Source organism: Streptomyces sp. ADMS (assembly GCF_033441795.1).
Lineage (GTDB): Bacteria > Actinomycetota > Actinomycetes > Streptomycetales > Streptomycetaceae > Streptomyces.
Window position 1 is genome coordinate 1 of the sequence record NZ_JAVFVX010000039.1, and the last position, 57,671, is coordinate 57,671.

A 57,671-nucleotide genomic window follows, 5' to 3' on the forward strand; every position below is an offset into this window, starting at 1 on the left:
CGGCTGCGGATGTCACGGAGATGTCCTCCCGATTGCGGTGCCACTAATCTGGCCCGCAACTTCCAATCCAGAAAATCGATTCCCTGGATGATCTGAATCCAGGGAACAAATACATGTACGTTTTCCGCCTCCGCACTGGGACGCTTCGTGAACCTGGCAAGCCTGGACCTCAACCTTGTCGTCGCCCTGCGCGCTCTCCCGGAGGAGCGCAACGTCACCAGGGCGGGCCGACGCATCGGGCTCAGCCAGCCCGCCACGAGCGCCGCCCTGGCACGGCTGCGTCACCACTTCGACGACGAGCTGCTCTCCCGGGCCGGCGGACGCTACGAACTGACCGCTCTCGGCCTGGCCCTCCTCGACCGCACCGCCACCGCCTGCGACCTGCTGGAGCGCGTCTTCACCAGCCAGGCCGACTTCGACCCGGCGCACGAGGAGCACGAGTTCACTCTGATCGCCTCCGACTACGCGGTGGCCGTCTTCGGCGCCGAACTCGCCCGTGCCATCCACGCCGAAGCACCAGGCATCCGACTCCGGTTCAAACAGGCACCGACGGAAATCATCGACAACACCGGGGGCTGCTGAGCACCGCCGACGGACTGTTGATGCCGTGCGGCATCAACAGCGGCTTCCCCACGGTCGAGCTCTACCGGGACAGCTGGGTCTACCTCGTCGCCGACGACAACCCCGAGGTCGGCGAACACCTCACCCTCGACGACCTGGCCCGACTGCCGTGGGTAACGTACCAGCGCACCTACGACGCACCCGCCGCCCGCCAGATCGGCATGCTCGGCATCGAGCCGCGCGTGGAGGTCTCCGTCGGCAGCTTCCAACTGATGCCCCTCCTGGTCGCCGGCACTCGCCGGGTGGCCCTCATCCAGGGACTTCTGGCCGAGCGGCTGGACGGACTCGTCCCCGTTCGTGTCATGGAACCGCCCTATGACGCCGTGCCGCTCCAGGAAGCCCTGTGGTGGCACCCGGTGCACACGCACGACGCGGCGCACATCTGGCTGCGCGAGACGGCAAACCGGGTCGCCGAGGCCGTCAAGGCCGGTCGGCCGACTATCTCCAGTCCGCCGAGTTGAGGATGGGCTGGGCCTCGCGAGGGCGAAGACGCTGCCGCGCTCCGCGCCTGCCCTGTGACTGCCGACGAGTGGCAGCCCTGGCGCGACACCCGCGGGCTGCCGGCGCCTTGCCCTGTCCACCACGGCCAATCACGACGTCAGCGGCAGGGACGCTGTCCAGCGTGAGCCGGCCCTTCGAAGAGACGCCCGTGCGGCGGGCCGCGTCGAGTACGCCGAGACCAGCTCTTGCAGTTGGCGAGAGTCTGCTGTGCACTCCTGTGAGCCGGATGTCACGCCGCCCGGCGCGGGTTGAAGCGTGGATGGCGTGCGAAACCAAGCGGCTGGAGAAATCCCGGAAACCCTGGGGCGTCGTCCGCTACGCCATACTGCTGCCTGAACAGGCCAGTTGGCGGCCTACGTCGGGCGGGCAGGGAAGCCCTGCGGGGTAACAGGCCGAGGATCGCTTCCTTTGACCCACCGTCACTCGCTGGAGGGTCCGAAGCATGGGCACGGAAGCGCCGTGGCACACCGTGCTTTGCCGGCTGTGGTACCCGGTGAGATACTGGCGCGCTGCGGAATCGGCGGAGCATACGGGGGCGCGATGGGCCAGGCGGTGACCGCAGCCATGCTGCAGGTGGCGGACGTGCACAAGTCGTACGGTCGAGGTGCCAGCGCCGTTCATGCTCTGCGTGGCGTGTCCTTCGAGGTCCCTCGTGGGGAACTCGTTGCTCTCAAAGGACGTTCGGGCTCGGGCAAGACCACCCTGCTCAACATCGTCGGTGGTCTGGACGAGCCGGACAGCGGACGCGTCACCGTCGACGGGCTGCATCTGCGGGACCAGGGTGAGGACGCCCTCCTCGCGCTGCGCCGGGAGCGCATCGGCTTCGTCTTCCAGTCGTTCGGGCTCATTCCCATCCTCACGGCTGCCGAGAACGTGGGCATGCCGCTGCGATTGCGGAGGGCGGACCCGAGCGAGCGGCGGGAGCGCGTCGAACTGCTGCTGTCTCTCGTGGGACTCGCGGACCATGCCGCGCAGCGCCCTGGCGAGTTGTCGGGCGGGCAGCGCCAGCGCGTCGCCATCGCCCGCGCCCTGGCCAACAGTCCGTCGATTCTCATCGCCGACGAACCGACCGGCCAGTTGGACGCGGAAACCGGGCACTCCGTTATGGAACTGCTGCGCGCGGTCGTCCGCAGCGAACAGATCACGGCTCTCGTGGCCACCCATGACACCACACTTCTTGACCTTGCCGATCGTGTGCTGGAGCTGAAGGACGGCGAGATCACCGGGTTTTGAAGCCAGCCGTCTGGATCACACCGCAGACGCGGGTCCGGCGCGCGCTCCCCCAGGCTCTTCGAGCAGGGCCCCCGTCGCGTCGACTGCCTTCTCCGCCTGGCAGCTGCACGCACCGGACCTCGCTCACCGGCATCGACGAGGCCACGTCACCTTTCCTGCAACCTGTCCACCTGTATCCACTCGAAGGCCGCTGGAGCAAGCGGACGACCGGGCGCCCCGGGTGCCCTCCGCCCGTCAGACAGCGCTTCCCCCCGCCGGATGTGCCTGGTTCGCTTCAGAGTCCCGGCTGTTCCGCGGCTCAGCCCTGGCCGTGACGGTCGTTCCGTGTGTCGTCAGGGCGGACGGCGATGTGGTCGGGTTCCAGTTCCAGGGCGACGCGGTCGCGCATTCCCAGGACCCGGGTGTACTCGGCGGGGAGCTGGAGGCGGCCGGCCCGGTCGAGCATGGCGTATTCGCGGGCGACCAGGTTCTCCTGGCCGGTGGCGGAGTCGACTTCGCTGTGGCGCAGGACTTCCGTCGACGTGCGGCCGTCCCGGATGGCGACCGTACGGCGGACCTCACCGGCGACGGACTGGTCGTGGGTGACGATCACGATGGTGGTCCCCAGCTCCTCGTTGGCGGTGCGGAACGCGGCGAAGACCTGTTCGGCGGTGTGGGAGTCGAGTTCGCCGGTGGGCTCGTCGGCGAGCAGGACCGCGGGATCGTTGGCGAGGGCGACCGCGAGGGCGACGCGCTGCTGCTGGCCGCCGGACATCTGATGCGGCCGACGGTCGCGGCATTCGGCGACGGCCAGCAGGTCGAGGAGTTCCATGGCGCGATCGGCCCTGGTTCGGCGCCGACCTCGTGCGCGGACCAGTTGCAGGGGCAGGGCGACGTTCTGCGCGGCGGTGAGATAGGGCAGGAGATTACGGGAGGTCTGCTGCCAGACGAAGCCGACGGTCCTGCGACGGTAGGCGAGGCGTTCCCTGGAGGACATCGTGACCAGGTCGTGGCCGGCGACGCGGGCCACGCCGGCGGTGGGTTTGTCCAGTCCGGCCAGGATGTTCATGAGGGTGGACTTGCCGCTGCCTGAGGCGCCGACCAGAGCCATGAGCTCCCCCTTGCGAACGAGGAGATCGAGGCCTTGCAGCGCCTGCACCTCCACGCCGTCGGCGGAGAAGATCCGTACGAGCCGGTCGCAGGTGATCAGGGCGTCGTGACCGTAGACGGCGGCGTTGCGCGCGGCGCGGGCACGGTCGGTGAGCTCGTGGAAGGTCGGGCTGCTGGTCATCGGCTGCTCCTGGGCGGACAGAGGTACACGGGCCGGTGCCGGAGGGGGCTTGGTCTCAAGTTCTGCCCACTGTCTAGTCGTCACCCATCCTCAGTTCGCGCACCGAGCCACGTCGGCTGGTCCACCAGGCCTGCCCGGCGGGCACACCGACGGCCAGCAGCAGCACGGTGAGCGCCGGAAGCGCCAGCGAGAGCGGATCGGTGCGCAGCGCGGCCCCCTCGATGGCGGACGAGGAGGCCAGGGCGATGGTCGTGAGGTCGACGCCGGGCGACAGCAGGTGAATGGCGGCCCAGCCTGTCAGCAGACCCCCCGCCGCGGCCAGCAGTGCCTGCGGGAAAGCCGTGAGGATCAGCAGTCGGCGGCCCTGGGACCGGCTCATGCCCATCGTGCGCAACCGGGCGAGCAGGGCGCTGCGTTCGGGCGCGGTGCGCAGCACGGTCAGCAGGAGGGCGAGGACCGCGTATCCGGCGCCCCCGGCGACCGCGACACCGTACAGGCGTTCCGCGCCGGACTGCAGCGGTGAGTCGACGTGCCGCGCGCGTTCCTCGACGCGCAGCCGGACGGCTGCCTTTGTGCCTTCCGCCGCCGAGCGCAGCGCCCGGCCGTTCAGGGCGTCACCGGTCAGCAACAGGGTCGTCGTACGCGCCGGGCCGCGGGGAAGTGCGGCACGGTCCACGATCAGGAAGTCGTCACCGATCACGGCCGGAGTGCGTGCCCGGACCAGGACGATCCTGACGGTGACGGAGGTGCCGTCCGGAAGCAGGACGGGGTAGGGGCCGGTGCCGTACTCCTCGGCCACGCGAGGTGAGGCCAGCGCGGGCAGGGGCCGGTCGGCGCTGTCCGCCGTACCGGCGTCCTCCTGCCGGAGGCTCGCCGCGTCGAACGGCCCCAGTCCCGTGTGGTGGGACAGGTGCGCATAGGCGTCGGGGTCCACACCGGCCAGCGGTACCGGCTGACTGCCCTGTTGCGGCTTCGCCTCGTTGGTGACGCTCGCTTCCGTCATGTCCCGTACGCCGGGCAGCCGGCGGACGCGGTCGGGCAGGGCTTGAGGCAGTTCACCGGTGGTGGTCTCGACGCGGCCGTCGGCGCCGACGGCGAAGAGCGCGGCCTGGTCGCGGGCTGCTGTGACCCCTGCCAGGACCGAGCCGCCGAACGCGGCCGTGGTGAAGGCCGTGAGCAGGGCGAGCAGCGGCAGCACCGCGAAGCCGGGGGCGCGGGCCACCTGGGCCAGCGACAGCGGAATCACCGGGCCGCGCATTCTCGTGGTCGCCTTGCTCAGCGCACGCAGCGGCAGGGGGTGGAGGCGTGCCAGCAGCAGAGCCGCGACCACGCCCGTCAGCAGCGGGGCGGCGGCCACCAGAGCGGTGCTGCCGGATCCCTGTCGGCGCAGTGCGGCGACCGCCCCCGACGCGATGACCAGCACGGTCAGTTCGGCCACCGTACGGCGCCGCGACGGCCGGGCGGCAGCCAGGCCCTCCCGGCCGTCGTGCATCCGTACCGTGCGGTGCGCCACCACGCCGCGCAGTGGGAGCGCGACGCAGGCGAGCAGGGTGACGGCGAGGGCGGCGGCGACGGCGGGCGCGCTGCGGGCACCGGGCAGGACGAGCAGGGCGGCGGCCAGTCCGAGGGCGCCGGCCGGCACGGCCACCAACGCAGTCTCCGCCAGCAGCCGAAGGGCGAGGCCGGGCAGTGAGGCACCGCGGGCACGCAGCAGAGCCAGCTCCGTGCGTCGGCGATCGGCTGCCACGCCGCCGGCCATGGCCAGGACGATCACGGCGAGGCTGCCGGTCCCGACGGCGGCGAGGAGAAGCAGCGGTTCGATCCCCGACCGTAGTCCGGCATGGTCTGCGAGGACCCCGTCGAGATTCGTCTGGGCCTCCAGGCGCGGGTCGACGACCGCCCGCAGGCGCTGCACTCCCGGGCCCGACTCAAAGGCGGCGACGGCGGACGCCAGCCGGTCGAGATCTTGGCCGCGCAGGGTGGCGGCGTCGGGGGCCACCTGCCAGTACCGGAGTGGGCGGCCGGGGGTGCCCAGGAGGACCGGGCCGGCATCGGGGGCAAGGAGCAGGGCGCCGAGCCAGTAGACCTCCGTCAGCGCGCTGCCGGGCAGGCGGCTCAGCGCGGGGGTGCGCAGCACCGGCAGTGCCGACCAGTAGGCGCCCGAGGGGGTGCGCGGGACGACGATCCCGGTGACCCGGACGGCGAGCGGGGCGCGTACCGAGTTCGGTAGGTGGATCACGGAGCCCACCCGGATGTGGAGCGTGCGGGCGGTGTCCGCGGTGACGGCGGCCTCGACCTGCGCGGTCGCCGCGGTCACCGGTTCGCCCGTGGTGCGCGGCAACCGGCCCGCGCTGAGCCGGGCATGGGAGGCCAGGTCCTGCTGAGCGGCGAGCAGCAGTTGGGCGGGCATGCCGGCGGGTTGCGGAAGCCAGGGGTCGGACGCCACCAGGCCGACGGTCGTGCGCACGCCGTACGACGACTGCGCGAGGTCGGGAACCAGCGGCGCCCTCGTGGTGGCGAGAACCTCGGCCCTCGCCGCGGCCAGCGGACCGGTGCGCAGGGCAGCCTCCACCTCCTTGATCGTGTCCGTCCAGGGTGGCGGGGCGTCCACCTGCACGGTCGTCCGGTCGGGAAAGGCCTGCTCGACCGCCCGGCGCAGACCCGCGTCCCCGTACCGGTCGACGGCACGCGGGTACGCGGCAGCCAGCGCGGCGGTCACGGCCACCAGCAGCGCGAGGGCCGCGGACGTGCCGGCGAAAGCCCTCAGCCGGGCCCGCACCCCGGCTCGTACGTGCGGCGGCACCGCCCTCGTCCCCCCGCTCTGCGGGGGCACCGGCTGCGCGGTCACTGCGTCACCTCGTCCCTGAGAGTCGTTACGGGTTTCGCTCGCCGAAGTGCGAGGGCCACGGTCACGAGGGCGGGGCCCGCTGCGAGGGCCGCCAGCAGGGCGGCCAGACGCAGGAGCGGGAGTTCGACCAGCACCGGCGGGAGCGGCCGGGTGGCCTGCCCGGTCAGCACGACGAGGGGAACCAGCGCGTACGTCAGCACCGTGCCCAGGGCCGTGCCGACCAGCAGCGCCAGCGCCACCAGCACGCCGTGCTCCACGGCGACCAGCCGGGCCAGCCGACGGCGCGGTGTTCCCAGGGCGCGCAGCACGGCGAACTCGCCGTCCCGGACGCGCATCGCCCCGGCCGCGCTCACCGCGAAGCCGAGCGAGGCGAAGAGCACCGTCACCGCGGCGGCCGCGACCAGCGCTGCTTCCGGTGCCGCCCCGAACGGGTCGTCCCGGAGCTGGGCCGCTATCTCGTCGCGCACCACCACCTGCTCCGGATCGACGTCGGGCAGGTTCCGCACGGCAGCTGCCGCGGCACCGGGCGCGGCCGTGCGCAACCACCACTCGGTGGGCGTGAGACTGGTTCCGTAGCGGGCCTGCAGCACCCGGTTGACGGTCCGGAGATCGACCAGCAGGGCCCCGCCGTCCTGCGCGGTGGTTTCCGTCGTGGGCAGGGCGCTCGCGGTGCGCACGATGCGTACGGGCACGGAACGGCCGTCGAACGTCACCTCCACGCGCTGGCCTTCGCGCGCACCGGACACGGTGAGGAACCGGTGGGTGGCGACCGCGACGATCTCGGGCGCCGCGGGCTGGGCGACCTTCAGCCGGACCTCCAGCGGCGCGGCGCCCGGCGGGATGTCCGACGGCAGGTATCCGGTGCTGTACGTCAGGGTGACGGGTGCCGTCGACGTGATCCGGGGGCGAGTCGGCCGGGCGCTGTCGTCGGGGGCGACGGTGACCGAACCGGCCTCGACCGCGGTCGCCCACCTCGTCGGCAGGGTCAGCTGCCGGACGTCACCGTCGCCCGCTGTCGCCGTGAGCGCGCCGAGGACCAGGCGGTGCCGGTGGGCACGGCCGCTCGGCTGCGGCGTACTCAGTGTGAGCCCGGTCAGCGCCAACGGGCCCTGGGCGCCGTTCAGATCCGGGGTCAGCGGGTGCGGGCGTCCGTCGGCGGCGAGGCGGCCGAACGGTATCTCGTAGGAGGTTCCGTGACGGTCCCGCACCGTGAGCGTGACGTCCGCGCCCGGCCCCGGCGTGGTGCTGTGCAGGGCAGCGGTCAGCGTGAGCCGGGCCGTGCCCTCCGGTACGTCGATGCCCGCGGGTGCTCCGCGCGGCACGAGCCCGGCGAGCAGCGGACCGTCCGTCAGGTCGCGCCGCGCCAGTACCGCCCCGGCCGCCTCCGCCGTGTTCAGGGCCACAACGGTCGCGGTGCGGCTGCCGGAGAGCGGCACGGTGGCACGGACCGCGGGGGCGACCGCATCAACGTGCGGGAGGTCCGCGTAGACGTCTGTACGGCCCACACGGCCGCTCCCGGAGGTCAGGACGCGCACCTCGGCACCCGCGCGGAAGTCGGCCTGATCGGCCTGGGAACGCTGCCAGGACGCACCCTGCCCGATCGCGATCACGCCCAGCGCCACGGAGATGACCAGGAGGAGCACCGGACCCGCCCCCCGCATCGGCCGGCGACTGAACTGCCAGCCGACCATGGCCACGGTGAGCCCGTGCCCGCGGGCCAGCAGCCGCTCGCCGACACGCGCAAGCAAGGGCAGCAGCCGCAGCACCAGAACCGTTTGGGCGAGCAGCACCAGAGCGGGCGCCGCCACCAGCAGCGGGTCGACGCCGAGGACCCCCGCGCGGTCGGTGGTGACAGCACCGGTGCGCTGGCTTCCGAGCAGCCAGAAAGCGACACCGGCCACGGCCAGCAACCCGACATCCGCCCCGGCGCGCAGCGGTGCGGGCAGCGCCCCCGCCCGCACCGCTGCGGTGCCCGTGAAGGACGCCCGCCACGCGGGGACGGCCACCGCCAGCGCACACATCGCAGCCACGCCCGCGGCGACCGACCACACCTCGGGCCGGCCCCAGACCGGAACGTCGACGCGCACCCCGGTCCGGCCCAGCGCACCCTGCCCGACCAGCAGCCGCGTCAACGGCCCCGACAACAGCGGCGCCACGACCACCGCCGGCCCGGAGATCAGCAAGGCCTCCAGCGCGGCCAGGCCCGCCAGCCGTGCCCGGGTCGCACCGCGCGCACGCAGCAACCGGGTCTCTGCCATGCGCTCGGAGCTGAGCAACCGCGCGACGAGCAACAGGGCACAGGCGGCGAGCAGTCCGAGCTGTCCAGCGACGATCAGCATGCTGGAACGCGTGACGAGCAGGGAGCGTTCGATGCGGTCCAGCACCTCGGGCAACGCGGTGGCCGCTACGGTCGCACCGCTGAGCGCGGGCCGCTCGCGCAGCTCCGCGTTCCCCGAGACGGCAGCCTCGCGCAGCGCGTCGATCCGCTCCGTCGTCAGCGAGGAGTAGTCGGCCGACGCCAGCCAGCCCGACGCGCCGACGCTCACCCGCCCCGACGCCGGCACGCCCGCAGCGGTGAGCAGGGGACCGTACGTCGTGAAACTCGACGCCTGCACGCCGCGACCGCCCAGGTCGTCCAACCGCCAGTAGGGTGCCCGGACGTCCACCGGCCGGTACACGCCGGTGATCAGCACCCGCACCGCCGGGCCGTGCAACCGGTCGGTGACGGTCAGCCGGGCGCCGGGGGCCACCCCGAGCTGCTGGGCGGCGGTCTGCGGCAGTGCGGCCTCGATGGACCCTCCGGTCACCGCCTCACGGGGGAGCCGCCCTGCGACGGTCCGCACCTGAGTGCGATCCAGGGCCGCGAAGTGCGTGAGGTCCGGGTTCCCGTCCCGCGTGGAGGCCGGCCGCAGCGCGAGCGGCAGGGCGTAGGGGCCGGAACGCAGCAGGGTCCGCACCCGCACGGGCAGCCCGGCGAAGATGGTGCGGGCCCCCGCCCGCACGGTTTCGTCGGCCGCCTGCCGCTCGTCGGCCGGCACGTGGCCCTTGACCACCAAAGCGGCCTCGGCAGCGGTGCTCTGCTCGACGAGCGACCGCCGCAACGCCGCATCGCCTATCGCGCCCGAGTAGGCGGTGAGCGCGGCCAGCACGGTCGTCGTCAGCAGCACGGTCAGCAGTGCGGCACCGAGAAGCGCGCGGTACACCCACGCCCGCAGCGCAATGAACCGCAACACGCCCGCCGGCACCCCTCGTTCCCCCACCAAGCCCCCCGATTCCAACCACACGGACCGGAACGCGATGCGGCGTCGGCACCGTGCAGGTGCAAGAGGGAATTGTAGGACTGACTTTGGTCGCCTTGTGATCGGATGCCGGCGGGTCTTGATGGTTGTGTCCGTCCGGACAGGCCCGGTACAGATGGCCAGCCCGGAACGGCGCGGGGCCGGAGTCCGTTGAGCTCCACTGGACACCTGACGGACACGCGACATGGCGGTACGGCCCCGAACGGGTCCGCGGGGTCCGGCACATCGTGTGGATGCGCATCGGCACCCACGGCGTCCTCACCGGCCCCTGATCCGGGGACCGGGAATGGAAGACGCCGCCGACAGACTCGTTCGAAGCCACCAGTGACGCGGCCGAGGTCACTTCGCCGACTCCCGTCACCCCCGCGTCAGGGGCGGGTTCAGCGAGTCGAACGCTGGATCAGCTCGTACTGGGCGGAGGTGGACTCTCCTGTGATCAGTCCATAGGAGCCGACGGACCAGAACTGTCCGGTGCGGCCGGTGGGCGCGAGGGCCTCGATGTCGTACGCCTGGGTTTGGCCGCCGGGGACGGCGTCACCCTCTACGGAGGTCCAGATGCCGTTCCGCAGGCGCCAGTAGAGGGCGGTGCCCTCGTAGCCGTAGCGGTCACCCGAGACCCAGACGGTGCCCTTGCCGTCGCCGGTGACGGCACTGGCCCACAGCCCCTCGACCGGCCCGGTGACGTCGCGCCAGGTGCGGCCGTTCCAGTGCAGCACCTTGGTCTGCTGCTGTTCGTCCTCGACGTACGGGGTGAGAGCTGTGACCCAGGCACTGCGGGCGGACTCCTGGTACACGGCCGTGATCGTGAGATCGCTGCCGGCCGGCGCGGTCTCGGTCCACGAACGGCCGTCCCAGTGCAGGAGCACGGATCGGCCCGGCTGGCCGGCATACGCGAACTGCCCGACCGCCCAGGCATCGTGGGCGGTCCGCGCTTCGATGGCACTGATGAAGACGCCCTTGGGGAGGGGTGTGCTCTGCCAGACGCCGTGGGCGTAGGAGTTGATCGCGGTGTCGCTCACCAGCCAGGTTCTGCCGGGGACGGCGGCGAGCTTCGCGAAGCCGTACCCCTTCTCCTCAGGCAGTGGCACCTGCGTCCACCGCCTGCCGTCGTAATGGCCCAGGGTCTCGCCTACCTGGTCCCAGCCGTACGCCCAGACGTCGTGCGCAGACGCCCCGTCCACGGCGTGCCACACGCCGGTCTCCGGCACGGCGGGGGTGGACTGCTGCTGCCAGGTCCTGCCGTTCCAGCGCAGGATGACGCGGTGGCTGATGCCATCGACGTACTGGGCTCCCACCGCCCAGGCGGCGTTCGGACCGACCGACGCGATGTCGAAGAGCGCGGAGTTGTCCGTGAGCGTCCCCGCCAGAGAGGTGCGCCAGGCCGGGGCCTGGCCCGGGGCCGACGCGGCGGAAGGCGCACCGTCCGCCGCTGAGACTGCGGCTGGGGTGACGGTCACGCCGGCCGCCGTGAGCGCCGTGATGATCGCGATCTTGAGGTACATGCCTGTCTTCATGACTGCTCCCCGTTGTCTGCGGGCGTGGTGCGTGGGTCCTGCACGTTCGCCCCCCGTAATCGCCTGCTCACTCCTGAGACCGTTCGCCCCGCCGGATGGTTGTGCCAGCAGCAGCGCGGAGCACGGGCAGTGGCCTGGGACCGTATTCCCTCTCCGCCTCAAGGCGCACTCGGCCCGGAACCGCCATGACGGTCAACTCCCCGTCAGCGAAACCCGGCTGGGCGGCAGAGACCGGCCGGGGCCGAACACGGCGGCGTGCGGACGGCAGTCGCCTCTCGGTGGCTCTCTCCAGGGCTCGTTGCGCGGCTCGTCGTTGCGGGTCTTTTTGCGGGGCTCACTGTCGCAGCGCCGTCCGACCGGGGCGGCGGGGTCGTCGGGAGGGGCGGTGGTCATCGCGGCCTCGGAATTCTCCGGCGGTACGCGGTCGGAAGCATGGGCCTCTCCAGGCGGCATGGGTGTCCGCGCCGACAGTCTGGGCATCAGTGGTTCCCGCGCAGTGGCCCGTGGATGCGTTGACACCGGCCGGCTGCGGCGGGCACTGGTGAAGTGCCCGCTGACGCGGGCTGCCGGCGGCCGACCGGTCCTGGCCGTCGACGTCACCTGCCGGCCGCGGCCCGAGGCCCACACCTCACCGCGGCGGATCCTGTGTCACACCTACGGCCGGGGCAAGGAGCAGCGCACCCCCCTCCCGGGCCCGCTTTGCTCGATCATCTCCGCGTGCAACTGTTTTTGCAGACGCCTCGCGCGGCAACCCGACATCGCCAAGCCCGTATGGCTTGTTGCTCCCTGACAGACTGACGGCTCCCGTCCTGCTAACAGGGGGGAGCCGTCCAGTGTGTCGCGCGCATATTGCCCTCAGCGGGTCAGGCGTGACGGCGCGAATGCCGGTTACCGGTGACGAGGCGGTAAAGGGCGAGCAGGATGAAGGAGCCGGCGATCGCGGCGATCCAGGTCGAGAGGTCGAAGAACCCGTCGATGGAGTCGACCCCGAAGATCACCTTGCCGAGCCAGCCGCCGAGCAGACCGCCGGCGATGCCGATGAGCATGGTGATGATGATGCCGCCGGGGTCCTTGCCCGGCATCAGGGCCTTGGCGATGACGCCGGCCAGCAGGCCGATGATGATCCACGCGATAATGCCCATCATTTCCTCCCTCAATAAAGAATGTGTCAGCTCATCGTCTGCACCAATTTCTGCCGAACAAACGTGTTCTTTTGATTTAGGCACGAGGGCGGTTCGCCCGACCCGTGCGGCCGGTGCGTAGCCGGCTCGTTGCAGGGCGCGCGTCTCCTCGGCGCCCTTGTCGCGGTGACGTGTCCGATGCCCGATGGGCGTTGATCGAACCGGTTTTCGCCACCTGACGAGCCGGACTCCTGGCAACGGTCGGCCGCAGGGCTTCCCGCCCCCTCGCCCGCCCTCAGCTCCCACGGCGCGCGGAGCGCCGGCCCGGACGGTTCGTCGGGCACGGGTGCAACGACGCTCACTGCCGGAGTGCGGGGCATCTCTCCGTTTGGTGGGACGGCGATCGCCACTGGCAGCACGGTGTCGACCGTCCTCGGGTACACGTTGGCCGGCTCCTTCTCCCCCCGCCGTGACCGCCGCGGTGACCGCAGCCCAAGGCGGCTGGTTCCCGTGCGAGCCCCGAACTGGCCGTCATCGCTGACGATGGCGTCGTCCCGGTGGTCCGGAAGGCGTGGGAAGCCGCCCGAAGCGACTTGGGTTCCCGCACTCTCAGGCGTTGGCCTGACGACGCCGGACCATCCTCCGCGGAGCGGCGTGGTGCACGGGGCGACCCACGCGGCCGGCCTGCTGACGCCAGAGCCACAGGGACGTCACGGACAACAGACCGGTGAAGACCACCAGGAAGACCACCGACACCCACATCTGCCGGCTTCCGGGGTCGTCCCGTCCCACCAGTGCGGCCGACACTGCCCACAAGAGGGAACCTCCGGCGTAAAAAAGGCGGATTCGGCGCAGTTGTCGCAGGGCTCGTACGGGCTCAGCGTGATCAGATTGCGGTGCCATGCCGACGCAGGTACCCCGATACGCACCCTCTACGAGGTTCCGGCGAAAACTCCCTGGAGCGGTGCCAGGCTGTGAACGGGATGGCCCCATCCTTCGGGGCGGGTCGGACGCGCAGGTCGGACACCGTGTCATACGTGTCATGCCTGGTCCCGACGAACCGCTGTGCCACAGGACTCTTCAGTGCAGCGGCGGACAGTGTCGCTGCTGGGTGCGTCGGACAGGGCGATGCGGGCCGTGACGCGTTTGCCGACCGGTTCCTGCTCGGTGAAGAGGTCCTCGGTGACGGCCTTGACGATCTCCAGTCCGTGCTGGCCGATCCTGTCGGGATCGGCGGCCAGGGCAGCGGGCACGCTGGGGTCGCTGTCCCACACGACGACGTCCACGGCGTGGGCGTCGATGCGCAGTTCCATCAGGACGGGGCCGGGGGCGTACTTGAGGGCGTTGGTGACCAGCTCACTGACCACGAGCTGGGTGAGGTCCCTCGCGCGTTCGGATACCGGCAGGTGATGGTCCGTGCGGGCCTCGTCCAGTAAGGCGACGGCGTGGTGGCGGGCGTCGGCGATACAGCCGTCGTCTCCGTCCAGGGCGTAGCCGGCGCGCATCAGATGCTCATCGTCCGGCCGGGTACAGCCGTCACCGTCGGCATGGGATCCCACCTGTCGCCCTCACTCCCCCGGTCCTGGGCGTACTGCTGCTGCTCGTCGTGACGCTGGTGGAGCGCCGCGTCCTCCACTGGCACGACAGCGCGCGCAACTGACCCGCCCTCACGTCTCTGTCTCCGGTGGCCCGCGATGGCGGGGCGCTCGGCGGTGGGTGACTCCAAACTGGCGATGGCCGCCGGGGAAAGGGGCCTGGCAAGGTGCGCCAACGGCGCGGTTCAGGTCATGGGCTCGACCTCGTCGACTGCGAGTCCCGGCCGCATCCGGCCACCCGCCCGACCCTCATCAACGCCGGCAGGTCGGAAGACGCCCGGCGCTTCCAGGCCAGGTACGCCGACGGCGCCTTCCTCTCCGCCGAGAGCCTCGACGAGATGCGGATGCTCTCGGCGGACGTCCACGACCGGGCGAAGGCCCACGGCCGCGTCTGCAGGACCTACTCGATGCTCACCGTCGTCCAGGACGAAACCGACGAGCTGGCCGCCGAGAAGGTGAAGGAGTGGGGCGCGGGCCTCGACCGCGAGGCGCTCGCCCACATGCGCCGCACCTGGGGCATACCCGAGGACCAGGCCCGCGCGTGGGCGGACGGCGCCGACGGCGAGGCCGCCTTCCAGACCCCGTACGTCGCCGGATCGGCGCGGACGGTCACCGACCACATCGAGTACATCGTGCGCGAAGCCGACCTCGACGGACTCATGCTGATCTGCCCCGAGTACGACGAGGACATGCTGCTGTTCGGCGAGACCGTACTGCGCGCCCGCGACGAGGTGGCTGCCTGATGTCAGCCCTGCGCGACACTCAACTCGCCCACCTCACCCGACCCGGCAGCAGGCCCGCGCTGGTCGTGGTCGACGTGCAGCGCGACTTCGCCGACCCCGAACGCCTGGCGGAATACGGGCTGACCGATGCCGCACTGGCGGCGCTCGATCACGCGGTGAGCCGCGTCGGCGACCTCGTCGACGTAGCACGCGCGGCCGAAGTGCCAGTCCCTCTGGGTCGAGTTGGGCAGCGACCCCGCCCGTCCGTGGCGGGCCGGCAACTGGCTGCGCGGCGGCGACTACGACGTCCCCATGGGGTCGGCCGAACCGTGCGTCCCCGATACACCCGGGGCCGAGTGGTACCGGGTGCGGCCCGCCGAAGACGAACCGCGCGTCGTCAAGCGCGGTTACAGCGGCTTCCTCGGCACCGGTCTCGCCGCGCGGCTCCACGAAGCCGGCTGCGACTGGCTCGGCGTCGCGGGCCTGACGAGCGAGTGCTGCGTCCACGCGACCGCCCAGGACGCCATGCAACTCGACTGGCCCGTCGTCGTCCCCCGGGATGCCACGGCCGCCTACGACCTCGGCGTCAACGCCGCCGCCCTCGTCCAGCTGGGACTCAACGTGGCCGTGCTCAGCGACGCCGACGAGGTCATGGAGATGTGGAAGAAGGCAGCGCGGTGACCGGCATGCACATCGGCTACGACCTCTCCTTCACCCACACCGAGGGTGCGTGGGCCCGGCCGTGCTCCTGGGTCAGGCACGACTTCCCTGACGTACGCATGTACATGGATCTGGCCCGGACGGCCGAGCGCGCAGGCGTGGGCCTGCTGTTCTTCGGCGACGGAAGCGGCATCCCCAGCACCTGGCGGGGAACCATCGAACCGGCCGTGGAGTGGGGTGTCCAATGGCCGCGTCACGACATGTCACCGGTCATCGCGGCGATGTCCACCGTGACCGAGAGGATCGGTTTCGGGCTGACCTACTCCTCGACGTTCATGCACCCCTTCTACGTCGCCCGGCTGCTGAACTCGCTCGACCACATGACGAGCGGACGCATCGCCTTCAACGTGGTCGCCTCGACGCGCGGTGCGGACGCGGCGAACTACGGGTTCAACGAGCTGATGGAGGAGTTCGTCAAGGTCGGCCGGGCGCTGTGGGACTCGGTGACACCCGACGCCATCGTGCGCGACCGGAGCACAGGCCGGTTCGCCGACCCCGCGAAGGTGCACCCGATCGACCACCGGGGACGGTTCTTCACCGTCAAGGGCCCGCTGGCGTCCGTACCAGGTCCGCAGCACCACCCGCTCGTCGTCCAGGCCGGCAACTCGCCGCGAGGCATCACCGCTTCGGCACGGCTCGCCGATCTCGTCTTCGGCTTCTGCGGCGATCTCACGGCCCAGCAGCGCCACCGCGAACTGCTCGACGAGGCACTCCTCGCCGAGGGACGGGACGCCGCGCACGTGGGCATCCTCTGGGCCACGCAGGTGATCGTCGGTGGTACGACGGCCGAGGCACGGGCACAGCGGGACTCGGTGCACGACTTCTGGCACGAGGAAGCCGTCGCCACCTACCTGTCGCACAACGCCGGTTACGACTTCTCGACGCTGCCTAAGTCCTTCCGGCTGGCCGAGCTGCGCGACGAGATCGTCGCGGCCAAACGCGAGCCCGGCCGGTCTCATCGGCTCACTCGTCGGGGAGTTCGGCGAGGACCACACGATGAGCCGCGGTTTTTCTGGGTCAACGTCCCGGTCGGTATCGTCACGATGGCCGCCGTGCTCGCGTTCGTGCCCTCCCTCCCCCGTCACAAAGCTCGCATCCCGGTGTGGGCCATCTGCGCGAACGCGACCGGCGTCGGCGCCCTCGCGCTCGGCATCCAGGGCACGGATGCCGAGAGCGCCCACGTGCTGGGCCTGCCACGCTGGCTGCTCGCCGGCGTCGGAGCGCTGGTCGTCATGGCCGTGGTCTGGCTGCAGCGGCGCGACGGGCAGCGCGCGCTCGTGCCGGTCGCCCTGCTGTACAACCGCGGGTTCGTCACCGCCGCCTGGGGCGCCGCCGCAGCGGCCTTCTGCTCCGGCTCGGCGATGATCCCCCTGATGCTCTACCTCCAGCGGGAGCGCGGGCTGACTCCCGGCACGGCGGCTCTCACCCTCGTGCCGATGGGCGTGGTGTGCCTGCTCGGCGCACCGGTCTCGGCCCGGCTCAACAACGGAATCGGCTCGCGCGCGGTCGCCGTGACCGGCTCGTCCGCGCTCGTCCTGTCCATCGGAGCGTCGGCGCTGCTCGTCGCGGCCAACGCACCGGTCCCCGCTCTGACCACCGTCTTCGCGGTGTACGGGGTGGCCAATTCGTTCGTGTGGTCACCTCTGTCGATCGCGGCGATGACCGCGGTCGCTCCGGACGAGGCCGGGGCGGCGTCGGGAACCTTCAACGCCGTCAAACAACTCGGCGCGGTGCTGGGCAGCGCGGTCTGTGCCGTTCTCCTGGCCGGAACCGGCTACGCGGCCACCCTCGGCGGCCTCGCCGCAGTAGGACTGCTCTGTCTTCTCGCATCCGTCCTCCTGCGAGTCGACCGTCCCGGAGCCGAACCTCCCGCGGCGTCCGCCGCCACGCCCCATCTACCCACAGGAGTCGCCTGATGAAGGCCATCGCCGTCGTCGGAAACCCGAAGGCCGGCTCGCGCACCCGCGACGCCGCCGAACGCCTCGCCGCAGCCCTCGGGCTCGACTGCGAGGTCATCGAAATCACCTCCCTCGGGGCGGCCCTGCTCAGCTGGGGCGACCCGGACATCACCGCGGCCGTGCAGCAGGTCCAGTCCGCCGACATCGTGATCGCGGCATCCCCCACCTACAAGGGGACCTACACCGGCCTGCTCAAGCTGTTCCTCGACCAGTTCCCCACGGCGACCGGTCTCGCCGGCCAGGTCGCGCTGCCCCTCATGCTCGGTGCCGGACCGGCGCACGCGCTCGCCCCCGAACTCACCCTCAAACCCGTGCTCGTGGAACTCGGTGCGACATGTCCCGCACAGGGCTTCTACCAGCTCGACTCCACCTACAGGACGGATGACTCACTCGCCCGCTGGGCCGCACAGTGGGGTCCGATCGTGCTCGACGCCGCCAGGACGGGAGCAGACCGTTGACCGCGCTGAAGGGTTTCACCTCGGATCACGCCGAGGTCAAGAGAGCGTTCGCCGGATTCCCCTCCGGAGTCGCGGCCGTTTCGGCACGCGTCCACGGCGAACCCACCGTCATCATCGTTTCGTCGTTCACCGTCGGAGTCTCGCTCAACCCGCCCATGGTCTCCTTCGCCGTGCAGCACACGTCGACGACCTGGCCGGTGCTGTCCCGCGCGCACACGATCGGGGTCTCCGTCCTCGGAGAGGAGCACAGCGACAAGACCCGGCAACTCGCGGCCCCCAGCAAGGAGGGCCGGTTCGCCGGGGTCGAAACGGTCCAGGCGGAATCCGGCGCGATCTTCCTTCAGGGCGCGCCGGTCTGGCTGGAGTGCACCATCGAGCACCGCTATCCGGCCGGCGACCCCGACATCATCGTGCTGCGCGTGCTCACCATGCTGACGGACGACGACCACAATCCGCTCGTCTGGCACCGACAGGCGCTGAAGATGCTGGACAGCTGAGACTCGTGCCGGTTCGAAACCGCAGGCCGAGAGTCGCGTAGCTGCGCCGACCCGGGGCATGGCAGGGCGGTCGGGCAGAAGTTCACCGTCACCGGGCCGTCGCCTTGCCCTGCCCCAGTCCCTGCCCGAACGGACGACCATGTCGCCCACATCGTCCTGGACGCCATCCGGCACGCACAGGAGTAGCCCGGCGCCGTCGCGACAGCGGCAGAACGGCGCCGGGCTGCACGTTTCCCGTCGCTCAGGGAGAGACCGGAGACAGCGCGGGCCAGGCCGTGCGGCCCGTCGGCGCCGCGTCAAGTGTTGGCAATGATTTCCATATCGATCGGAATCGGCCATGTTCTTGACATTCATTTCCATCTACCGTGGCGCATGCCGGTCCGCCGCGTGCCGACCAGGCTCCTGTGAACGTCTCTCTGAACCCCCCTGTCGTGGAGGATCCATGTTCCCGTCCCAGTCCCGGCGCCTCGCCCTGATCACCGGCGCCTCGCTGGCCCTCCTGGCGGGGTGCGGCAGTCCGTCGGGTTCCGGCGGTGACGGAAGCGGTGCGCAGGAACCGGCCGCCTCGTCGAGGGTCGCCGTGGTCGCCTCCACCAACGTCTACGGCGACATCGTCGAGCAGATAGGCGGCGCGAGGGTCGACGTCACGTCGATCATCAGCGACCCCGACCAGGACCCGCACTCCTACGAGGCCGACACCCAGAACCAGCTGGCGCTGTCGAAGGCGAAGGTCGTCGTCGAGAACGGCGGCGGCTACGACGACTTCGTCGACCGGATGCTGAAGAGCGGCGGCTCCTCCGCCGAGGTCATCAACGCCGTCAAGGTCTCCGGGAAGACCGCCCCGCAGGGCGGGGAGCTCAACGAGCACGTCTGGTACGACTTCCCGACCGTCGCGAAGATCGCCGACCGCGTCGCCGCCGCCCTGGGCAAGGCCGATGCCGGCGACGCCGCCCTCTTCACCCGGAACGCCGATGCCTTCAAGACGAAGCTGACGGCGCTGGAGACGAAGGAAGCCCTGATCAAGGAGGAGCACGCCGGCGAGGGCATCGCCATCACCGAGCCCGTGCCGCTGTACATGACCGCCGCGAGCGGTCTGGTGAACAAGACGCCCTCGGCGTTCAGTGAGGCCATCGAGGAGGGCGACGACGTCTCCCCCAGGGTCCTTCAGGACACGCTGGCGGTGTTCAGCGACAGGCAGGTCGCGGCGCTGGTCTACAACGAGCAGACCTCCGGCCCGCAGACCGAGAAGTCCAAGGCCGCGGCCAAGGCGGCCGGCATCCCCGTCGTACCGGTGACCGAGACCCTGCCCGCCGGCAACGACTACCTCGGCTGGATGACCTCCAACGTCGACGCGCTCGCGAGCGCGCTCGCCAAGTGAGGCAGTCCGCCCCGTCCGCCGTGCCCCGGCCCCGCCAGGATGAGGGGCCCGCCGGGGGCGGCGACTCCGGTGCGGTGGTCAGTCTGCGCGGTGCCGAACTGTCGTACGGCGCCCGAGTGGTGTGGCAGAGCCTCGATCTGGACGTACGACCGGGGGAGTTCCTGGCCGTGCTCGGACCGAACGGATCGGGCAAGACCAGTTTCGTACGGGCCCTGCTGGGCCGGCAGCCCCTGTCCGCCGGCACCCTGACCGTCCTCGGCGGCCCCGCGCGTGAGGCCGGGCGTCATCTCGGATACGTCCCGCAGCAGGCGGAACTGTCCGCGCAGGCGATGCTGCGCGCCCGCGATCTGGTGCGCTTCGGCATCGACGGGCACCGCTTCGGACCCCGGCTGCGCACGGGCGCCGTCCGCCGCCGGGTGGACGAGATCCTCGCCGCGGTCGGAGCCTCGGCCTACGCCGATGTCCCCCTCGGCCTGCTGTCCGGCGGCGAACGGCAGCGTGTCCGTATCGGGCAGGCCCTGGCGACCGACCCGCGCATCCTGCTCTGCGACGAGCCGCTGCTCTCCCTCGACCTCAACCACCAGCGGGCCGTCACCGAACTCGTGGACGCCCGCCGCCGGTCCCACGGCACCTCCGTGGTCTTCGTGACCCACGAGATCAACCCGGTGCTCGGCCTGGTCGACCGCGTGCTGTACCTGGCTCCGGGTCGTCACCGCATCGGGACACCGGAGGACGTGCTGACCTCGCACTCCCTGTCGCGGCTGTACGGCACACGGGTCGACGTCGTCCGTGTCCAGGGGCGGGTCGTGGTCGTCGGCGCCCCCGACGGACCGGCCGCACCACCGCATCACGCCCCCGAGTCCGCCCCTCGGACCGCCTTTGAGACCGCCCTTGAGACCGAGGAAGTACACCGATGACGCTCGCCGAGGGGGTCTGGCACCAGATCTTCAGCTTCGAGAACTACGGCGAACTCCTGGCGCTGGTCCGCAACTCCCTCATCGCGGGTGCCGCCCTCGGCCTCGTCGGCGGTCTGGCGGGGGTCTTCGTCATCATGCGCGACCTGCCCTTCGCGGTGCACGGCATCAGCGAGCTGTCCTTCGCGGGTGCGTCGGCGGCGCTGCTGCTGGGGGCGAACATCGTGGCGGGCTCGATCGTCGGCTCGCTCCTCGCGGCCGGCGCGATCGGTGTCCTGGGTGCGCGGGCCCGCGACCGCAACTCGGCGATCGGCATCCTCATGCCGTTCGGTCTCGGGCTCGGCGTGCTCTTCCTCGCTCTCTACAAGGGCCGGGCAGCCAACAAGTTCGGCCTGCTCACCGGGCAGATCGTCGCCGTGGACACCCCGCAGACGACCTGGCTGCTGGGCACCTCCGTCCTGGTTCTGGCCGTCCTGGCCGTCATCTGGCGGCCGTTGGCCTTCGCCAGCGCGGACCCGGACGTCGCCGCGGCCCGTGGCGTGCCGGTGCGCGGACTGTCCTTCGCCTTCATGATCGTGCTCGGTCTCGCCGTGGCCCTGTCGGTCCAGGTCGTCGGTGCGCTGCTGGTCCTCACGCTCGTCGTCACTCCGGCTGCGGCTGCCGCCCGCGTCACCGCCTCCCCGGTGCTGCTGCCGCTGCTCAGCGTGGCCTTCGCCGTGCTCTCCATCGAGGGCGGCATCCTGCTCGCCCTGGGCAGCTCCATCCCCATCAGCCCGTACGTCACGACGATCTCGTTCACGATCTACGCCCTCTGCCGTGTGGCGGGCACCTACCGCACCCGGCGACGGGGCGACCGGAGGACAGTCCCGCAGCCCGCCTGAGACCGAACGCCCTGACGTGGCCCGTCTCACAGGGGACCTTGTCACTCACGGACGAACCGCGGTCCCGCAGGACTCATTTCCCGCACACAGAACGGTGATGGACCCGGTCCGCTCCTCCGGCGCTGCCATATTCGAAAGCCACTTCGGAGGTGGCTGTGACGCTAGAGGCGACAACATCCTGGGCAGCGCACCTGCCCGACCGCACCGCCGACCGCCTCACCGTACTGGAGAGCCGTCGGACGCGGGCCCTGGCAGAGGGCGGGCAGAGAAGACGCGGGGAGTTCGGCGCCCGGGAGCGGATCGACCTGCTGCTGGACGAGGGCTCGTTCACCGAGACCGGGATGTTCGTCCGGGCGCGGCACACCGGGGACGGGGCCCGTCGCCCGTACGGGGACGGGGTGATCACCGGGCACGGCATGGTCGACGGTCGTCCCGTCTGTGTGTTCGCCCAGGATTCCACGGTGTTCGGCGGGAGCATGGGCGAAGCCTTCGGGGAGAAGACGATCGCCCTGATGGACCTCGCCATGAAGACCGGCTGTCCGGTGATCGGTCTCAACGACGGCGGTGGCGCCCGCATCCAGGAAGGGGTCACCTCGCTCGCCCTCTACGCCGAACTGGTGCGCCGCAACGTGCAGGCGTCCGGGGTTATCCCCCAGCTCTCGGTCGTGCTGGGGCCGTGCGCCGGCGGAGCCGCCTACTCGCCGGCCATCACCGACTTCACCGTGATGGTGGACGGTGCCTCGCACATGTTCGTCACCGGGCCCGACGTCATCGAGACGGTCACCGGCGAGCGCACCAGCGCCGAGGAGTTGGGCGGCGCCCGCACCAGCAACTCCGTCAACGGCAACGCGCACTTCCTCGCCGCCGACGAGGTGGAGGCCCTCGACACCGTACGGGACCTGCTGTCGTACCTGCCCGCCAACAACCTGGAGCGCCCCCCGCAGTACGCGCCCGCGGAGCCGCCGGCCGGGGTGTGTCTCGACGAGGTCGTGCCGGACCGGCTCGGGCAGGCCTACGACATGCGGGACATCCTGCGCGCGGTCGTCGACGGGGGTGAACTGCTGGAGGTCCAGGAGCTGTTCGCGCCCAACATCATCTGCGCGCTGGCCCTCGTCGAGGGCGGTCCCGTCGGGGTCGTCGCCAACCAGCCGCTGCGCAGCGCGGGTGTCCTGGACATCGACGCCTCCGAGAAGGCCGCGCGCTTCGTGCGGTTCTGCGACGCGTTCGGCATCCCGCTGCTGACCTTCGCCGACGTTCCGGGCTATCTGTCCGGCGTCCGTCAGGAGCAGGCCGGGATCATCCGGCGCGGCGCCAAACTGCTGTACGCGTACGCCGAGGCGACCGTGCCCAAGGTCACGGTGGTGGTGCGCAAGGCGTACGGCGGCGGGTACGCGGTGATGGGCTCCAAGCATCTGGGCGCCGACATCAACCTCGCCTGGCCCACCGCCCGGATCGCCGTCATGGGCGCCGAGGGCGCGGTAGGGGTCCTGCACCGGCGTGAACTGGCCGCCTCCGACGACCCGGAGGCGCTGCGGGCCCGTCTCGTCGCCGCGTACGAGAGCACACACGGGACTCCCTACCTGGCGGCCGAACGCGGGTACGTCGACGCCGTCATCGCCCCGCGCGACACCCGTACCCACATCGTCCGTGCCTTGCGCGCACTGCGCGGCAAGCGTGCCCCGACGCCGACGCGCAGGCACGGCAACATCCCCCTCTGAGCTGCCCGATCCCACTGAGCCGTCCGAGCCGTTTGAGTACCGGCGTTCCCGCGATGTGAGGAGCCATGCCCGATGGACATCCGCCGCCCCCCGCTCGCCCCCGCCCACCGGAGTCTGCCGGAGTACGTACGGCACTGGGCCGAAACCATTCCCGACCGGCGGGCGTTCACCTTCGTCGACCATCCCGCCCCGCACTCGCGCGGCGTCCACCGCACCCTGACCTGGCGCCAACTGGACCTGCGGGTAAGGGCGCTGGCCGCCCGCCTGGCCGATGAGGCCGAGCCCGGAACGCGGGTCGCGCTGCTGTGCCCACAGGGTACGGACTACGTCACCGCCTTTCTGGCGGCGCTCACGGCCGGACTGGTCGCCGTACCCCTGTATCCCCCCGGTCTGCCCGGGCACGGCAACCGGCTGGAGGCGGTGCTGGACGACGCACGCCCGGCGGTGGTTCTGACGACCAGCCACATTCACGATGACGTCCGGGACTTCTGTGCCGGTGGGCCGGTGCCGACAGTCGTCGTGGACCAAGTGCCAGCCGACGCAGGGGACTTCATGCCGGTCGCGCCGGACGACGACGCGGTCGCCTACCTCCAGTACACGTCCGGTTCGACCCGTTCCCCGGCGGGTGTGGAGATCACACACGGCAATGTCGTCGCCAACGCCCGTCAGGCACTGGCCGCCTACGGTGTGGACGACCGCCCGGCGACCTGTGTGGGCTGGCTGCCGCTTTACCACGACATGGGGCTCGTCCTGAGTGTGGCCGCCCCGGTCGTACGGGGGATGCTGTCGGTCCTCATGGATCCCGTCGCGTTCCTGCACGAACCGGCGCGCTGGCTGCGGCTGCTCGCGGCACACCCGCGCGCGCTCAGCGCGGCGCCCAACTTCGCCTACGACTACTGCGCTTCGGTCGTCACCGACGCCCAGAAGGCGGGGCTGCGGCTGGACGATGTCGCCGCGCTGCTCAACGGCAGCGAACCGGTCCGCCCCGGCACGGCCGACCGCTTCCACGCCGCCTTCGCCGCCCAGGGGCTGGCCCCGGACACCCACTGTCCGTCGTACGGGCTCGCCGAGGCCACCGTCTTCGTCAGCGCCGCACGGCCCGGGGAGCCGCTCCGCCGGTTCGCCCTCGACCGCGACGCCCTCGCCACCGGGAAGGCCCTGCCCGCGCAGGCCGACGATCCCACAGCCGTGACACTGGCCGGCTGCGGTACTCCGGCGGGCCAGCGGGTGCGTGTCGCCGACCCCGTGTCCCGCGTCCGCCTTTCCGAGGGGGAGGTCGGCGAGATCTGGGTGCAGGGGCCCAACGTGGGGCGCGGTTACCGGAATCGGGACCAGGAGACCCAACGCGTCTTCCGCGCCGAATTCGCCGACGACACGGCCGGGAACGGCCACTGGCTGCGCACCGGCGACCTGGGGACCGTCCTGGACGGGCAGTTGATCGTCACCGGACGGCTGAAGGACCTCATCGTCGTCGACGGCCGCAACCACTACCCGCAGGACGTGGAGGCCTCCGTCCAGGACGCGGACCCCGCCGTGCGACGCGACCGGCTGGCCGCGTTCGCCGTACCGGGTGACACGGGCGAGCGGGTGGTAGTCGTGGCCGAGCATGTACGGAGCACCAGTCTGGCGGAGATCGACGTACCGGGACTGGTCCGTGCCGTGCGCGCGGCCGTCTCGGGACGCCACGGGCTGCGGCTCGCCGACGTCGTCCTCGTGCCGCCGGGCACCGTGCCCCGTACGTCCAGCGGCAAGGTGGCACGGGCGCTGACCCGGCAACGCTATCTGGAAGGCGCCTTTGCGCCGGAGCCGTCGGAGCCGTCGGAGTCTGCGGAGTCTGCGGAGTCTGCGGAGCCGGGCGCATGAGGGGCGCGGACGAGCGCCGGTTGCGCGGGCTGGTCGCCGAGCGGGTGGCCGCGTGGAACGGTACGGCTGTCGAGGACGCGCCCATGGACCGGCCGCTGGCGGACCTCGGGATGTCGTCGCGGGACGCGGTCGTGCTGGCCGGAGAGCTCTCGCGGGCAACGGGCCGTGAACTGGCGGCGACCCTGTTGTGGGAGGCGCCCACCGGTGACGCCCTGGTGGCGCATCTGTGCCGTACGGAAACGGAGACGGGGACCGGGATCGCTCCGGTGGACAGACCAGCCCCTCCCCCGACGGCGGCCGACGAGCCCGTCGCGGTCATCGGGGTCGGCTGTCGGCTGCCCGGGAGTGTGCACGGGCCGCGCGACTACTGGCGACTGCTGACCCAGGGCGTCGACGCCGTCCGCCGGGTGCCCGAGGACCGGTGGCGCGACTTCGGCGCCTTTCCGCCCTCCGACGCGCCCCTGTACGGCGGATACCTCGACGACATCGCGGGCTTCGACGCGGACTTCTTCCGCATCACTCCGCGCGAGGCCGCGGTGATGGACCCGCAGCAGCGGATCCTCCTGGAGGTCGTCCACGAGACTCTCGACCATGCCGCCGTCCCGGCCGCCTCCCTCGCCGGCAGCGCCACCGGTGTCTTCGTCGGCGTCTCCGCCGCCGAGTACGGCTCGCTCACCGGCGCCGACCCGGCGGCCGTCGATCCCTGGGCGCCCGCGGGCGGGGCGCTGAGCGTGACGGCGGGACGGCTGTCGTACGTGCTGGACACCCGTGGCCCGAGCATGGCGGTCGACACCGCCTGTTCGTCCTCTCTGGTCGCCGTGCACCACGCCTGTGTCAGCCTGCGCGCCGGCGAGAGCGACACTGCGATCGCCGCCGGCGTCAACCTGCTGCTCTCGCCCACCGTCAGCGTGGCGTTCCGGCGGGCCGGGGCCCTCGCGCCGAACGGGCGGTGCAAGCCGTTCTCGGCGGCGGCCGACGGCATCGGACGCGGCGAGGGATGCGCGGCCGTGCTGCTGAAGCGGCTGTCCGACGCCGAGCGGGACGGCGACCGCGTTCTCGCCGTCATCCGCGCCACGACCGTCAACTCCGACGGCCGCTCCAACGGCCTCCTGGCCCCCAACCCCGTCGCTCAGCAAGCCTTGTTGGCCACCGCCTACGCCCGGGCAGGGCTCACCCCGGCGCACATCGACCATGTCGAGGCGCACGGCACCGGTACCCCGCTCGGCGACCCGATCGAGGCGGGCGCGCTGCGTGCCGTACTCGGTGCCGGCCGCGACTCCGACCAGCCGCTGCTGCTCGGCTCCGTCAAGGGCAACCTCGCCCATCTGGAGTCCGCCGCGGGCATCGCCGGGCTGGTGAAGACGGTCCTCGCACTGCACCACGACGTCATTCCGCCGTCCCTGCACTGCACGGACGGGAGCGCCCTGGACGACGTACGGCTGCGGGTGGTCACCGAGTGCGAGCCCTGGCCCCGCTACGGCGGTACGGCCACCGCCGGGGTGTCCGGGTTCGGGTTCGGCGGCACCAACGCCCATGCGGTACTGGAGGAATGGCGGCCCGACGTCTTCGCGCCGCCCCGGGAGGAGGAGCCGGTCACCCGCCTCCACCTCCTCTCCGACGTCGACGCCGTCCGCCTCCGGGACACCGCGGCCCGGATCGCCGACTGGCTCGGTACGCCCGAGGGTAGCGCCGCGCACCCTGCCGACGTGGCGCGCACGCTCGCCGGGCGCGCCGGGCGAGGGGCTGTGCGCGCAGCGGTCGTCGCCCGAGACCGTGCCGAACTCGCCGACGGACTGGGCGCGTTGGCGCAGGAGCGCCCGCACGCGCGGGTCATCACGGGTGAGCGGGATCTGGTCGGGCGTGGTCCGGTGTGGGTGTTCTCCGGGTACGGCAGTCAGTGGGCCGGGATGGGGCGCAGACTACTGGCCGAGGAGCCCGTGTTCGCCGCCGCCGTGGAGAAGCTCGACGCTCAGATCGCCCCGGAGTGCGGGCTGTCCCTGTTCGAGCACCTGGCGTACGGCGGCGATCTCGAACGTCTGGAGGTCGCCCAACCCGTCCTGTTCGGGCTTCAGTTGGCGCTTGCCGAGCTGTGGCGCTCCTACGGTGCCGAACCGGTCGCCGTCATCGGTCATTCGGTGGGCGAGGTGGCCGCCGCGGTGTGCGCGGGCGTGCTGGATGTGTCGGAGGCAGCCCGGGTGGTGGCCGTACGGGCCCGGCTGCTCAGCGGTCTGCGCGGCGGCGCCATGGCTGTCGTCGACCTCGACGACGGCGAACTCGACGTCCTGGAAAGGGACTTCCCCGGTGTCTGCGTCGCCGTGCACTCCTCGCCCGGGCAGAAGGTCGTCACCGGGGAGGAACCGGCCGTGGCCCGGTTGGTGCGGCGGCTGGAACAGCAGGGGCGGACTGTTCGCTCCCTGCATGTCGTGGGTGCCGGGCACTCGCCCCAAGTCGAGCCGCTGCTCGCTGAGTTGACCGACGCGCTGGCCGACATCCGGGGAGGTCTGCCCCGGCTCCCCGTCTACTCCACCGTCCTGGACGACCCGCGCGGCGACTCCCTCTTCGACGCCGCCCACTGGGCCGCGAACCTGCGGCGGCCCGTACGCCTGGACCGGGCCGTCGCGGCGGCCGCCGCCGACGGTCACACCGCCTTCGTCGAGATCTCGCCCCATCCGGTCCTCACCCGGGCCGTCACCGACACCGCGCCCGGCGTGCTCGCCATCGGCACACTGCGCCGCGACGCCGACGGTTCCGCCGAGTTCCTGGCCCAGGTCGGCGCCCTGTACTGCGCGGGCGGGCGCCTGCCGCTGCCACCGGGGCATGTCATCGACCTGCCCGCGCCACGGTGGCGGCACGTCCGGCACTGGTGGACGGACGGGCGTGCGACAGCAGCACCGGAAGCGGCACCCAGGAAGGCCTACGCACCGGACACATCCGTCGCCGGCCGGCTGCGTCACCACATCTCCACCGTCACCGGCCATCCTGCGGCCCGCATCGCACCCTCCACCGCACTGGCCGACCTGGGCCTGGACTCCCTGATGGCCGTCCGGATCCGCACCGCCCTGGAAGGCGAGTTCGGGATCGAGCTGCCGCTGCGCGAACTGCTCGGCGCCACCACCGTCCAGGCGGTGGCCGACCACCTCCAGCGGTCGCTCCCCGCAGACGGGCCGGCCTCGCCCCTGCGCACCCTGCGCGCCACCGGGTCCCGGGCCCCGCTCTTCCTCGTCCACGCCGCCGGCGGCACGACGGACGTCTACCGGACGCTCGTCGAACGGCTCGGCGAGGAGCGCCCGGTGTACGGACTGGAACGACTCGCGGATGTCCCCACGGTGACGGAGAAGGCGCGCCGCTACGCCGAGGTCATCACTGCCGCACACCCCAACGGGCCGTATCTGCTGGGTGGTTGGTCCTTCGGCGGCTTTGTCGCCCAGGAGACCGCACGGCAGCTCACCGCCGCCGGGCGGGACGTGGGGCTCGTGGCACTCATCGACTCCGTACGGCCACTCCCCCGGCCCGACCACTCCCCGGCCGACCACGTACGCGCCCACTTCACGGGCTTCGCCCGTCATGTCGCCGACGCGTACGGCGTCCAGCTGGAGCTTCCGTACGACAAGTTGCTGGCGATGGACGACGACGGCGAGCGCATCGACACCGTGCTGCGGGCCCTGCGCGAGGCCGCCGACATACCGCCCGCCGCACTGGAGCACCAGCGCTCCTCCTATCTGGACCTGCGGATCGGTGAGGCCCACCGGCCCGGGCCCTACGACGGACGGGTGGTCCTGTACCGGGCCACCGGGACCGCTCCGCACACCGTGCGCGACCCGGCGTACGAACGGGACGACGAGGCGCTCGGCTGGGACGAGGTGTGCCCCCAGCTGACGGTCCTACGGGTCGCGGGGCACCATCTGTCCCTGCTCGACCCGCCGTATGTCGACGAGATCGCCGCCCAGCTGCGGCGCGCACTGGACGAGCAGAGCCGCTGAACCGAACGACGAGGAGCACGTCATGGCCCATCCCAGTCCCGGAGTCTCCCGGCGCACCGTCACCAAGGCCGCGACGGCCGTCGGCCTGACCGCGCTGCTCGGCACCAGAGCCGCCACCGCCCAAGCCGTGACCCGGCTCTCTGCCCGCACCCTGGACGTCTCCGTGGCGTCCCCCGCCCTGGGCCGCAGCGCGCCGGTACGGCTCATCCTGCCGTCGGGATTCGCCACACAGACCGGGCGGACCTACCCCGTCCTCCATCTCCTGCACGGCGCCCACGACGACTACACCTCGTGGACGCGGGAGACGGACATCGAGGCCTTCACCGAGGGCCGGGACCTGATCGTGGCCATGCCGGACGCGGGGCCCACCGGCATTCCCAGCGCCTGGCGCGGCGGCCCGGACTACGAGACCTTCCAGCTCACGGAAGTGCCCGCGCTGCTCGCCCGCCAGTACCGGGCCTCCGGTGTCCGGGCCGTCGCCGGGGTCTCCACCGGCGGCTACGGCGCGATGGCGCACGCCGCACGTCATCCGGGCATGTTCGCGGCGGCTGCCTCGTACAGCGGCATCCTCGACACCATGGCACCCGGTGTGCCCCCGCTCATGGACGCCATCGTGGCCCGCGAGAACCTCGCGCCCCGCTCCCTCTGGGGCAGCCCCCTCCTCAACCTCCTCACCTGGCGCGACTTCAACCCGCGCTCCCGCGCCGAGGGGCTGCGCGGCACCCCTCTGTACGTCTCCAGCGGCAGCGGAGTCGTCGGCGGCAGCGGCGACTGGCTGCCCGAGGCGCTGGAGAGCGCCCTGTGGCTCTCCGCGCACGCCTTCACCGACACGCTCGCGCGGCTGCGCGTCCCGGTCACGACCCACTACTACACGGGAGGAGGACACAGCTGGGACTACTGGAAGAAGGAGTTCAGCGCGTCGTGGCCGATGCTCGCCGGTGCGCTGGGGGTGCCGGAGTGAGGCCGGTACCGTCGGGGCGCGGAACGGAGCGCCGGGGATATGCGTCCTACCCAGGACTTGTCCCCCATCCCACGGGCAACAGCCCGAGGGTGAGCCGCCTCCGGGTGGAAGGAGGGCCCTCCTTGGCCACCCCCGCATCGCACGGCGCCCCGGACGGCCCCGGAGCCGCCGCTGTGCCGCCCGAACTGGCCAAACTCCTGCGCGACCAGCTGGAGGCCGTCGCAGACGAGGTGGAGGAGGAGGTGCGCAGACAGGTCCCGGAGTACGCCGCCCGGTCGACCGACGGAACGAACCGCGCACACCTCAGATCGGGGGTCGTGCAGGCGCTCACCCTGTTCGTCGACCACATCGCCGATCCGCGCGGCCGGGGAGACTCGATCACCGCGATCTACCACGAGCTGGGGCGCGGTGAGGCGCTGGAGGGCCACAGCCTCGAAACGCTGCAGTCCGCGCTGCGGGTCGGGGGTCTGCACGCCTGGCGGCTGCTGGGCCGTACGACGGAGGAACTCGGGCTGGACTCCGCGGTCATGGCCGGGCTGGGCGAGCTGGCGTTCCGGACCGTGCACGAGGTCGCCGAGGCCGCGGCGGCGGGGTACGCGGAGGGACAACTGCGCAGCACCGACGAGCTGGAGCGGCGTCGGGGGCGGCTGCTCGGCCTGCTGCTGGGCGAGGGCCCGGTGTCCCCGGAGGCGGTGCGGGACCTGGCGCACGGCGCCCGGTGGACCGTACCGCCGTACGTCGCGGTTGTCGTCCTCGCGACCGCTGCTGACCAGCGGGAGGAGGAACGGCCGCTCGCGGCGGCGGGAGCGCTGGTGGACATGGAGTCCCGGCCGCCCCGGATGCTGGTGCCCGACCCGGACGGCTCGGGCGGCTTCGGAGGCAGGGCGTTCGCTCTCGCGCTGCGGGGGCGGCCGGCGGCGATCGGGCCGACGGTCCCGACGACCGAGGCCGCCAGGTCGCTGCGCTGGGCCACCCGGGCCCTCGGGCTGATGGGGCGCGGGATTCTGCCCCGGCAGGGGGTGGTGCGCTGCGCCGACCACCTGTCGACCCTGCTGCTGCACAGCGACGAACCCATGCTCGACCTGCTGCGGGTGCACGCCCTCGCCCCCCTCGACGCGGTGTCGGAGCAGCAGCGCGGCAGGCTGGCCCAGACGCTGCTCGCGTGGCTGCTCAGCGGCAGCAACGTGCCGGATGTCGCCGCCCGCCTCCACATCCACCCGCAGACGGTCCGCTACCGCCTGCGCCAGCTGGAGAAGCTCTTCGGCGAGGCCCTGCACGACCCCGGTAGCCGCCTGGATCTGATCCTGGCACTCACATCGGCACAAAAAAACGAGGAATTCCTGAATTCCCGTCCATAACCCTCGGTGCGTAAACGCGAATACGTTCGGGACGTCCTTTTCACAGGCGCTTGACCGCGCCCCACCCTCAAAGGATCCCCCATGCGTATCCGCTTGTGTCTCGCCGCGTTCGCACTCGTCGGCGGGGCCGGACTGACCACCCTCTCGGCGCCCGCCGCCACCGCCGCCGCACCCGTCGCCGCCTGTAGTGACATCGACGTCGTCGCAGCTCGCGGCACGTTCGAGCCGGGCACTCTCGGCCTGATCGTCGGCGACCCGGTGTTTTCCACTCTCCAGCGGAAACTGACGGGCAAAAGCCTGTCCAGCTACAAGGTGGACTACCCCGCGAACCTTTCCCTCACCTCGGCCGCACAGGGCAACTCGGATCTGGTGAACCACGTCAGGAGCCAGGCGTCCGCGTGCCCGAACCAGCGTTTCATTCTCGTCGGCTATTCGCAGGGCGCGAACGTCGTCGACAACTCCATCGGAATCAGCAGCGCCGGCGCGGTGGTCGGCAGCCCGATCGTGGCCACCATTCCCGCCGCCCTGGAGCCGAGGGTCGCCGCGGTACTGCTGTTCGGCAACCCGATCCGGGCCCTCGGCAAGAGCGTCACCGGCACCTACCAGAGCCGCACCATCGACTTCTGCGCCAAGGGCGACCCCATCTGCGAGAACGGCGGGGGTGACGTGCTGGCCCACCTCGGCTACACCGCGAACGCCGGCGCGGCGGCCGACTTCGCGGCGGGCAAGGTCTGAGCCGTCTGAGCCCGCAGTCGTACGGAACACGGGAAAGGGCCCGGGAGGAAAATCCTCCCGGGCCCTTCTTCCATGGGGGGAACTCCGGGGGAACTACCGGGGGTCTCGGGCGAACTCCGTGAGGCTCGTGGAGACGGGCTCCGGACGCCCGTTGTTCTGCGTGGGCGCCGCGGTCAGCACGTCGAGGTGCTGGTAGCCGTCGGCGACCACCGGATCGAGCTCGGCGGGGACGCGGCCCGCCATCAGTCCGTCGCCCGCGAGCACGGTGAGCGTCGGGTTGGCGGTGAGCCCCTCCGGGTGCACGACGAGCCGCTTCACCTGCGGAGAGGTGGCCAGCTGGAGGTCGGAGACGAGCTTGGTCGGGAAGTACTGCTCGGTGAAGTCGAGCGGCTGCTCGGCGAGGCTGCGGGCCAGTTCCTGGATGTCGGTGACCTCCTTGCCCGCGCCGGTGAAGGCCGTCCCGTCGGCCGACCGGTACTGGGGGTCGTCGGGATCGCCCACCCGGTCGTAGTTGCGCCAGGTGTAGAGCGGCCCGTGCGGCCGGTCCGGGATGGCCTTGTACGCGGTGCCGAACAGCCCCGGCTGCTCGGCACCGCCGTTGGCGACGGGGAAGCTCTTGTCCACGATCGGCCCGCCGTCGAAGAACCCCACGCTGCTCTGCAGGAACGCCAGCGGTACGGAGTTGTCGTCGAGCAGCGCGCCGAGCACCGCCTCGTTGGTGAGCCGAAAGTCCTTCACGGCCGGTGAGCCCGTGAGGAAGGCCGCGGCGTCCTTGGCGAACAGGAAGCGGTTCGTCGCCTCGATGTTGACGTTGGCGGGCAGATAGGACGGCAGGTCGGCCTCGCCGCCCGGGTCCTGTATCGCGCCGACTCCCGCGATGGCCAGCAGGGTCATCGTCTCGGCGTTGAGGAGGACCGGCGCGGACAGTGAGCGCGACAGCAGTCCGCTGTCGAGCCCGGCCTGGACGACGCCGTAACCGAGGCCGATGTCGGGCAGGTTGGTGTCGTCCGGGATACTGCCGCTCAGGTCGGCGAGCGAGGTGGAGACGGTGGTGTCGAGGGCGAAGTAGCCGGCGCACTGCCGGTGTCCGGCGTCGGCGGTGGTGGCGGGGTTGCCGTCGAAGTCGGCGACCGCGAAGTACCCGGTGATCACGCCCCCCAGGGAGTGCCCGCCGCACAGCACCTTCCGCTCGCGCAGCCCCTGGTCGGGCAACTCGGCGGTGAGCAGGTCGTACTGGTCACGGACGGTCTGCTGGATGCCGAGCCTGGCCATCCAGCCCAGCTTGTCGTTGCCGAGGAACCCGGCGAACGTACGCCCCTCGACCTGTTTGCCCCGGTAGTAGTAGTCGACGGCGGTGTGCTGGTCGCCGGAGTCGATACCGGTGTGGTCCTCCAGGCAGTTGGAGCGCCGGTCCAGGGCCCAGAACTCGATGTGCAGGCCCTGTTCGGCAGCGCTCGCCACGGTGTTGCGGGCGACGCTGTCGAACGCCCCGGCGCCCTCCAGAATGCCCGGCTGGGCGACGAGTATCCGGTCGGCGTCGGCCGATTCCGTGGGCCCGCCGGAGGAGCGGTAGCGCAGGTACGACAGCCAGTCGCACGCCGCCGGCCGTGCCCCGAAGGACGCCGGCAGCGGTGCCTTCACCCGGACCACCGTCTCGGTCACGCCGGCGACCGTGACCGGGCTCGACGACACCACGGGGGCCTCGGTGCGCACGTTCTCCCCATGCGCCTCCGGGGCCATCGCGGTGAGCGTCGCGGTGGTCAGCAGCACCGCGAGCGCGGTGCTGCCCACCCTCTTGACGGACGTCTCTCTGCTGCGACTCGTATGCATAGCCGGACCGTAGGACCGCCCGGACCACGCGATCAGGCGGTGCTCACAAGAACGCAGCTCCCCGTGGCACCTTTGTCATCAGGCACCAACCGCTCCTGCCGCCTACAGTCCGTCGTTCTTCATGGCGGCGACGATCCGGACATGGCGATCGGCCGCCGTGCCGGAGAACTCGTTCTCGTAGTTCAGGCCGTAGGGCCAGAAGTGTCCGCCACCGGTGGACACTTTGGCGCTCGATCCGTCGAACTGCCGCACCAGAGCCGTGGCCTGCGATCCGGTCCAGGTGCCGCTGCCGCCCAGTGACGACCAGCCCGAACTGGTGCCCACGCCTATGGTGTGGGCGATCTCGTGCAGAGCGGTCCGCTCGGTCATGTAACTGCGGTTGCTGCCGAAGCGGATGGTCCCGTTGAGGCTGCCGTCCGCGGTGGGCACTCCGGGCTCGTAGCGGACGGTGATGCTCTTCCCGAGGTCGCTCAGGTTGTTGTAGCGGGACACTGCGGCATTCATGGCCGAGGTGATGAGGTTGTATGCGCTCTGCTGGTCCGTCGTGGGGTTGCTCGCCCGTACGAGCGTCCAGGTGATGGTGGCCGCCGCGGCCCGTTCCCCGGCCACCGGGGCGGTCTGCGGAGCTGCTTGCGCGATGCCGGGGCCTGTCAGCATCGCGGCGGCCAGGGCTGCCACGACTGCTTTGTTGCGCCAAGAGACTCGCTGTGAACTCATGGGGGCTCCTGTGGGGGGATGAGCCGTCGCGTAGGGGGACGACGGCGTCCTGAAAGCGCTTTCCCAGGTTGCCCGGAGGCTAGCCACATGTTTCGGGGACGTCAACGAACTGCACCAAGTCCCCGCATCGCAGTGGAACTTGCACAGCATCTTGACGTGTTCTTTTTTGTCATCAAGCATGCCGTCAGCGCGATTCCTTCTGTTCGGTTCTGTTCGCCTCCTTGTTATGGAAGGGAGTGCCGTGTCCCCTCGGCATCGTCATCGCATCGCCCGGGCCCTGGCCCCGACGGTCCCCCTGGTACTCGGCGCGGGTCTCCTGGTCCCGCAGCCCGCGGCGAGCGCCGAATCGACGGCGCTGAGCCCCGTCACCGTGCGCATCGATCCGTCCTACCAGCAGCAGGAGTTCGAGGGCTGGGGGACGAGCCTCGTGTGGTTCGCCAACGCGACGGGCGGCTATCCGGAGCCCGTCCGAAGACAGCTGGTCGACATGCTGTTCGGCGAGGACGGGCTCGCTCTCAACATCGCGCGCTACAACATCGGCGGCGGCAACGCCCCGGACGTCCGCACCGACTACATGAAGGCCGGCGCGACCATGGAGGGCTTCTGGAAGGCCCCCGAGGGCACCACCCGGCAGGACATGGAGTGGTGGGACCCGAACAACCCGGACCACTGGAACTGGGACGCCGACGCGGGCCAGCGCTGGTGGGTGGACCAGGTCAAGGACAAGGTCACCACCTGGGAGGCGTTCAGCAACTCGCCGCCCTGGTTCCAGACCGTCAGCGGTTACGTCTCCGGGGGCTTCGACTCGAACACGGACCAGATACGCGCGGACCGGGTCGACGAGTTCGCCGCCTATCTGGTGCGGGTGACCGAGGAGATGGAGAAGGCGCACGGCATCGAGTTCGCCACCATCGATCCGCTGAACGAGCCCAACACCAACTACTGGGGTACCCAGTTGGGTGCCGACGGGCAGCCCACGGGCGGCCGTCAGGAAGGCGCGCACGCCGGGCCCGGGCTCCAGCAGAAGGTCATTCTCGCCCTCGACAAGGCCCTCGACGGCGCGGAGACCGACGCCGCGATCTCCGCGATGGACGAGACCAACCCGAGCATCTTCACCCAGAACTGGAACGCCTACAGCGCCGAGGCCCGGGCCGCCGTCGACCAGCTCAACGTGCACACCTACGGCACCGGAATGCGGACCAGCGCCCGGGACATCGCCAAGGGCGCCGACAAGAAGCTGTGGATGAGCGAGGTCGAGGGCACCTGGGGTACCGGGTCCGACTTCACGAGCATGGAACCGGGGCTCGGCATCGCCACCCGGATGGTCGACGACATGCGTGAACTGGAGCCCTCCGCCTGGGTGTTCTGGCAGCCGATCGAGGACTCCATCCCGCAGGCCGCGGCCGGCAAGAACTGGGGCAGCATCCACGTCCCGTTCAACTGCACGGCCGAGGACACCCTGGAGACCTGCCCGATCAAGGCCAACTCCAAGTTCCACACCATCCGGAACTTCACCCACTACATCCGGCCCGGCGATCACTTCGTGAAGACCGACGACCCGTCGACCGTCGCCGCCGTGAAGGCGTCCGGCCGTGCGGCGACGGCGGTACACGTGAACAGCGGTACGGCAGCGCGTTCCGTGACCCTCGACCTCTCGCAATTCGGCAGGGTCGGGCGACATGCCTCCGTCACGCCCGTGGTGACGAGCGCCGACGGCGCCCTCGTACGGGGCACCCCGGTCCGGGTGACCGACAGGTCGGCGACACTCACCGTCCCGGCGAAGTCGGTCACGACCTTCCTGGTCGAGGGTGTCAGCGGTGTGGCGAAGGACGCAGCCCTCGTCCAGCCCGGGCACGTCTACCGGTTCCAGGGTGTCCAGAGCGGCAAGTCGCTGGCCCCCTCGGACGACGGCACCGGCGTCGTCATCCGCACGACCGACGCCATGAGCCCCCAACAGCTCTGGTCGGTAAACCAGTTGACGCCCGGCACCGAGAACCGCGAACGCTACGCCCTCACCAGCGCCACCACCGGAAAACGCCTCGCGGTGCGTGACAGTTTGGCCGTCCTGGAGGACCCGGCGGCAGGTGAGCCCGACGGCGCCGCCCAGTGGATCCTGTCGACCACCGGCGACGGCACCTGGACGTTCGTCAACGCCGCCACCGGCCGCCTGCTCGACGTCACCGGGCAGTCCTCGGCGGACGGTGCCAAGGTCGCGACGTACACACCGACCTCGGCGGCGAACCAGCGCTGGGCAGTGGCCGACGAGACGGTACTGCGCGCCGAGTCCGCCAAGGCGTTCACCGTCCCCGGGCTGCGGCCCGAGCTGCCGACGACGGTGAAGCCGGTGTTCCGGGACGGCGCCCGGGGCGCCCTCCCCGTCGTGTGGGACCTGCCGTCGGACCGGGCCTGGCGTCATCCCGGGACCGTGCGGGTCCGGGGTGAGGCGACCGACGCGCTCGGGCGAACGATCCCCGCGAAGGCGGTCGTCACCGTCGACACGATCGCCTCGACCCTTCCCGGCCGCGCCAAGACGTACGTGGGCGGGCTACCGGAGCTGCCCGCGACGGTCGTCGGCGTCGGTGCGCACGGCGGGCGGACCGACCTTCCGGTCACCTGGGACCCGGCGCCCGACGGGGCGTTCGGCACGACCGGGACCGTCACCCTGCGCGGCGTCGCCCGGATCGTCGGCGGGGGTACGGCCGGCGCGACCGTACGCGTCCAGGTCACGGAACCGGTGGCAACGAACATCGCGCCCGACTCGGACGTATCCGTCGCCGCCACCTTCACCGAGAGCGGGTACTCGACGGAGCGTCTGCGCAACGGCGACCTGACCGAGAAGGCATGGTCCAACTGGAAGCCGGGGAACACCAAGAACCCCTCCGACACCATCACGTTCACGCTGCCGAAGGCCCGCGACCTGAGCAGGGTCGTCGCGCACTTCCACCGGGACGGGTCCAGCGCATCCTTCCCGGAGAGCCTGAAGGTGCAGGTGCGGGCAGCCGACGGCACCACGTGGACCGACGCGAGCGGCCCCGTCCCGGTCGGGACCGAGGGCACGCCGGTGATCGACGTACCGCTGGCAGCGGGGCCGGCCACCGGGGTGCGTGTGGTCATGACGGCGCGTCAGGGCGGTTACGTCACCATGAGCGAGGTCGAGGTGTACGCCAAGTCTCCTGGCGTCTCCTGGGACTCGGCCGCGGCGTCGATCGAGGTGGACGGCGTTCCGGTCGCCTCCTTCGACCCGGATACGACCGACTACCGGGTCAGGACCGGCGATCCGGCGCGGGCCGAGGTCACGGCGACGGCCCGCGACCCCTATGCGGACGTCACGGTCGAGAAGGTCCGCGAGCGCGGCAGAAGGCAGGCCGTCGTCACGGTGACCGGTGAGGACGGGACACGGACGACGACGTACCGGGTCGCACTCGTACGACGCTGAGGGCGCGCGTTCCGGGAGGGAGGGGAACCGCTCGGTTCCCCTCCCTCCCGGCTTTCAGCGCCCGAGGTTCGCCCGGACGGCTGCGGAGACGACCGCGTCCCGCGGCCCGGCTGAACAGCCCCTGGGTCAGCCGGCCGTCGGCGAGAACCCGGACCGCGTCCACGGGGCCCCGGAGAGGACAAGGGAGCACGTGCCCAGAGCACGTCGGGAAAGGTCAGTCCGTCCGCGCGGGGACGGTTCGCAGCCAGGACCGGTACACCGGCCTTCGGTACGCCGGTGGCTCTGGGCGTCACACTGACCGCGCCGTCTGGCGAGTAACAGCCGCTTCGGAAACCGGCGTTCTGGATTTCGGCGCTCCGCAGACCGACGGTTCGGGAACCACCACTTCCCGGACCGTCGGTTTGCGGATCAGGAGCAGCGCGGCGTCGTCGTGGAGCCGGCCGCCCACATGCGCCAGCAGTTCGTCGTGGAGCGCGTCGAGGGTGCGGGCCGGCTCGTCGCAGGCGTGGCGGGCAAGTCCTTCGTGGAGCGGGTAGAAGGCCCTGGACCGGTCCCGGGCCTCGGTGACTCCGTCGGTGTACAGCAGGAGCTGGTCGCCGTCGGTGAAGGGCAGCACCTGGAGATCGGCGGTGTGCCCGGTGAGGGCGCGCAGGCCGAGAGGCGGGGCCGGGTGTGTGGGCTCGACGGCCACGGGGGCACCCGAGGCGCGGACGAGCAGCGGGGGCGCGTGTCCGCAGTTCACCACTTCCAGGTGCCCTGTCCTCGGGTACCCGGCGACGACGGCGGTGACGAAGTCGTCCGCGCCGAGGTTGCGGGCGAGGCTCCGCTCGATCCGGTCGACGACGGCGAGGAGATCGGGTTCGTCGTAGGCGGCCTCCCGGAAGACGCCGAGGACCAGCGCGGCGGTGCCCACGGCGGGCAGCCCCTTGCCGCGCACATCGCCGACGATCAGTCTCACCCCGTACGGCGTGGGTATCAGCGCGTACAGATCACCACCGATCCGGGCCTCGGCCGCCGCCGCGCTGTAGCGGACGGCCACCTGGAAGGGGCCGACCGTCGCCGGGACGGGGCTGAGCAGCGCGTGCTGGGCGGTCTCGGCGACCGAGCGGACGGCGTCGAGGACCCGTTCCCTGCGCCCGCGCAGCGCGCTGGCCAGGCCGCTCGCCAGGGTGACGGCGGCCAGGGCGGACAGTACGACGGCCAGCTCGCGGTCCGGTACGCCGTCCCGGATGCCGAGCGCCGCGGCGAGCGCTCCGGCGAGGAGGCCGACGCACAGGACACCGCGCGGCCCGTTGGTGGTGGCGGCCAGCGCGGGCCCGGCGGCGAGCAGCGGCAGCCAGCTCGCCCCGCCCCCGCCGACGAGGTCGCCGAGGACGACGGCGGTGACCACCAGCGCGGGCAGGACGGGCAGCACGGCCACACGGTTCCTGAACGCCCGCATCGGCCAGCGGTCGCCGTCTTGGTGTCGGGCCTGACTCATATTCCGTCCGCAGTCCTCACCTTTGTACGGGGCGAGCCCCCGAAATGCCTGTTTCATCCAGACATCCAGGAAACGGGATAAACCGGGACGGCAACAAGAAGCGGATTTTCAGATAGTGAGCGAGAGACTCCTGGTCACGCGGTCGGCGATCGATATCAGACGCGCCCGTATCTCCGGCAGCCGGGAGAGCCGGTCCGCCGGCATGGAGACGCCGAGCGAGCCGAGTGTGTCCCCCCGGTAGACGGGAACGGCGACACAGACGGTGCCGAGGGCGTACTCCTCCAGGTCCGTGACGGCCGGGGCCACCGGTGAGGAATCGATACGCCGGAGCAGTTCCCGCCGGCTGGTGATCGTCCTCCGGGTGAGGTCGTTGAGGTGGTGGCGGGAGAGGTAGTCGTTACGGGCGTTCTCGTCCAGCTCCCGCAGTACGGATTTGCCCAGGGCGGTGGCGTGCCCCGCGTCCTCGAAGCCCACCCAGAGGTCGACACGGGGCGCCCGGGGGCCGTCGACGATCTCGGCGACCCGGATCTCGCCCTCCTCGTAGAAGGTCAGGTAGGCGGCGGACGCCAGCTCGTCCCGCATCGCGGCGAGGGTGGGGCGGACACGGCTGAGCAGCGCCTGCCCGCCTCCTGTGACCTGCAACGATCCCAGCTTGTCCCCCAGAACGAACCCGCCGTCGTCCAGTTTCCGCAGGTAGCCGTCGTGAACCATCGTCCGCAGCAGGTGGTAGGCGGTGGCCAGGGGCAGCCCCGTCTCGCGTGCCAGCAGCTTGGCCGGCGCCCCGTTCTCGTGCGCACTCACCGCCTCCAGCAGGCGGAAGGCCCGCTGGACGGAGGTGATGAGCGTGGGGCCGTCGTGCACAGCCATAGGACCAGCGTGCGCCAGGGGACCAGCGCGGGCAAGGCGTGCGCGGGCTCACGGGCACCGGGGGGGCCGATCACCGGAGAACCTGGACGCGCCGAGCAGCCGGGACGAGGCCCGGACGCGGGTGCGCACTGAGACAGGGCCGGTACGCCACGTGATCCCGCGGGCACGCGTTCCCCGCCGGCCCGACGGTGGTCCGCCGTGGCGCCGGGAGGGGGCAGCGGCGCTCCACCCCCGCCCGGCCCCCGCTACGTCACATCTTGGTCGTCTCCGCCGCGAGATCCCTCAGGGAGTTCCGTACTCCGGCCATCACCAGCGAGTAGTCGGTGTTGCAGAGAACGTAGAGGTTCGCCCGGGCGACCTGGAGGGTGACCTTGTCGGGGTCGGTCATGACGACCCGCGGCCAGACGTAGTCGTTCCAGATGCCGAGGAACGTCAAGATGCCGAGAAAGGCGAGGGCCGGCCTGTGCGGGCAGGGCGACCTGCCCGCACAGGCGGAAGAAGCCGGCACCGTCGATCCGCCCCGCGTCCAGCAGCTCGTCGGACAGTGAGTTCTGGGCGTACCGGCGCGTCCAGAGGATGCCGAAGGTGTGGGCCGCGAGTGGCGGTCAGGACGCCGTGCAGCCCCCCAACCTCGGCGCCGTGGTCGTCCCGTTCGTCATCACCGTGAACCCGAAACTCGTCGACGCGCCCGCCGCGAGGCTTCCGTTGCCGTTCGGCTTCATGGTCATGACGTTTCCGCTGCTGTCCCAGGTGGGCGTGCCGTTCCACGTCGTGGAGATCTTCTGCGGGGACGTCACGGTGACGGTGGTCGTCCACGTACTGATCGCCGAACTGCCCGCCGTCACCGTCACCCTGCCGTTGAAGCGGTCACTCCACTCCTCCGCCTTGGCGTACGTGACCGTGCAGGCGGCGCTGCCTCCGCCGCCCGGACTCGTGCCGCCCAGTGCGGTGAGCACGGAGGTGTACGCGGCCTTCCTGGCGTAGTTGCCGTCGAACAGCAGCGGGGTGCCGCCCGCCCGCCACGAGTACTTGTCGGTGACACCCCAGACGGTGATTCCGGTGCAGCGCGAGACCGCGAGGCACGCCCTGACCACGTTGCCGTAGCCGGTCGCCTGGGCCGAGCCCGAGCCCTCGATGTCCAGCTCGGTGATCTGTACGTCGACTCCGAGGTCGGCGAAGCGCTGGAGGTTGGCCTGGTAGTCGCCGGGCACCGGGGAGGCGCTGTTGAAGTGGGACTGGAAGCCGACGCAGTCGATCGGTACGCCGCGTGCCTTGAAGTCCTTGACCAGGTTGTAGACGGCATTGCTCTTCGCGTTGACGCCGTCGGTGTTGTAGTCGTTGTAACAGAGCTTGGCCGCCGGATCGACGGAGCGGGCCGTGCGGAACGCCTCCTCGATGAAGCCGTTGCCGAGCCTGTCCTGGAAGGGCGAGCTGCGCCGGGCACCGCTGCCGCCGTCCTGGAACGCCTCGTTGACGACGTCCCAGGAGTGGATCTTGCCCTTGTAGTGCGTCATCACCTGGGTGATGTGGTTGTTCATCGCCGTTCTCAGGTCGGCGGCGGCTAGTCCCCCCACCCAGCCGGGCAGTTGGGAGTGCCAGACCAGGGTGTGGCCGCGGACCTTCATGCCCCGGCTCTGCGCGTGGCTGACGATCTGGTCGGCGGCGCCGTAGGTGAAGGAGCCCCGGGTGCTCTCGGTGGCGTCCCACTTCATCTCGTTCTCGGGGGTGACCGAGTTGAACTCGGTGTTGAGCGTGGTCGCGTAGGCGGATTCGCCGAGGTGGTTGGCGGCGACGGCGGCACCGAAGTAGCGGCCCTTCTCGGCCGCGGCGGCGCCGAGGGTAGAGGCGGCCCGGGCGGTGCCCGAGAGGGCGGTGACGCCGGCGGTGGCGAGCACGGCCGCGAGACCGAGGGTGAGTGCCCCACGAGCACGAGAGGCGATGGACATGCGGGTATCCATGGCATTCCCTTCTTCCGACAACCATTCCGGTTACGAAAGTTTCGGAATGGTTTCCGAATGTCCTGCCAGAACGTAAGGGCGCGGCAGGGGGCCGTCAACCGGCCGGGCGACAGGGAATCAGGGATGGCTCGAGAATACGGACCCGTCGAATGTTTCGAAGAGTTGGTGCCCACTCCCCTTCATCGCGAACGCGGTGGAGCCGTGCTCTTCCGCATGACGAGCCGCGTCGGCACCAGAGTCGTCCCGTGCTCCGTCGCGTCCTGCCGCATCTGGCGCAGTACGCCCTCCACGCACAGCCGCCCCACCTCGGCGAAGTCCTGGTGGACGGTGGTCAGCGGCGGCAGGAACGAGCCCGCCTCCGGGATGTCGTCGAAGCCGATCACGCTGACGTCCTCCGGCACCCTGCGACCGCTCTCGTGCAGGGCCCTCAGCAGCCCCAGTGCCATCTGGTCGTTGGCCACGAACACCGCTGTACAGTCCGGCAGTTCGGCGATCCGCAGACCAGCGTGATAGCCGGACTCCGCCGACCAGTCGCCGCGCACCAGCGGCGGCGCGGCCCGTCCGGCCGCGAGGAGTTCGGCGCGCCAGGCGTCGGTACGGCGCTGCGCCGCGTACGAGCCCTCGGGGCCCGCCAGATGCCAGACCGTGCGGTGCCCCAGGTCCAGGAGATGCCGTACGGCGGTCCGGGTGCCGCCCGCCTGGTCGGTGTCGACCACGGTGTAACGGTCGCCCGCGTCGGAGTCGGCCACGACGACCTGGACGTGCGGCGGCATGGAGAGGGTCGACGCGTCGAGGAGGTGCACTTCGAGGATGACGATGACGGCGTCGACGGCGAGTTCGCCGAGCCGCGAGAAGGCACCGCGCACCTCGTCCTGCGTCGGCACGGCGACGGGCAGCAGGGTGACCGAGTACCCCTCGTGCGCGGCCGAGGTGGCGATCGCCTCCAGCGTGCGGACGTTACCCGTGGTGGACAGACCGAAGGTGATGACGCCGATCGTGCGGAACTCGCCGCGCTTGAGGGCCCGGGCGGCACTGTTGGGCCGGTAGCCCAACTCCTTCATGGCCGCGAGGACCTGCCGACGCGTCTCCTCGTTGACGCCGGGGAAGCCGTTCGACACCCGGGAGACGGTCTGCGAGGACACTCCGGCCACCCTGGCGACGTCCGCCATGGAGGCACTCTGTGTACGGCGGGGGGCCCGCTTCCTGGTGCGTGCGCGCGCCCGCGCCGGCTCGGCCGAGGTGCCGTCAGCTGTGTCCACCCGTCAATCCTCGCTCCCCGGTCCACAGTTGCCCCCTACGACCCTTGACCAGCGTCGTGGGAGCGGTGTAGACATGCCGCCATCAGATGTTTACGTAAACATAACAGCCGGTGGACCTCTCGTGGGGCTCCTGCGGAGATGGATGTTTACGTAAACATCGGGGCGGCGGCGGACCAGCGCCGGTTCCGAGACGGACGAGCGAGGCACGACAATGACGACCCTAGAACCGCCGGTGGCCGCGAAGCGCGCCCCGGCCCGGCCCGCGGCGAAGAGGGACCGCCGCTCATGGACGGGATGGGGGTTCATAGGCCCGTTCGTGGCGGTGTTCGCCCTCGTCTTCCTGGCACCCATCGGGTACTCGATCTACCTCAGCCTCTTCAGGGACCAGCTGATCGGCGGCACCAGCTTCGTCGGCCTGGACAACTACAAGCAGGCCCTGGAGGACGACCAGTTCTGGGACTCCCTCATGCGGGTCTCGCTCTTCCTGGCCGTCCAGGTGCCGATCATGCTCGGCATCGCCCTGCTGATCGCCCTGGCCCTGGACAGCGGACGCCTCTACGGCAAGGACTTCTTCCGCATCGCGATCTTCCTGCCGTACGCGGTGCCCGCCGTGGTGGCCACCCTGATGTGGGGCTTCATGTACGGCACCAAGTACGGGCTGGTGGGTGACATCAACAGCGCGTTCGACGTCACCCTGCCCGACCCGCTCTCCAGCGACCTGGTCCTGGCGTCGATCGGCAACATCGTCACCTGGGAGTTCATCGGCTACAACATGCTGATCTTCTACTCCGCGCTGCGGGTCATCCCGCTCTCGCTCTACGAGGCCGCGGAGATCGACGGCGCCGGGCAGTTCCGCGTCATCACCGCCATCAAGCTTCCCGCGATCCGCGGTGCCCTGGTGATCGCGACGATCTTCTCGGTCATCGGCAGCTTCCAGCTCTTCAACGAGCCGGCCATCCTGCGGCCACTGGCGCGCAACGCCATCACGACCGACTTCACCCCGAACTTCTACACGTACTCGCTGTCCTTCAACGGCCAGCAGCACAACTACTCCGCGGCGGTCGCCATCATCATGGGGCTGATCACCATGGTCATCGCCTATGTCGTGCAGCTCCGCGGCATGCGCAAGGGAGCGTGACCCCATGAGCAGCAGCCCCGTCACCACCGCCTCCCCGGCCGCATCCGTCCAGAGCGCCGACGCGGGAAAGAGCGCGCCCAAGCTGCGCAGGTCCCGTCGGCGCGAGCCCGGCCGCCCCAAGCGCAGCATCCTGCTGACCGTGCTCACCGGCCTGATCCTGGTCTACACCGTCGTGCCCCTGATCTGGCTGGTCATCAGCGCCACCAAGACCCAGGACGGGCTGGCCGACTCGTCCGGACTGTGGTTCAGCGACGACTTCGCCCTCTGGCAGAACATCCACGACACGTTCACGTACAACGACGGCATCTTCGTCCGCTGGCTGCTGAACACCCTGCTGTACGTCGTGCTCGGCGCCGGCGGCGCCACCCTGCTGGCGATCCTCGGCGGCTACGCGCTGGCGAAGTTCACCTTCCCCGGTAAGCGCGCCGTGTTCGCCGTGGTCATCGGTGCCGTCGCCGTCCCGGGCACGGCCCTGGCGGTGCCCACCTTCCTGCTGTTCAGCAAGATGGGCCTGACCGACACCCCGTGGGCGGTGATCATCCCCTCGCTCGTGTCCCCCTTCGGCCTGTACCTGATGTGGGTCTTCGCGACCGAGGCCATCCCCACCGAACTGATGGAGGCGGCCCGCATCGACGGAGCGGGCGAGGTGCGCACCTTCTTCCAGGTCGCCCTGCCCCTCCTCGCCCCCGGAACCGTGACCGTTCTGCTGTTCACCACGGTCGCGACCTGGAACAACTACTTCCTGCCGCTGATCATGCTCAAGGACCCCAACTGGTACCCGCTGACCCTGGGTCTGGACGCCTGGAACTCGCAGGCCCAGACGATCGGCGGCGACGTCATCTTCAACCTGGTGATCACGGGTTCGCTGCTCACCATCATCCCGCTGATCGCCGCGTTCCTGCTGCTGCAGAAGTACTGGCAGTCCGGCCTCTCCGCCGGAAGTGTCAAGGAGTGATCCTCCCCCCGGCCCCACACCCCCCTCGGCTTCACCGCATTCACCCTCACCTGTCCCACCCACGAAGAAGTGGAAGCACCCCGATGCGTAGAACAACCAGCCGTCTGATGCGCGGCATAACCCTGCTCTCCGTCCTCGCCCTGGGCGCCACCGCCTGCGGCTCCAGCGACGACAGTTCCGACAGCAAGCCGGTCTCCGCCGGGGACATCACGGCGGCCCTGGAGGAGGGCGGCACGGTCACCGTCTGGGCCTGGGAGCCCACGCTGAAGTCGGTCGCCGCCAACTTCCAGAAGAAGTACCCCAAGGTCAAGATCAACCTGGTGGCCGAGCGGTCCGGCGACAAGCACTACACCGCCCTGTCGAACGCCATCTCGGCGAAGAAGGGTGTCCCGGACGTCGCGCAGGTCGAGTACTTCGCACTGAGCCAGTACTCCCTCACCAAGGGCCTCACCGACCTGGCTCCGTACGGCGCCGACGAGCTCGAGTCCAAGTACACGCCCGGCCCGTGGAACGCCGTGAGCGACGGTGACAAGGTCTACGGCCTGCCGATGGACTCTGGCCCGATGGCGATGTTCTACAACAAGAAGATCTTCGACAAGTACAAGATCGCGGTCCCGACCACGTGGGACGAGTACGTCGACGCGGCCCGCAAGCTGCAAAAGGCCGATCCCAAGGTGTACATCGCCAACGACGCCGGCGACGCCGGCTTCACCACCAGCATGCTGTGGCAGGCCGGCTCGCGCCCCTACCAGGTCGACGGCACCAAGGTGTCGGTCAACTTCGACGACGCGGGCGCCAAGAAGTACACGGACACCTGGCAGAAGCTCATCGACGAGAAGCTCGTCTCGCCCATCACCGGCTGGACCGACGACTGGTACAAGGGCCTGGGCGACGGCACCATCGCCACCCTGACCACCGGCGCCTGGATGCCCGCCAACTTCGTCACCGGTGTCCCGCAGGCGGCCGGAGACTGGCGCGCGGCCCCGATGCCGGCCTGGGCCAAGGGCGAGAAGGCCAGCGCGGAGAACGGCGGCAGCTCGCTGGCCCTCCCCGAGCTGGGCGAGAACAAGGAGCTCGCCTACGCGTTCGTCGAGTACGCGAACTCCGGTGACGGTGTGCAGACCCGTGTCGACGAGGGCGCTTTCCCGGCGACCACCGCGCAGCTCCAGGACCCCGCGTTCCTGAACAAGGAGTTCGAGTACTTCGACGGCCAGAAGGCCAACGAGATCTTCGCCGAGTCCGCCGCCGCCGTCGCCAGCGACTGGTCGTACCTGCCCTTCCAGCAGTACGCCAACTCGATCTTCAACGACACCGTCGGCAAGGCCTACATCTCCAGCACGAAGCTGGCCGATGCCCTGAAGACCTGGCAGGACGCGTCCATCAAGTACGGCACGGAGCAGGGCTTCACCGTCGAGAACTAACACCTGGGCAGCAGCAGCCGAGGAGCGGCCGGAAAGCGTCGACGCCGGCCGCTCCTCGTACCCCCGTACCTGGAAGGACCACCATGACCTCCGCCTCCCCGTCCCGTCTGCCGTACGGGCCGGACGGTGACTCCACACCCCGTCTCGCCTATGGCGCCGACTACAACCCCGAGCAGTGGCCTCGGGAGGTGTGGGAGGAGGACGTACGGCTGATGCAGGAGGCCGGCGTCAACATCGTCTCGGTGGGGATCTTCTCCTGGGCCCGTATCCAGCCGGACGCGGACACCTGGGACTTCGGATGGCTCGACGAGGTCATGGACCTGCTGCACGAAGGCGGGATCGGTGTCGATCTGGCCACCGCGACCGCGTCCCCGCCGCCGTGGCTCACCACCGCGCACCCGGAGATCCTCCCAGTGACGGCCACCGGCGAGACGGTCTGGCCGGGCGCGCGCCAGCACTGGCGCCCCACCTCCCCCGTCTTCCGCAGTCACGCGCTCGGCCTGGTACGGAAGATGGCGGAACGGTACGCCAACCATCCGGCCCTGGTGGCCTGGCACATCTCGAACGAGCTGGGCTGCCACAACGTCTACGACTTCTCCGACGACGCGGCGCGTGCCTTCCGCGACTGGCTGCGTGCCCGCTACACCACGCTCGACGCCCTCAACCACGCCTGGGGCACGGCGTTCTGGTCGCAGCGCTACAGCGACTGGGCGCAGATCCTGCCGCCCCGGCTGGCCGGCTCGCACCCGAACCCCACCCAGCAGCTGGACTTCAAGCGGTTCTCCTCGGACGCGCTGAAGGACTACCTGGTCGCGGAGCGGGACATCCTGCGCGAGGTCACGCCCGAGGTCCCCATCACCACCAACTTCATGGTGATGGGCGGCACGAAGGGCATGAACTACTCCGACTGGGCGGGGGAGATCGACTTCGTCTCCAACGACCACTACGTCCACCCGGGACCGCGGGACCGCGACGAGCTGTCCTTCTCCGCCAACCTGACCAGCGGTATCGCGGGCGGCCGTCCGTGGTTCCTGATGGAGCACTCCACCAGCGCGGTCAACTGGCAGCACGTCAACGTGGCCAAGCGGCCCGGTGAGCTGGCCCGCGACTCGCTGCTGCACGTCGCGCACGGCGCCGACGCCGTGTGCTTCTTCCAGTGGCGCCAGTCGGCGGCCGGCGCCGAGAAGTACCACTCCGCGATGGTGCCGCACGCCGGTGCCGACAGCGAGGTCTTCCGCGCGGTGGCCGCTCTCGGCCAGACCCTGAAGGACCTGGCGCCGATCGCGGGCTCCGAGCGCGAACCGGCCCGCGTCGGGATCGTGTTCGACTGGGACTCCTGGTGGGCCAGCGAGCAGGACTCGCACCCCACCGCCCTCCTCGACTACCGCCAGGAGGGCCTGAACTGGTACTCGGCACTCCTCTCCCTGGGCGTCCGCGCCGACGTCGTCACCACACGCTCCGACTTCAGCCGCTACGACGTGCTGATCACCCCCGTCCTGCACATGGTCCCTGCGACGCTCGCCAAGGAGCTGACGCGGTACGCGGAGACGGGCGGCCATCTGGTCACCACGTACTTCTCCGGTGTCGTCGACGAGAACGACCACATCTGGCTCGGCGGCTACCCGGGCGCCCTGCGTGAACTGCTCGGCATCCGCGTCGAGGAGTTCGGCCCGCTGCTCGACGGTGAGTCGGTCGAGGTGGACGGCGGAGGTACGGGCACGGTGTGGACCGACCGCGTCGATGTCACCGACGCCGAGGTCGAGGTCCTCGCCCACTACCGCTCGGGCGCGTACACGGGCAGGCCGGCCGTCACCCGCCGTACGACGGGCAGAGGTTCGGCGTCGTACGTCTCCACGCGCCTCGGCGCCGACGGTCTCGCGGCGCTGCTGCCGGGTCTGCTCGCGCCGGCCGGAGTCGACAGCGAGCTGCCCGAACCCGCCCGTGGGCGGGTCGAGTTGACCGTACGGCAGGGCGGCGGAAGCCGGTTCCTGTTCCTGGTGAACCGCAGCGAGGAGGAGGTGCCGCTGCCAGGCCTCGACGGGGAGCGGCTGTCCGGCGGTACCGAAGCCGACGGCGTCCTCGTCCTCGCGCCGAGGGAAGTCGCCGTACTGCGGCGGCCCTCCCACTGAACAACCCCGAACTCCCCTGATCCAAGGGGCACACCGTCGTGCCCCGTCTCCGTACGTTCTGCGTGCGGTGCGGGTACGGCGGTCCACCGCAGCGACCACATCTGAGTTGGGAGCACACGTTGGCACGCCGTACCCGCACACGACACCTTCTGGGAGTCGTCGGCATCACCGCCCTGGCCACTTCGGCCGCCCTGATCACCGCGCCCTCGCCGGACGCGCAGGCGGCGGTCGAGGCAGCGGCCTCATCCGTCACGGTCACCCCCGATCCCTCGTACAGCCAGGAGAGGTTCGAGGGCTGGGGCACCAGTCTGGTCTGGTTCGCGAACGCGACCGGCGACTATCCCCCGGCGATCCGCGAGAAGCTCGCGAAGCTGCTGTTCGGCGACGACGGGCTGGCGCTGAACATCGCCCGCTACAACATCGGCGGCGGCAACGCCCCCGACGTGAAGGACTACCTGCGGGCGGGCGGGGCCGTCGAGGGCTGGTGGAAGGCGCCCGCGGGCACCACCCGCGAGGACACCGACTGGTGGAGCGCCGACGACGCGGCCGACTGGAACCCGAAGGCGGACGAGACCCAGCGGTGGTGGGTGGACCGCATCAAGAAGGACATCACCCACTGGGAGACGTTCAGCAACTCGCCGCCCTGGTTCATGACGGAGAGCGGCTATGTGTCCGGTGGCTTCAACGCCAACACCGACCAGCTGAAGGCCGATTCGGTCGACGACTTCGCGGCCTACATGGCGGGGGCGACAAAGCGGCTGGAGAGGTTCGAGGGCATCAAGGTCGACACCGTCGACCCGTTCAACGAGCCCAACACCGGCTACTGGAGCACCCGTCTGGGCGCCGACGGTCAGCCCGTCGGCGGCCGTCAGGAGGGCGCCCACATCGGCCCCGAGCTCCAGCAGAAGGTTCTCGCGGCACTGGCCCCCGCGCTGAAGAAGGCCAAGGTCAAGGCCGAGATCTCGGCGATGGACGAGACCAACCCGTCCATCTTCGCGAACAACTGGAACTCCTACTCGCAGGCCTCCAAGGACCTCGTCGACCAGATGAACGTCCACACATACGGCACCGGGCAGCGCACCACCGTGCGCGACCTCGCCAAGGCGGCCGACAAGCCGCTGTGGATGAGCGAGGTCGAGGGCGACTGGGGCGACGGACAGAGCTTCACGGACATGCGTCCGGGTCTCGGTCTCGCCCAGCGGATCGTCGACGACCTGCGTGAACTGGAGCCCAAGGCCTGGGTGTTCTGGCAGCCGGTCGAGGACTACGACAACATGAAGCCCGGCGGCGAGTCCGCCAAGGGCGGCAACTGGGGCAGCATCCAGCTCTCGTTCAGCTGCACGTCCACGGACACGCTGGAGTCCTGCCCGATCTACACCAACACCAAGTTCGACACCGCCCGCAACTTCACGCACTTCATCAAGCCGGGCGACAAGCTGATCAAGGTGGACGACACCTCCAGCGCCGCCGCCGTGACCAAGGGCGGCAAGGGCGCCTCGCTGGTCCACGTCAACAGCACCACCGCGGCGCGTGACGTCACCATCGACCTGTCCAGGTTCCGCACCGTCAAGGGCAACGCGACCGTCACGCCGACGGTGACCAGCGCCGACGGCAAGCTCAAGAAGCAGGCCCCGGTCAAGGTCGTCGACGGCAGGGCCACGTACACCGTTCCCGCCCAGTCCGTGACCTCCTTCGCCGTCAAGGGCGTCTCGGGTGTCGCGAAGAACGCGGGCCTGTTCAGCAAGGGCCACTCCTACACGCTCACCGGCGTGCAGAGCGGCAAGGCGGTGACCGTCTCCGCGAACGGCACGAACCTGGTCATCGGCTCGGCCAACGGCACGGTCGCGCAGGAGTGGCAGCTCGACGCCCGCCACGGCGACAAGGGCGCCCGCCAGCGGTACGTGTTCGCCAACCCGGCCGAGGGCAAGCGGCTGGCCGTCCGCGACAACGTCCCCGTGGTGGAGCCCGACACGGGCGAGCGCGATCCGGCCACCCAGTGGATCATGTCGACCACCGGTGACGGAACGTGGACCCTGGTCAACGCGGCCACCGGCCGCCTCCTGGAGGTCGGTGGCCAGGCGACCAACGAGGGTGCCGCCGTCACGACGTGGCAGGCCAACTCCGGTTCGAACCAGCGCTGGAGGGTCACGGACGTGACCGACCGGGACTGACGCGGCAGATCGTCCGCGAAGGCCGCCTCACTGTGGGGCGGCCTTCCGCATGTCCAGGACGTCCCGAGGCAGGACCGCAACCCTCTCGCAACCTCGGGAGGCGTTCGCTTGGGTGGTGGAGATGCCCGAGAAGAACCCGCCGCGCGTCGAACTGACCCCGGCCGCCGCCGAACTGCTGCGTCGGCTGCACGCCATGCACGGCCCGCTGATGTTCCACCAGTCCGGCGGCTGCTGCGACGGCAGTGCGCCCATGTGCTACCCGGCGGGCGAGTTCCGGACCGGAGACTCGGACATACTGCTCGCCGAACTGACGGTCGAGGGTGTCGCCGAACCGGTGACGTTCTGGATGTCCCGCAGCCAGTACGAGGGGTGGTCCCACACCCGTCTCGTCGTGGACGTCGTACCGGGCAGGGGCAGCGGTTTCTCACTGGAGGCACCCGAAGGAGTGCGCTTCCTGATCCGCTCCCGGGTGGTCGACAACTAGCCTCCGCGAGCCCCCCGCGCGGCTCATCGTCGTCTGGTGCACTTCCCTTGCTCACTGCCATAGTTGACGGGACTTCAGGGGGTAGTACCTACTCACCTGGAGTGCGTACAAGGTCGAAACAGCTCGATCGTGTGATGGTCGGCTTCCGGGCTTGCGGTGCCCTGGGAGGCTCGGGCCAACGTGACTGTGCGACCTGGGACACCGGGTACGGCGTCAGCGTGCGGGGCCCCTGCTCCACCAGAGGATGGTTCAGGGCCTCTCCGTCGCCTCTGGCCGTACCCAACTGGCCAGGTCGCACAGGTAACTGGCCTCCCGGGCCCGGACCACGCACAGGATGCGTGTCGCCGCCCCGGGGTCGAGTACGCCGGGGACCAGTGCGCCCAAGACCGTTCGGGGCGCGCGGCTGAACGGACTCACTCCCACTCAGTCTTTAAGGAACGGTCTGAATGCGTGGAAGCGTACAGTTCAGAACGGGCAGAGCAGCAGTCACAGCAGTCGCTGTACTCACCACACTGGCCGGCGCGGCCCTCACAGGGGCGGCACCGGCCAGTGGCGCGCCGAGAGCCACTCAGATCGCGCCGGGCGTGCGCTACGCGCACTTCGACATCACGGCGGCCAGGGGGGTGACCCGCGCCCACCTGCTGAGTGTCGACCTCGCCAACGCGCGGGTACGGGTCAACCTTCTCCACGCGGGGGCGGTGGCGGCACGGGCCGCCGTCTCCAGGATGGCCGACGCCAAGGGCGCCGTCGCGGGCGTCAACGGCGACTTCTTCAACATCAGCGAGGTCCAGCATCCCGGCGTCGCGGCCACCGGTGCGTCCGTCGGCCCGGCGATCGCGAGCGGTGCGGTGCTCAAGGCGGCGGTGCCGAACGGCCAGCGCTTCGGTCCCTCGATGCCGCCCGGCGTCACCACCAGGGCCGTTCTCGGCGTGGGCACCGACCGGAGGGCCCGGCTGGACAACCTCACCCTGTCCGGCAGCGTCGACACGCCCGTGGGACGGTTCACGCTCCGCGGGCTCAACCAGTACGCGCTGCCGGTGGGGTCCATCGGCGCGTTCACCCCGGGCTGGGGCAGCGTCTCCCGGGCGCGGGCGGTGTGCGGCACGGACACCGACCGCGCCGCGCCATGCACCACCGACACGTACGAGGTGACGGTGCGGCGCGGCAAGATCGTACGGATGGCCACCTCCATCGGCGACGGTGCCATCACCGCCAACACCACGGTCCTGGTGGGCCGGGAGGCGGGCGCACGGCAACTGCGGAAGCTGTCCGTCGGCGCGAAGGTCACGGTCAGGAGCCGTCTCGTCGCGGCCACGAGCCGCGTCCCGTACCGCTTCGCCCTCGGCGGCTACCCGGTGCTGAGGGGCGGACGGCCGCTGACCGGTCTCGATTCCAACAGCGGCGCCGTGCGCACCGCGGCGGGCATCGCGAACGGCGGCCGCAAGCTGCTGCTGCTCGCGGTGGACGGTGCGCCCAGGTACCGCAGCGGACTGACCGTCGCCGAAGTGGCCGCCACCATGCGGAAGCTGGGTTCGGTGGACGCCTTCAGCCTGGACGGCGGCGGCTCCACGACCCTCGTCGCCAGAGCACCGGAAGCGAGCAGGGTCAGCGTACGGAACCATCCGACCGGCGGTGCCGAGCGGCCCGTCCCGAACGCCATCGGAGTGTTCATGACGTCCTGACGTCAGGGCTTGAGGCCGCTCACGATGTCCGCCGTCGCCGTGAACCCGTTGTGGATGGTCGGCGCCGCGTTCGTGCCGGCCAGATAGAAGCCGAGCAGAACACAGACCACGGCGTGGGTGGGCTTCAGCGCTCCGTTGCGCAGGAAGACCACCGCCAGGATCAGGAGCAGCACCACCACAGAGATGGAAATGGCCATCGTCAACCTCCTCCGCCACGCCCACTTCGCGGCTTTCGGCCGTAAGTGTGGCGTAGCGGAGGGTTCGTCCGTGCGGCTGACATGCCCGCCGAACGTGTGGTCTCTCGTGAGTGCCACGGACGACTAAGGCGTCCCGTGGGCGTCGAGGAACGCTTCGAGCCCTGCCAGGTCGTCCGTGTTGAGGTAGTCGACGCCGGCGGCGAGGAGTTCGCCCCACAGCGCGTCGCGGGCGGGCCCCGCCACATCCGGCGTGGCCCAGAAGCGCACCCGCTGCCCACGGGCATGGGCCGCCGAGACGATGCCGTTCAGCTTGACGCGCTCGGCGGCGGGGAACATACCGACGCCCAGCCAGGTGAAGTTGAGCGTCCAGTTGTCGGAGATCAGCGGCACGAAGGAGGCCCGTGCCGGGGTACCGAGATCGGCGAGGCGCCCGTCGTAGAAGGCCCGTCGTACGCTCTGGGCCTCCATCGGCACCCGGGCGGCGCGGTGGCCGGAGATCACGACGGTGACCGGGCCAGGGTGCACGCGGCCGTGGGCGTACGTCGTGAACAGGCCCCGGTAGCGGCGGAGATGGCGGTCGAGTTCGAGGTACGTCGACGAGCCCTCGGTCTTGATGTCGATGAGGAGCTGGAGCGGCCGGCGGTAACCCCGGTACACCGAGCCGTGGTTGGCACGGACGCGGGCGGCGAGGGTGTCGAGGTAGAGGGATTCGAGGGTGCGGGCCGGGTCGAGGTCCTGGGGATCGTGGCCGACGAGGAGCTGGTCGCCGACGAGGTGGATGTCGGCCTCGACGCTGCCGAAGCGGTGGTCGAGGGTGTCGAGGAGAGGTCGCGGGTGCTCGTAGTCGTTGTGGGCGTGAGCGCGCCACAACGGGCGTAGACCGTACGTCGGTTCGCCCGCGACGGCTCGCGCTGCGGGCAGGACGACGGTGCCCGCGAGGGCGGCGCCGAAGGCGGTGAGGGCTCTGCGGCGGGTGGTGAGGGCCATGCGCTTCCTCCTTGGCCGGAGTTCGCTGTGGGGGCTGACCGGGGTGCGCAGCCTCCGCGAGTATGAGGGCCCACCGGGGTCCAGCAGCAGGGCCTGGCAAGGGAGTTGGCCGGACCGCCCCTGTGTGTTCATGACTGACTCTGCGTGTTCACCTCACCCGCGCCGCGCACACGAAAAAGCCCGCCCCGGGCAGGGGGCGGGCCTTCGGTGTCCGTACGAGTGCGTCAGGGGGCGCGCAGATCGACCAGTTCGGCGAGGGCGGCGCGGTGACCGCCGGACGTGCCGTACGCGATCGAGTCGGCCTTGGCGCGCTTGAGGCAGAGGTGGGCCGGGTGCTCCCATGTCATGCCGATGCCGCCGTGCAACTGGAGCGCCTCCTCGGCGGCGCGGACGGCGACGGGGGCCGCGTAGGACTGTGCGACGGCGACCGCGACATCGGCGTCCGGACTGCCCGTGGCGAGGGCGTCCGCCGCGCTCCGGGCAGCCGCGCGCAGACTCACGACCTCCAGCCAGAGCTGGGCCAGCCGGTGCTTGACGGCCTGGAAGCCGCCGACGGGCCTGTTGAACTGCTTGCGGTCCTTCAGATAGCGCACCGTCCCGGTCAGCGCCCACTCGGCGAGCCCGAGTTGCTCGGAGGCGAGCAGCCCTGCCCCCGCCCGCAGCGCGCGTCGCACGGCAGGCTCGGCGTCGCCCAGCAGCCGGGCCGACGCTCCGCCGAGGGAGACCGTGGCGACCGGCCGGGTGAGGTCCAGGGAGACCTGCGGGGTGACGGTGACGGTGACGGCGTCGGTGGACACCGCGTACAGGCCGCCGTCGTCGGCCGGAACCAGCAGGACGTCGGCGGCCGTCGCGTCCGCGATGCCGGTCAACTCGCCATGCAGCAGGCCCCCTTCGTGCACGACGACCTTGTACGCGCCGCCGGGAGCCACGTTCAGCGCGACGGCGAGGGCACCGACCGTACGGCCGGAGGCCAGCGCCGTGAGCAGTTCGTCCGCCGCGTCGCCCGTACCGGCCAGCAGCGCCTCCGTGGCGACGACGGCACTCGTGAGATACGGGACGGGTGCGACGGCGCGACCCAACTCCTCCAGCACGACGGCGACTTCGCGATGGGAGGCGCCCTGGCCGCCCTGCTCCTCCGGTACCAGGAGACCGGCGAGGCCCATGCCCTCGGCGAGGGACTTCCACAGGGAGAGGTCGTGCGGCACGTCCGTCTCCATGCGGGTGATCACGCCGGCCGGCTCGCAGTGGTCGGTGAGCAGATCCCGGACGGCGGCGCGCAGCGCCTCTTCCTCCTCGGAGTACAGCAGGTCGGGCTCGGTGCTCGTCGTGCTCATCGGGCGAGGTCCTTCCATGCGACGTCCTTGTCGGTGCGCGGTTCGCTGGGCAGGCCCAAAACGCGCTCGGCGACGATGTTCAGCAGGACCTCGCTGGTCCCGCCCTCGATGCTGTTGCCCTTGGAGCGGAGGTAGCGGTAGCCGGCGTCACGCCCGACGAAGTCCACCAGCTCAGGCCGGCGCATGGTCCAGTCCTCGTACAACAGGCCTTCCTCGCCGAGGAGTTCGACCTCCAGGCCACTGATCTCCTGGTTGAGGCGGGCGAAGGAGAGTTTCAGGCCGGAGCCCTCCGGGCCGGGCTGGCCCGCGACGAGCTGCTGGCGTGTCCGCTCTCCCGTCAGCCGGGCGACCTCGGCCTCCACCCACAGCTTCAGCAGCCGCTGGTGCAGATCGTGGGTGCGCAGTTCGGGGCCCTCGCGCCACGCCTTGGCGACGGGCCCGATCATGCCGCCCTCGCGCGGGATGCGCATACCGCCGATGGCCACGCGCTCGTTGTTCAGCGTGGTCTGCGCGACCCGCCAGCCGTCACCGACCTCGCCGAGGCGATGGGCGTCCGGGATGCGGACGTCGGTCAGGAACACCTCGTTGAACTCTGCCTCGCCGGTGATCTGCCGCAGCGGCCGCACCTCGACGCCGGGGTCGGTCATGTCGCAGAGGAAGTACGTGATGCCCCTGTGCTTGGGCACGTCCGGATCGGTGCGCGCGATGAGGATGGCCCAGCGGGCGAGATGGGCGCTGGACGTCCACACCTTTTGCCCGTTGACGATCCAGTCGTCCCCGGACCGGACGGCACGCGTTCCCAGCGCGGCCAGGTCGGACCCGGCCCCCGGCTCGCTGAAGAGCTGGCACCAGACCTCCTCCCCCACCCACAACGGCCGGAGAAATTTCCGCTTCTGCTCTTCCGTGCCGAAGCCGAGGATGGTCGGCGCGGCCATTCCCAGACCGATACCGATGCGCCGTGGATCGTTGTCAGGAGCCCCGGCGGCCTCCAACTCGGTGTCCACGACGGCCTGGAGGGTGCGCGGCGCACCGAGCCCGCCCAGCCCTTCCGGGTAGTGCACCCAGGCGAGCCCGGCGTCGAAGCGGGCCTTGAGGAAGTCGAGCCGGTCGGTGCCGGCAGGCGGGTGCGCAGCCAGCAACTCCCGTGTCAGTCGAGTGAGTTCAGCTGCGTCGGTCATGCGGCGGCTCCGTTCTCCAGCGAGGGCAGCACGGCGACCCGGCCGGTGGTGACACCGTCGGCGACGCGCTGCACGGCCGCCGAGGCCCCGCCCAGCGGCACGCGCTCGCTCACCAGCGGCTTGATCGCGCCCCGCGCGGCAAGCTCGGTGAGCTGCTCGTGGCAGTGCTGGACCAGTTTCGGGTTCTTGGTGTTGTACAGGCCCCAGTGCAGACCGAGGATCGAGTAGTTCTTCACGAGGGCGTGGTTGAGCCCAGGGCTGGGAATGGCCCCGCTCGCGAACCCGACGACCACGATCCGCCCC

At 70.8% G+C, this 57,671-nt stretch carries 43 protein-coding genes and 3 pseudogenes (1 of these 46 running past the window's edge); 25 read left to right on the plus strand and 21 right to left on the minus strand.

Annotated features, from left to right (window positions below; all coding sequences use genetic code 11):
* Positions 1–147: 147 nt before the first annotated feature.
* Both RB628_RS18565 and RB628_RS18570 read left to right on the plus strand, forming a co-directional pair.
* A pseudogene (locus RB628_RS18565) lies at positions 148–1,082 on the plus strand (LysR family transcriptional regulator).
* A 580-nt stretch (positions 1,083–1,662) separates the two neighbouring features.
* The gene (locus tag RB628_RS18570) at positions 1,663–2,355 is read left to right on the plus strand and encodes an ABC transporter ATP-binding protein (RefSeq protein ID WP_318321589.1); all 693 of its coding nucleotides are present in this window, start codon (positions 1,663–1,665) and stop codon (positions 2,353–2,355) included.
* Positions 2,356–2,653: 298 nt separating this feature from the next.
* Here the strand turns inward: RB628_RS18570 and RB628_RS18575 are convergent, their stop codons facing one another.
* The 4 genes from RB628_RS18575 to RB628_RS18590 form a co-directional block, all read right to left on the minus strand.
* Positions 2,654–3,625 (minus strand): ABC transporter ATP-binding protein, encoded by a 972-nt coding sequence (locus tag RB628_RS18575; protein WP_318321590.1) that lies wholly within the window; start codon positions 3,623–3,625, stop codon positions 2,654–2,656.
* Between the two features lie 73 nt (positions 3,626–3,698).
* Positions 3,699–6,473, minus strand: coding sequence for an FtsX-like permease family protein (locus RB628_RS18580; RefSeq protein ID WP_318321591.1), 2,775 nt, complete (start codon positions 6,471–6,473; stop codon positions 3,699–3,701).
* Positions 6,470–9,706 (minus strand): ABC transporter permease, encoded by a 3,237-nt coding sequence (locus RB628_RS18585; protein WP_318321592.1) that lies wholly within the window; start codon positions 9,704–9,706, stop codon positions 6,470–6,472. Before RB628_RS18585 ends, RB628_RS18580 begins: the two co-directional genes overlap by 4 nt.
* Before the next feature lie 446 nt (positions 9,707–10,152).
* Positions 10,153–11,286 (minus strand): hypothetical protein, encoded by a 1,134-nt coding sequence (locus RB628_RS18590; RefSeq protein WP_318321593.1) that lies wholly within the window; start codon positions 11,284–11,286, stop codon positions 10,153–10,155.
* Between the two features lie 493 nt (positions 11,287–11,779).
* Here RB628_RS18590 and RB628_RS18595 point away from each other — a divergent pair.
* Positions 11,780–12,004, plus strand: a pseudogene (locus RB628_RS18595) (transposase); the annotation flags it as partial.
* Between the two features lie 145 nt (positions 12,005–12,149).
* Here the strand turns inward: RB628_RS18595 and RB628_RS18600 are convergent.
* From RB628_RS18600 to RB628_RS18615, 4 genes are all read right to left on the minus strand, one after another.
* Entirely contained in the window at positions 12,150–12,428 is a 279-nt protein-coding gene (locus RB628_RS18600) for a GlsB/YeaQ/YmgE family stress response membrane protein (RefSeq protein WP_318321594.1), read from the minus strand.
* 588 nt (positions 12,429–13,016) lie between these two features.
* Positions 13,017–13,223: a hypothetical protein gene (locus RB628_RS18605; RefSeq protein ID WP_318321595.1), complete on the minus strand. Its 207-nt coding sequence runs from the start codon at positions 13,221–13,223 to the stop codon at positions 13,017–13,019.
* Between the two features lie 224 nt (positions 13,224–13,447).
* Positions 13,448–13,966, minus strand: coding sequence for an ATP-binding protein (locus RB628_RS18610; protein WP_318321596.1), 519 nt, complete (start codon positions 13,964–13,966; stop codon positions 13,448–13,450).
* Complete coding sequence (locus tag RB628_RS18615) at positions 13,912–14,049, minus strand: hypothetical protein (RefSeq protein WP_318321643.1); 138 nt, start codon at positions 14,047–14,049, stop codon at positions 13,912–13,914. Before RB628_RS18615 ends, RB628_RS18610 begins: the two co-directional genes overlap by 55 nt.
* A gap of 120 nt (positions 14,050–14,169) precedes the next feature.
* Between RB628_RS18615 and RB628_RS18620 the strand changes: the two genes are divergently transcribed.
* Entirely contained in the window at positions 14,170–14,745 is a 576-nt protein-coding gene (locus RB628_RS18620; protein WP_318321597.1) for an LLM class flavin-dependent oxidoreductase, read from the plus strand.
* Positions 14,746–14,747: 2 nt separating this feature from the next.
* Here RB628_RS18620 and RB628_RS18625 read toward each other — a convergent pair whose 3' ends face one another.
* A complete protein-coding gene (locus tag RB628_RS18625) occupies positions 14,748–14,897 on the minus strand; it encodes a hypothetical protein (protein ID WP_318321598.1) in 150 nt (49 codons plus the stop codon).
* Positions 14,898–14,967: 70 nt separating this feature from the next.
* On the opposite strand from RB628_RS18625, the gene RB628_RS18630 reads away from it, so the two are divergent.
* The 13 genes from RB628_RS18630 to RB628_RS18690 all read left to right on the plus strand — a co-directional run bounded on the left by RB628_RS18630 (position 14,968) and on the right by RB628_RS18690 (position 32,145).
* The gene (locus RB628_RS18630) at positions 14,968–15,405 is read left to right on the plus strand and encodes an isochorismatase family cysteine hydrolase (RefSeq protein WP_318321599.1); all 438 of its coding nucleotides are present in this window, start codon (positions 14,968–14,970) and stop codon (positions 15,403–15,405) included.
* Positions 15,406–15,410: 5 nt separating this feature from the next.
* Positions 15,411–17,360: an LLM class flavin-dependent oxidoreductase gene (locus tag RB628_RS18635; protein WP_318321638.1), complete on the plus strand. Its 1,950-nt coding sequence runs from the start codon at positions 15,411–15,413 to the stop codon at positions 17,358–17,360.
* Complete coding sequence (locus RB628_RS18640) at positions 17,360–17,860, plus strand: NAD(P)H-dependent oxidoreductase (RefSeq protein ID WP_318321600.1); 501 nt, start codon at positions 17,360–17,362, stop codon at positions 17,858–17,860. The genes RB628_RS18635 and RB628_RS18640 overlap by 1 nt, the downstream gene beginning before the upstream one ends.
* Positions 17,857–18,357, plus strand: coding sequence for a flavin reductase family protein (locus RB628_RS18645; RefSeq protein ID WP_318321601.1), 501 nt, complete (start codon positions 17,857–17,859; stop codon positions 18,355–18,357). The genes RB628_RS18640 and RB628_RS18645 overlap by 4 nt, the downstream gene beginning before the upstream one ends.
* Before the next feature lie 442 nt (positions 18,358–18,799).
* Complete coding sequence (locus tag RB628_RS18650; RefSeq protein ID WP_318321602.1) at positions 18,800–19,735, plus strand: metal ABC transporter solute-binding protein, Zn/Mn family; 936 nt, start codon at positions 18,800–18,802, stop codon at positions 19,733–19,735.
* Between the two features lie 74 nt (positions 19,736–19,809).
* The gene (locus RB628_RS18655) at positions 19,810–20,652 is read left to right on the plus strand and encodes a metal ABC transporter ATP-binding protein (RefSeq protein ID WP_318321639.1); all 843 of its coding nucleotides are present in this window, start codon (positions 19,810–19,812) and stop codon (positions 20,650–20,652) included.
* Positions 20,649–21,530 carry a metal ABC transporter permease gene (locus tag RB628_RS18660; RefSeq protein ID WP_318321603.1) on the plus strand — a complete coding sequence of 294 codons (882 nt, stop codon included), beginning with the start codon at positions 20,649–20,651 and terminating at the stop codon, positions 21,528–21,530. Before RB628_RS18655 ends, RB628_RS18660 begins: the two co-directional genes overlap by 4 nt.
* Positions 21,531–21,685: 155 nt before the next feature.
* A complete protein-coding gene (locus RB628_RS18665; protein WP_318321640.1) occupies positions 21,686–23,248 on the plus strand; it encodes an acyl-CoA carboxylase subunit beta in 1,563 nt (520 codons plus the stop codon).
* Between the two features lie 72 nt (positions 23,249–23,320).
* A complete protein-coding gene (locus tag RB628_RS18670) occupies positions 23,321–25,111 on the plus strand; it encodes a fatty acyl-AMP ligase (RefSeq protein WP_318321604.1) in 1,791 nt (596 codons plus the stop codon).
* Complete coding sequence (locus RB628_RS18675; RefSeq protein ID WP_318321605.1) at positions 25,108–29,091, plus strand: type I polyketide synthase; 3,984 nt, start codon at positions 25,108–25,110, stop codon at positions 29,089–29,091. Before RB628_RS18670 ends, RB628_RS18675 begins: the two co-directional genes overlap by 4 nt.
* A 22-nt stretch (positions 29,092–29,113) precedes the next feature.
* On the plus strand, positions 29,114–30,052 hold the full coding sequence (locus tag RB628_RS18680; protein WP_318321606.1) for an alpha/beta hydrolase family protein: 939 nt from the start codon (positions 29,114–29,116) through the stop codon (positions 30,050–30,052).
* Between the two features lie 122 nt (positions 30,053–30,174).
* Positions 30,175–31,410 carry a helix-turn-helix domain-containing protein gene (locus tag RB628_RS18685; RefSeq protein ID WP_318321607.1) on the plus strand — a complete coding sequence of 412 codons (1,236 nt, stop codon included), beginning with the start codon at positions 30,175–30,177 and terminating at the stop codon, positions 31,408–31,410.
* Between the two features lie 81 nt (positions 31,411–31,491).
* The gene (locus RB628_RS18690; protein ID WP_318321608.1) at positions 31,492–32,145 is read left to right on the plus strand and encodes a cutinase family protein; all 654 of its coding nucleotides are present in this window, start codon (positions 31,492–31,494) and stop codon (positions 32,143–32,145) included.
* A 93-nt stretch (positions 32,146–32,238) separates the two neighbouring features.
* Here the strand turns inward: RB628_RS18690 and RB628_RS18695 are convergent, their stop codons facing one another.
* The gene (locus RB628_RS18695) at positions 32,239–33,975 is read right to left on the minus strand and encodes a hypothetical protein (RefSeq protein WP_318321609.1); all 1,737 of its coding nucleotides are present in this window, start codon (positions 33,973–33,975) and stop codon (positions 32,239–32,241) included.
* 102 nt (positions 33,976–34,077) lie between these two features.
* Complete coding sequence (locus tag RB628_RS18700) at positions 34,078–34,692, minus strand: hypothetical protein (RefSeq protein ID WP_318321610.1); 615 nt, start codon at positions 34,690–34,692, stop codon at positions 34,078–34,080.
* A gap of 241 nt (positions 34,693–34,933) precedes the next feature.
* Between RB628_RS18700 and RB628_RS18705 the strand changes: the two genes are divergently transcribed.
* On the plus strand, positions 34,934–38,128 hold the full coding sequence (locus tag RB628_RS18705) for a glycoside hydrolase (RefSeq protein WP_318321611.1): 3,195 nt from the start codon (positions 34,934–34,936) through the stop codon (positions 38,126–38,128).
* Between the two features lie 289 nt (positions 38,129–38,417).
* Here the strand turns inward: RB628_RS18705 and RB628_RS18710 are convergent, their stop codons facing one another.
* The 5 genes and pseudogenes from RB628_RS18710 to RB628_RS18730 all read right to left on the minus strand — a co-directional run bounded on the left by RB628_RS18710 (position 38,418) and on the right by RB628_RS18730 (position 43,692).
* Entirely contained in the window at positions 38,418–39,608 is a 1,191-nt protein-coding gene (locus RB628_RS18710) for a PP2C family protein-serine/threonine phosphatase (RefSeq protein WP_412180683.1), read from the minus strand.
* A gap of 108 nt (positions 39,609–39,716) precedes the next feature.
* Entirely contained in the window at positions 39,717–40,475 is a 759-nt protein-coding gene (locus RB628_RS18715; RefSeq protein ID WP_318321612.1) for an IclR family transcriptional regulator, read from the minus strand.
* Between the two features lie 250 nt (positions 40,476–40,725).
* Positions 40,726–41,077: pseudogene (locus tag RB628_RS18720) on the minus strand (ABC transporter permease subunit); the annotation flags it as partial.
* Between the two features lie 3 nt (positions 41,078–41,080).
* The gene (locus RB628_RS18725) at positions 41,081–42,421 is read right to left on the minus strand and encodes an endo-1,4-beta-xylanase (protein ID WP_318321613.1); all 1,341 of its coding nucleotides are present in this window, start codon (positions 42,419–42,421) and stop codon (positions 41,081–41,083) included.
* 191 nt (positions 42,422–42,612) lie between these two features.
* Entirely contained in the window at positions 42,613–43,692 is a 1,080-nt protein-coding gene (locus RB628_RS18730; RefSeq protein WP_412180684.1) for a LacI family DNA-binding transcriptional regulator, read from the minus strand.
* 211 nt (positions 43,693–43,903) lie between these two features.
* Between RB628_RS18730 and RB628_RS18735 the strand changes: the two genes are divergently transcribed.
* From RB628_RS18735 to RB628_RS18765, 7 genes are all read left to right on the plus strand, one after another.
* Positions 43,904–44,830 carry a sugar ABC transporter permease gene (locus RB628_RS18735; RefSeq protein WP_318321614.1) on the plus strand — a complete coding sequence of 309 codons (927 nt, stop codon included), beginning with the start codon at positions 43,904–43,906 and terminating at the stop codon, positions 44,828–44,830.
* Positions 44,831–44,834: 4 nt separating this feature from the next.
* Positions 44,835–45,785: a carbohydrate ABC transporter permease gene (locus tag RB628_RS18740; RefSeq protein ID WP_318321615.1), complete on the plus strand. Its 951-nt coding sequence runs from the start codon at positions 44,835–44,837 to the stop codon at positions 45,783–45,785.
* Between the two features lie 83 nt (positions 45,786–45,868).
* Entirely contained in the window at positions 45,869–47,206 is a 1,338-nt protein-coding gene (locus RB628_RS18745) for a sugar ABC transporter substrate-binding protein (protein ID WP_318321616.1), read from the plus strand.
* A gap of 83 nt (positions 47,207–47,289) precedes the next feature.
* Entirely contained in the window at positions 47,290–49,335 is a 2,046-nt protein-coding gene (locus tag RB628_RS18750) for a beta-galactosidase (RefSeq protein ID WP_318321617.1), read from the plus strand.
* 119 nt (positions 49,336–49,454) lie between these two features.
* Positions 49,455–51,506, plus strand: coding sequence for a glycoside hydrolase (locus RB628_RS18755; protein ID WP_318321618.1), 2,052 nt, complete (start codon positions 49,455–49,457; stop codon positions 51,504–51,506).
* A 121-nt stretch (positions 51,507–51,627) separates the two neighbouring features.
* The gene (locus tag RB628_RS18760; protein ID WP_318321619.1) at positions 51,628–51,990 is read left to right on the plus strand and encodes a DUF779 domain-containing protein; all 363 of its coding nucleotides are present in this window, start codon (positions 51,628–51,630) and stop codon (positions 51,988–51,990) included.
* Positions 51,991–52,436: 446 nt separating this feature from the next.
* Positions 52,437–53,672 carry a phosphodiester glycosidase family protein gene (locus tag RB628_RS18765; RefSeq protein WP_318321620.1) on the plus strand — a complete coding sequence of 412 codons (1,236 nt, stop codon included), beginning with the start codon at positions 52,437–52,439 and terminating at the stop codon, positions 53,670–53,672.
* A gap of 2 nt (positions 53,673–53,674) precedes the next feature.
* Here RB628_RS18765 and RB628_RS18770 read toward each other — a convergent pair whose 3' ends face one another.
* The 5 genes from RB628_RS18770 to RB628_RS18790 form a co-directional block, all read right to left on the minus strand.
* Positions 53,675–53,869 (minus strand): hypothetical protein, encoded by a 195-nt coding sequence (locus RB628_RS18770; RefSeq protein WP_318321621.1) that lies wholly within the window; start codon positions 53,867–53,869, stop codon positions 53,675–53,677.
* A 123-nt stretch (positions 53,870–53,992) separates the two neighbouring features.
* Positions 53,993–54,856: a phosphatidylinositol-specific phospholipase C/glycerophosphodiester phosphodiesterase family protein gene (locus tag RB628_RS18775; RefSeq protein ID WP_318321622.1), complete on the minus strand. Its 864-nt coding sequence runs from the start codon at positions 54,854–54,856 to the stop codon at positions 53,993–53,995.
* A gap of 224 nt (positions 54,857–55,080) precedes the next feature.
* Complete coding sequence (locus tag RB628_RS18780; RefSeq protein WP_318321623.1) at positions 55,081–56,190, minus strand: acyl-CoA dehydrogenase family protein; 1,110 nt, start codon at positions 56,188–56,190, stop codon at positions 55,081–55,083.
* Positions 56,187–57,368 carry an acyl-CoA dehydrogenase family protein gene (locus RB628_RS18785; protein WP_318321624.1) on the minus strand — a complete coding sequence of 394 codons (1,182 nt, stop codon included), beginning with the start codon at positions 57,366–57,368 and terminating at the stop codon, positions 56,187–56,189. Before RB628_RS18785 ends, RB628_RS18780 begins: the two co-directional genes overlap by 4 nt.
* A protein-coding gene (locus tag RB628_RS18790; protein WP_318321625.1) for an NADPH:quinone oxidoreductase family protein crosses the window boundary here: on the minus strand, positions 57,365–57,671 show its 3' portion. Its footprint extends 671 nt past the window's final position; 307 of the gene's 978 nt are visible here — the last part of the coding sequence; its start codon lies off the right edge, out of view; its stop codon occupies positions 57,365–57,367. Before RB628_RS18790 ends, RB628_RS18785 begins: the two co-directional genes overlap by 4 nt.

What these genes read in the sequence shown, in the direction of transcription:
- RB628_RS18570 (WP_318321589.1), top strand. Translation starts at nt 1,663, where the DNA reads ATGGGCCAGGCGGTGACCGCAGCCATGCTGCAGGTGGCGGACGTGCAC.
- RB628_RS18575 (WP_318321590.1), bottom strand. Translation starts at nt 3,625, where the DNA reads ATGACCAGCAGCCCGACCTTCCACGAGCTCACCGACCGTGCCCGCGCC.
- RB628_RS18590 (WP_318321593.1), bottom strand. Translation starts at nt 11,286, where the DNA reads ATGAAGACAGGCATGTACCTCAAGATCGCGATCATCACGGCGCTCACG.
- RB628_RS18600 (WP_318321594.1), bottom strand. Translation starts at nt 12,428, where the DNA reads ATGGGCATTATCGCGTGGATCATCATCGGCCTGCTGGCCGGCGTCATC.
- RB628_RS18635 (WP_318321638.1), top strand. Translation starts at nt 15,411, where the DNA reads ATGCACATCGGCTACGACCTCTCCTTCACCCACACCGAGGGTGCGTGG.
- RB628_RS18640 (WP_318321600.1), top strand. Translation starts at nt 17,360, where the DNA reads ATGAAGGCCATCGCCGTCGTCGGAAACCCGAAGGCCGGCTCGCGCACC.
- RB628_RS18650 (WP_318321602.1), top strand. Translation starts at nt 18,800, where the DNA reads ATGTTCCCGTCCCAGTCCCGGCGCCTCGCCCTGATCACCGGCGCCTCG.
- RB628_RS18660 (WP_318321603.1), top strand. Translation starts at nt 20,649, where the DNA reads ATGACGCTCGCCGAGGGGGTCTGGCACCAGATCTTCAGCTTCGAGAAC.
- RB628_RS18670 (WP_318321604.1), top strand. Translation starts at nt 23,321, where the DNA reads ATGGACATCCGCCGCCCCCCGCTCGCCCCCGCCCACCGGAGTCTGCCG.
- RB628_RS18675 (WP_318321605.1), top strand. Translation starts at nt 25,108, where the DNA reads ATGAGGGGCGCGGACGAGCGCCGGTTGCGCGGGCTGGTCGCCGAGCGG.
- RB628_RS18680 (WP_318321606.1), top strand. Translation starts at nt 29,114, where the DNA reads ATGGCCCATCCCAGTCCCGGAGTCTCCCGGCGCACCGTCACCAAGGCC.
- RB628_RS18690 (WP_318321608.1), top strand. Translation starts at nt 31,492, where the DNA reads ATGCGTATCCGCTTGTGTCTCGCCGCGTTCGCACTCGTCGGCGGGGCC.
- RB628_RS18695 (WP_318321609.1), bottom strand. Translation starts at nt 33,975, where the DNA reads ATGCATACGAGTCGCAGCAGAGAGACGTCCGTCAAGAGGGTGGGCAGC.
- RB628_RS18700 (WP_318321610.1), bottom strand. Translation starts at nt 34,692, where the DNA reads ATGAGTTCACAGCGAGTCTCTTGGCGCAACAAAGCAGTCGTGGCAGCC.
- RB628_RS18710 (WP_412180683.1), bottom strand. Translation starts at nt 39,608, where the DNA reads ATGAGTCAGGCCCGACACCAAGACGGCGACCGCTGGCCGATGCGGGCG.
- RB628_RS18715 (WP_318321612.1), bottom strand. Translation starts at nt 40,475, where the DNA reads ATGGCTGTGCACGACGGCCCCACGCTCATCACCTCCGTCCAGCGGGCC.
- RB628_RS18725 (WP_318321613.1), bottom strand. Translation starts at nt 42,421, where the DNA reads ATGTCCATCGCCTCTCGTGCTCGTGGGGCACTCACCCTCGGTCTCGCG.
- RB628_RS18735 (WP_318321614.1), top strand. Translation starts at nt 43,904, where the DNA reads ATGACGACCCTAGAACCGCCGGTGGCCGCGAAGCGCGCCCCGGCCCGG.
- RB628_RS18740 (WP_318321615.1), top strand. Translation starts at nt 44,835, where the DNA reads ATGAGCAGCAGCCCCGTCACCACCGCCTCCCCGGCCGCATCCGTCCAG.
- RB628_RS18745 (WP_318321616.1), top strand. Translation starts at nt 45,869, where the DNA reads ATGCGTAGAACAACCAGCCGTCTGATGCGCGGCATAACCCTGCTCTCC.
- RB628_RS18750 (WP_318321617.1), top strand. Translation starts at nt 47,290, where the DNA reads ATGACCTCCGCCTCCCCGTCCCGTCTGCCGTACGGGCCGGACGGTGAC.
- RB628_RS18760 (WP_318321619.1), top strand. Translation starts at nt 51,628, where the DNA reads ATGCCCGAGAAGAACCCGCCGCGCGTCGAACTGACCCCGGCCGCCGCC.
- RB628_RS18765 (WP_318321620.1), top strand. Translation starts at nt 52,437, where the DNA reads ATGCGTGGAAGCGTACAGTTCAGAACGGGCAGAGCAGCAGTCACAGCA.
- RB628_RS18770 (WP_318321621.1), bottom strand. Translation starts at nt 53,869, where the DNA reads ATGGCCATTTCCATCTCTGTGGTGGTGCTGCTCCTGATCCTGGCGGTG.
- RB628_RS18775 (WP_318321622.1), bottom strand. Translation starts at nt 54,856, where the DNA reads ATGGCCCTCACCACCCGCCGCAGAGCCCTCACCGCCTTCGGCGCCGCC.
- RB628_RS18780 (WP_318321623.1), bottom strand. Translation starts at nt 56,190, where the DNA reads ATGAGCACGACGAGCACCGAGCCCGACCTGCTGTACTCCGAGGAGGAA.
- RB628_RS18785 (WP_318321624.1), bottom strand. Translation starts at nt 57,368, where the DNA reads ATGACCGACGCAGCTGAACTCACTCGACTGACACGGGAGTTGCTGGCT.